This window comes from Microbacterium laevaniformans, assembly GCF_016907555.1.
In the GTDB taxonomy this organism is placed as follows: domain Bacteria; phylum Actinomycetota; class Actinomycetes; order Actinomycetales; family Microbacteriaceae; genus Microbacterium; species Microbacterium laevaniformans.
The window spans coordinates 287882-343043 of the sequence record NZ_JAFBCE010000001.1 but is presented as its reverse complement, the minus strand read 5'-3'; the positions used below and the strand labels follow the sequence as shown (position 1 = coordinate 343043).

65 protein-coding genes (1 of these 65 only partly in view) are annotated in these 55162 nt (G+C 67.6%); 15 read left to right on the top strand and 50 right to left on the bottom strand.

Annotation, left to right across the window (positions count from 1 at the left end):
• Nucleotides 1-484 precede the first annotated feature (484 nt).
• Together JOE53_RS01525 and JOE53_RS01520 are read left to right on the top strand one after the other, a co-directional pair.
• Nucleotides 485-1894, top strand: coding sequence for a lipopolysaccharide biosynthesis protein (locus JOE53_RS01525; protein WP_204946540.1), 1410 nt, complete (start codon nt 485-487; stop codon nt 1892-1894).
• Between the two features lie 337 nt (nt 1895-2231).
• Nucleotides 2232-2771 carry a hypothetical protein gene (locus JOE53_RS01520; protein ID WP_204946539.1) on the top strand — a complete coding sequence of 180 codons (540 nt, stop codon included), beginning with the start codon at nt 2232-2234 and terminating at the stop codon, nt 2769-2771.
• Nucleotides 2772-2847: 76 nt separating this feature from the next.
• Here JOE53_RS01520 and kdsB read toward each other — a convergent pair whose 3' ends face one another.
• From kdsB to JOE53_RS01480, 8 genes are all read right to left on the bottom strand, one after another.
• Nucleotides 2848-3585 carry a 3-deoxy-manno-octulosonate cytidylyltransferase gene (gene kdsB / locus JOE53_RS01515; RefSeq protein WP_204946538.1) on the bottom strand — a complete coding sequence of 246 codons (738 nt, stop codon included), beginning with the start codon at nt 3583-3585 and terminating at the stop codon, nt 2848-2850.
• Nucleotides 3582-4307, bottom strand: a complete 726-nt coding sequence (locus tag JOE53_RS01510) for an HAD family hydrolase (RefSeq protein WP_204946537.1) — start codon at nt 4305-4307, stop codon at nt 3582-3584. The genes kdsB and JOE53_RS01510 overlap by 4 nt, the downstream gene beginning before the upstream one ends.
• Nucleotides 4300-5886, bottom strand: coding sequence for a beta/alpha barrel domain-containing protein (locus JOE53_RS01505; protein ID WP_204946536.1), 1587 nt, complete (start codon nt 5884-5886; stop codon nt 4300-4302). The genes JOE53_RS01510 and JOE53_RS01505 overlap by 8 nt, the downstream gene beginning before the upstream one ends.
• The gene (locus JOE53_RS01500) at nt 5795-6766 is read right to left on the bottom strand and encodes a sugar transferase (protein ID WP_271170994.1); all 972 of its coding nucleotides are present in this window, start codon (nt 6764-6766) and stop codon (nt 5795-5797) included. Before JOE53_RS01500 ends, JOE53_RS01505 begins: the two co-directional genes overlap by 92 nt.
• A 355-nt stretch (nt 6767-7121) precedes the next feature.
• Nucleotides 7122-8594 (bottom strand): sugar transferase, encoded by a 1473-nt coding sequence (locus JOE53_RS01495; RefSeq protein ID WP_204948152.1) that lies wholly within the window; start codon nt 8592-8594, stop codon nt 7122-7124.
• Between the two features lie 286 nt (nt 8595-8880).
• The gene (locus JOE53_RS01490; RefSeq protein WP_204946534.1) at nt 8881-10134 is read right to left on the bottom strand and encodes a type II toxin-antitoxin system HipA family toxin; all 1254 of its coding nucleotides are present in this window, start codon (nt 10132-10134) and stop codon (nt 8881-8883) included.
• Nucleotides 10131-10373 carry a helix-turn-helix domain-containing protein gene (locus JOE53_RS01485; protein WP_204946533.1) on the bottom strand — a complete coding sequence of 81 codons (243 nt, stop codon included), beginning with the start codon at nt 10371-10373 and terminating at the stop codon, nt 10131-10133. The genes JOE53_RS01490 and JOE53_RS01485 overlap by 4 nt, the downstream gene beginning before the upstream one ends.
• Nucleotides 10374-10487: 114 nt before the next feature.
• Nucleotides 10488-11345 carry a CPBP family intramembrane glutamic endopeptidase gene (locus JOE53_RS01480; RefSeq protein WP_271170993.1) on the bottom strand — a complete coding sequence of 286 codons (858 nt, stop codon included), beginning with the start codon at nt 11343-11345 and terminating at the stop codon, nt 10488-10490.
• A gap of 70 nt (nt 11346-11415) precedes the next feature.
• On the opposite strand from JOE53_RS01480, the gene JOE53_RS01475 reads away from it, so the two are divergent.
• The 4 genes from JOE53_RS01475 to JOE53_RS01460 all read left to right on the top strand — a co-directional run bounded on the left by JOE53_RS01475 (nt 11416) and on the right by JOE53_RS01460 (nt 16232).
• Nucleotides 11416-12015, top strand: a complete 600-nt coding sequence (locus JOE53_RS01475; RefSeq protein WP_204946532.1) for an arsenate reductase/protein-tyrosine-phosphatase family protein — start codon at nt 11416-11418, stop codon at nt 12013-12015.
• A 165-nt stretch (nt 12016-12180) separates the two neighbouring features.
• Nucleotides 12181-13566 (top strand): HNH endonuclease, encoded by a 1386-nt coding sequence (locus JOE53_RS01470; RefSeq protein ID WP_204946531.1) that lies wholly within the window; start codon nt 12181-12183, stop codon nt 13564-13566.
• 209 nt (nt 13567-13775) lie between these two features.
• Nucleotides 13776-15293, top strand: coding sequence for a polysaccharide biosynthesis tyrosine autokinase (locus tag JOE53_RS01465; RefSeq protein WP_036289527.1), 1518 nt, complete (start codon nt 13776-13778; stop codon nt 15291-15293).
• A 3-nt stretch (nt 15294-15296) separates the two neighbouring features.
• Nucleotides 15297-16232, top strand: coding sequence for a hypothetical protein (locus JOE53_RS01460; protein ID WP_204946530.1), 936 nt, complete (start codon nt 15297-15299; stop codon nt 16230-16232).
• An 11-nt stretch (nt 16233-16243) separates the two neighbouring features.
• On the opposite strand, the gene JOE53_RS01455 is transcribed toward JOE53_RS01460, so the two are convergent.
• Entirely contained in the window at nt 16244-16624 is a 381-nt protein-coding gene (locus JOE53_RS01455; RefSeq protein ID WP_325168437.1) for a response regulator transcription factor, read from the bottom strand.
• 62 nt (nt 16625-16686) lie between these two features.
• Here JOE53_RS01455 and JOE53_RS01450 point away from each other — a divergent pair, with 62 nt between their 5' ends.
• The 7 genes from JOE53_RS01450 (at nt 16687) to JOE53_RS01420 (ending at nt 25899) form a co-directional block, all read left to right on the top strand.
• Nucleotides 16687-18357, top strand: coding sequence for an ATP-binding protein (locus JOE53_RS01450; RefSeq protein ID WP_204946529.1), 1671 nt, complete (start codon nt 16687-16689; stop codon nt 18355-18357).
• 19 nt (nt 18358-18376) lie between these two features.
• The gene (locus tag JOE53_RS01445) at nt 18377-20032 is read left to right on the top strand and encodes a sensor histidine kinase (RefSeq protein ID WP_061682846.1); all 1656 of its coding nucleotides are present in this window, start codon (nt 18377-18379) and stop codon (nt 20030-20032) included.
• On the top strand, nt 20029-21138 hold the full coding sequence (locus tag JOE53_RS01440) for a diguanylate cyclase (protein ID WP_204946528.1): 1110 nt from the start codon (nt 20029-20031) through the stop codon (nt 21136-21138). Before JOE53_RS01445 ends, JOE53_RS01440 begins: the two co-directional genes overlap by 4 nt.
• 23 nt (nt 21139-21161) lie before the next feature.
• Nucleotides 21162-22952 (top strand): DUF4012 domain-containing protein, encoded by a 1791-nt coding sequence (locus JOE53_RS15055; RefSeq protein WP_204946527.1) that lies wholly within the window; start codon nt 21162-21164, stop codon nt 22950-22952.
• Nucleotides 22953-23017: 65 nt separating this feature from the next.
• The gene (locus JOE53_RS01430; RefSeq protein WP_204946526.1) at nt 23018-23587 is read left to right on the top strand and encodes a cell wall protein; all 570 of its coding nucleotides are present in this window, start codon (nt 23018-23020) and stop codon (nt 23585-23587) included.
• Between the two features lie 38 nt (nt 23588-23625).
• The gene (locus JOE53_RS01425; protein WP_204946525.1) at nt 23626-24657 is read left to right on the top strand and encodes a glycoside hydrolase family 6 protein; all 1032 of its coding nucleotides are present in this window, start codon (nt 23626-23628) and stop codon (nt 24655-24657) included.
• 123 nt (nt 24658-24780) lie between these two features.
• Entirely contained in the window at nt 24781-25899 is a 1119-nt protein-coding gene (locus tag JOE53_RS01420; protein WP_407663930.1) for a response regulator transcription factor, read from the top strand.
• Nucleotides 25900-25938: 39 nt separating this feature from the next.
• Here JOE53_RS01420 and JOE53_RS01415 read toward each other — a convergent pair whose 3' ends face one another.
• The 3 genes from JOE53_RS01415 to JOE53_RS01405 all read right to left on the bottom strand — a co-directional run bounded on the left by JOE53_RS01415 (nt 25939) and on the right by JOE53_RS01405 (nt 28946).
• Complete coding sequence (locus tag JOE53_RS01415) at nt 25939-27474, bottom strand: glycosyltransferase family 2 protein (protein WP_204946523.1); 1536 nt, start codon at nt 27472-27474, stop codon at nt 25939-25941.
• A 30-nt stretch (nt 27475-27504) separates the two neighbouring features.
• Nucleotides 27505-28236, bottom strand: coding sequence for a fructose 1,6-bisphosphatase (locus JOE53_RS01410; protein ID WP_204946522.1), 732 nt, complete (start codon nt 28234-28236; stop codon nt 27505-27507).
• Nucleotides 28237-28325: 89 nt separating this feature from the next.
• Nucleotides 28326-28946, bottom strand: a complete 621-nt coding sequence (locus JOE53_RS01405; RefSeq protein WP_204946521.1) for a hypothetical protein — start codon at nt 28944-28946, stop codon at nt 28326-28328.
• A 204-nt stretch (nt 28947-29150) separates the two neighbouring features.
• Between JOE53_RS01405 and JOE53_RS01400 the strand changes: the two genes are divergently transcribed.
• Nucleotides 29151-29657 (top strand): LPXTG cell wall anchor domain-containing protein, encoded by a 507-nt coding sequence (locus tag JOE53_RS01400; RefSeq protein WP_204946520.1) that lies wholly within the window; start codon nt 29151-29153, stop codon nt 29655-29657.
• Between the two features lie 79 nt (nt 29658-29736).
• Here the strand turns inward: JOE53_RS01400 and JOE53_RS01395 are convergent, their stop codons facing one another.
• From JOE53_RS01395 to JOE53_RS01375, 5 genes are all read right to left on the bottom strand, one after another.
• Nucleotides 29737-30588 (bottom strand): universal stress protein, encoded by an 852-nt coding sequence (locus JOE53_RS01395; protein WP_204946519.1) that lies wholly within the window; start codon nt 30586-30588, stop codon nt 29737-29739.
• 84 nt (nt 30589-30672) lie between these two features.
• Nucleotides 30673-31362, bottom strand: coding sequence for an endonuclease/exonuclease/phosphatase family protein (locus JOE53_RS01390; protein ID WP_036289551.1), 690 nt, complete (start codon nt 31360-31362; stop codon nt 30673-30675).
• Between the two features lie 77 nt (nt 31363-31439).
• A complete protein-coding gene (gene truA, locus JOE53_RS01385; RefSeq protein WP_204948149.1) occupies nt 31440-32276 on the bottom strand; it encodes a tRNA pseudouridine(38-40) synthase TruA in 837 nt (278 codons plus the stop codon).
• Nucleotides 32277-32311: 35 nt separating this feature from the next.
• Nucleotides 32312-32623, bottom strand: a complete 312-nt coding sequence (locus tag JOE53_RS01380) for a putative quinol monooxygenase (protein WP_036289553.1) — start codon at nt 32621-32623, stop codon at nt 32312-32314.
• A 43-nt stretch (nt 32624-32666) separates the two neighbouring features.
• Complete coding sequence (locus JOE53_RS01375; protein ID WP_204946518.1) at nt 32667-33563, bottom strand: carbohydrate kinase family protein; 897 nt, start codon at nt 33561-33563, stop codon at nt 32667-32669.
• Between the two features lie 180 nt (nt 33564-33743).
• On the opposite strand from JOE53_RS01375, the gene JOE53_RS01370 reads away from it, so the two are divergent.
• A complete protein-coding gene (locus tag JOE53_RS01370; protein WP_204946517.1) occupies nt 33744-35702 on the top strand; it encodes an acyltransferase family protein in 1959 nt (652 codons plus the stop codon).
• A gap of 35 nt (nt 35703-35737) precedes the next feature.
• On the opposite strand, the gene JOE53_RS01365 is transcribed toward JOE53_RS01370, so the two are convergent.
• From JOE53_RS01365 to tuf, 33 genes are all read right to left on the bottom strand, one after another.
• Nucleotides 35738-36679, bottom strand: coding sequence for a GNAT family N-acetyltransferase (locus JOE53_RS01365; RefSeq protein ID WP_204946516.1), 942 nt, complete (start codon nt 36677-36679; stop codon nt 35738-35740).
• 130 nt (nt 36680-36809) lie between these two features.
• Nucleotides 36810-37397, bottom strand: coding sequence for a 50S ribosomal protein L17 (gene rplQ / locus JOE53_RS01360; protein WP_204946515.1), 588 nt, complete (start codon nt 37395-37397; stop codon nt 36810-36812).
• Between the two features lie 83 nt (nt 37398-37480).
• Nucleotides 37481-38470, bottom strand: a complete 990-nt coding sequence (locus tag JOE53_RS01355) for a DNA-directed RNA polymerase subunit alpha (RefSeq protein WP_204946514.1) — start codon at nt 38468-38470, stop codon at nt 37481-37483.
• 119 nt (nt 38471-38589) lie between these two features.
• Nucleotides 38590-38988, bottom strand: coding sequence for a 30S ribosomal protein S11 (gene rpsK / locus JOE53_RS01350; RefSeq protein WP_005050490.1), 399 nt, complete (start codon nt 38986-38988; stop codon nt 38590-38592).
• Nucleotides 38989-39025: 37 nt separating this feature from the next.
• Nucleotides 39026-39406, bottom strand: a complete 381-nt coding sequence (gene rpsM / locus JOE53_RS01345; RefSeq protein WP_005050491.1) for a 30S ribosomal protein S13 — start codon at nt 39404-39406, stop codon at nt 39026-39028.
• A 175-nt stretch (nt 39407-39581) separates the two neighbouring features.
• Entirely contained in the window at nt 39582-39698 is a 117-nt protein-coding gene (rpmJ, locus tag JOE53_RS01340; protein WP_005050492.1) for a 50S ribosomal protein L36, read from the bottom strand.
• Between the two features lie 73 nt (nt 39699-39771).
• Complete coding sequence (infA, locus tag JOE53_RS01335; RefSeq protein WP_005050493.1) at nt 39772-39993, bottom strand: translation initiation factor IF-1; 222 nt, start codon at nt 39991-39993, stop codon at nt 39772-39774.
• Nucleotides 39994-40160: 167 nt separating this feature from the next.
• On the bottom strand, nt 40161-40838 hold the full coding sequence (locus JOE53_RS01330; protein ID WP_204946513.1) for a DsbA family protein: 678 nt from the start codon (nt 40836-40838) through the stop codon (nt 40161-40163).
• Nucleotides 40839-41135: 297 nt separating this feature from the next.
• Nucleotides 41136-41966, bottom strand: coding sequence for a type I methionyl aminopeptidase (map, locus tag JOE53_RS01325; protein ID WP_005050495.1), 831 nt, complete (start codon nt 41964-41966; stop codon nt 41136-41138).
• On the bottom strand, nt 41966-42556 hold the full coding sequence (locus JOE53_RS01320; protein WP_005050496.1) for an adenylate kinase: 591 nt from the start codon (nt 42554-42556) through the stop codon (nt 41966-41968). The genes map and JOE53_RS01320 overlap by 1 nt, the downstream gene beginning before the upstream one ends.
• Complete coding sequence (secY, locus tag JOE53_RS01315; protein WP_036284611.1) at nt 42553-43890, bottom strand: preprotein translocase subunit SecY; 1338 nt, start codon at nt 43888-43890, stop codon at nt 42553-42555. Before secY ends, JOE53_RS01320 begins: the two co-directional genes overlap by 4 nt.
• Before the next feature lie 109 nt (nt 43891-43999).
• Complete coding sequence (gene rplO, locus JOE53_RS01310) at nt 44000-44587, bottom strand: 50S ribosomal protein L15 (RefSeq protein WP_005050498.1); 588 nt, start codon at nt 44585-44587, stop codon at nt 44000-44002.
• Nucleotides 44587-44772 carry a 50S ribosomal protein L30 gene (gene rpmD, locus JOE53_RS01305; protein ID WP_005050499.1) on the bottom strand — a complete coding sequence of 62 codons (186 nt, stop codon included), beginning with the start codon at nt 44770-44772 and terminating at the stop codon, nt 44587-44589. Before rpmD ends, rplO begins: the two co-directional genes overlap by 1 nt.
• Nucleotides 44772-45452 (bottom strand): 30S ribosomal protein S5, encoded by a 681-nt coding sequence (gene rpsE, locus JOE53_RS01300; RefSeq protein ID WP_016463567.1) that lies wholly within the window; start codon nt 45450-45452, stop codon nt 44772-44774. The genes rpmD and rpsE overlap by 1 nt, the downstream gene beginning before the upstream one ends.
• Nucleotides 45449-45808, bottom strand: coding sequence for a 50S ribosomal protein L18 (rplR, locus tag JOE53_RS01295; protein ID WP_204946512.1), 360 nt, complete (start codon nt 45806-45808; stop codon nt 45449-45451). The genes rpsE and rplR overlap by 4 nt, the downstream gene beginning before the upstream one ends.
• 2 nt (nt 45809-45810) lie before the next feature.
• The gene (gene rplF, locus JOE53_RS01290; protein WP_016463568.1) at nt 45811-46347 is read right to left on the bottom strand and encodes a 50S ribosomal protein L6; all 537 of its coding nucleotides are present in this window, start codon (nt 46345-46347) and stop codon (nt 45811-45813) included.
• A 6-nt stretch (nt 46348-46353) separates the two neighbouring features.
• The gene (rpsH, locus tag JOE53_RS01285; RefSeq protein ID WP_005050503.1) at nt 46354-46752 is read right to left on the bottom strand and encodes a 30S ribosomal protein S8; all 399 of its coding nucleotides are present in this window, start codon (nt 46750-46752) and stop codon (nt 46354-46356) included.
• A gap of 87 nt (nt 46753-46839) precedes the next feature.
• Nucleotides 46840-47430, bottom strand: coding sequence for a 50S ribosomal protein L5 (rplE, locus tag JOE53_RS01280; protein ID WP_016463569.1), 591 nt, complete (start codon nt 47428-47430; stop codon nt 46840-46842).
• Nucleotides 47431-47432: 2 nt separating this feature from the next.
• A complete protein-coding gene (rplX, locus tag JOE53_RS01275) occupies nt 47433-47792 on the bottom strand; it encodes a 50S ribosomal protein L24 (RefSeq protein WP_061683043.1) in 360 nt (119 codons plus the stop codon).
• Nucleotides 47793-47797: 5 nt separating this feature from the next.
• Nucleotides 47798-48166, bottom strand: coding sequence for a 50S ribosomal protein L14 (gene rplN / locus JOE53_RS01270; RefSeq protein WP_005050506.1), 369 nt, complete (start codon nt 48164-48166; stop codon nt 47798-47800).
• A 3-nt stretch (nt 48167-48169) separates the two neighbouring features.
• Nucleotides 48170-48535: a 30S ribosomal protein S17 gene (gene rpsQ, locus JOE53_RS01265; protein WP_016463571.1), complete on the bottom strand. Its 366-nt coding sequence runs from the start codon at nt 48533-48535 to the stop codon at nt 48170-48172.
• Nucleotides 48535-48849 (bottom strand): 50S ribosomal protein L29, encoded by a 315-nt coding sequence (gene rpmC, locus JOE53_RS01260; protein WP_005050508.1) that lies wholly within the window; start codon nt 48847-48849, stop codon nt 48535-48537. The genes rpsQ and rpmC overlap by 1 nt, the downstream gene beginning before the upstream one ends.
• On the bottom strand, nt 48849-49268 hold the full coding sequence (gene rplP / locus JOE53_RS01255) for a 50S ribosomal protein L16 (RefSeq protein WP_016463572.1): 420 nt from the start codon (nt 49266-49268) through the stop codon (nt 48849-48851). Before rplP ends, rpmC begins: the two co-directional genes overlap by 1 nt.
• Nucleotides 49268-50029, bottom strand: a complete 762-nt coding sequence (rpsC, locus tag JOE53_RS01250) for a 30S ribosomal protein S3 (RefSeq protein ID WP_016463573.1) — start codon at nt 50027-50029, stop codon at nt 49268-49270. Before rpsC ends, rplP begins: the two co-directional genes overlap by 1 nt.
• Nucleotides 50029-50427, bottom strand: a complete 399-nt coding sequence (gene rplV / locus JOE53_RS01245) for a 50S ribosomal protein L22 (protein ID WP_016463574.1) — start codon at nt 50425-50427, stop codon at nt 50029-50031. Before rplV ends, rpsC begins: the two co-directional genes overlap by 1 nt.
• A 39-nt stretch (nt 50428-50466) precedes the next feature.
• Nucleotides 50467-50748: a 30S ribosomal protein S19 gene (gene rpsS / locus JOE53_RS01240; protein WP_005050512.1), complete on the bottom strand. Its 282-nt coding sequence runs from the start codon at nt 50746-50748 to the stop codon at nt 50467-50469.
• 12 nt (nt 50749-50760) lie between these two features.
• A complete protein-coding gene (gene rplB / locus JOE53_RS01235) occupies nt 50761-51600 on the bottom strand; it encodes a 50S ribosomal protein L2 (RefSeq protein ID WP_005050513.1) in 840 nt (279 codons plus the stop codon).
• Between the two features lie 24 nt (nt 51601-51624).
• Nucleotides 51625-51927, bottom strand: coding sequence for a 50S ribosomal protein L23 (gene rplW, locus JOE53_RS01230; RefSeq protein ID WP_005050515.1), 303 nt, complete (start codon nt 51925-51927; stop codon nt 51625-51627).
• Nucleotides 51924-52586: a 50S ribosomal protein L4 gene (rplD, locus tag JOE53_RS01225; protein ID WP_005050517.1), complete on the bottom strand. Its 663-nt coding sequence runs from the start codon at nt 52584-52586 to the stop codon at nt 51924-51926. The genes rplW and rplD overlap by 4 nt, the downstream gene beginning before the upstream one ends.
• A 2-nt stretch (nt 52587-52588) precedes the next feature.
• Nucleotides 52589-53248, bottom strand: a complete 660-nt coding sequence (gene rplC, locus JOE53_RS01220; protein ID WP_005050519.1) for a 50S ribosomal protein L3 — start codon at nt 53246-53248, stop codon at nt 52589-52591.
• Nucleotides 53249-53258: 10 nt separating this feature from the next.
• On the bottom strand, nt 53259-53567 hold the full coding sequence (gene rpsJ / locus JOE53_RS01215) for a 30S ribosomal protein S10 (protein WP_005050520.1): 309 nt from the start codon (nt 53565-53567) through the stop codon (nt 53259-53261).
• Between the two features lie 887 nt (nt 53568-54454).
• The gene (locus tag JOE53_RS01210) at nt 54455-54667 is read right to left on the bottom strand and encodes a hypothetical protein (RefSeq protein WP_204946511.1); all 213 of its coding nucleotides are present in this window, start codon (nt 54665-54667) and stop codon (nt 54455-54457) included.
• 152 nt (nt 54668-54819) lie between these two features.
• Nucleotides 54820-55162, bottom strand: the 3' portion of a protein-coding gene (gene tuf, locus JOE53_RS01205; RefSeq protein ID WP_204946510.1) for an elongation factor Tu. 851 nt of this gene lie beyond the right edge of the window; only the last 343 of its 1194 coding nucleotides appear in the window; its start codon lies beyond the right edge, outside the window; it ends in the stop codon at nt 54820-54822.

Sequence of the window (55162 nt, the reverse complement as noted above, 5' to 3'; positions counted from 1 at the left end):
TTGGGAGTGGCGTCAGCAGCGGGCCACCATTGGGTGCAAAAACAACGATCTCATCGCAATGAGCCGCGAGCGCTTCGATTACGCCTGCGGTTCTGACGTTGGCGCCGTGATCGGCGGGCCATGGCATACGCGAGCAAACATAGAAGACTTTCATTGCGAGAAATAGTCCCTTCGGGTCGAGATCACCAGACCGCTATTTCCGTGGATCTGCTCGCCTTGCACTACCATCTTAGGCGCCGCAGCGGCTGGGTGACTGCGGGTCCTTCCGCCGCACTTTCAAGCGACCCAGACTGGTTGTCTCGAAGCGGTAGATGACGCGTGGGCCGCAGGAATGCCCTTGGTCGTGGGCGGGCGCCAAAGCCGGTAGGATTGAGGAATCCGGGGTGGAGTGACTCTATTTCTGTCCGCCGCTGGCCCGAGTAGACATCGGACGAAGCTGACCGACAGCGGTCCACGTACGCGTGGCAGAGAATGGAGTCGTCTCGTGAAGCGCGCCATGACCGTGTTCACGGTCCTCGCACTCGTGCAGAGGAGCGTTGGCTTACTCCTCCTTCCCTTCGTCACGAGAGCGATGAGTCCCGATGACTACGGCGCGGCGAGCCTCATCACTGTGGCTGGCACGGTGCTCGGCGCAGGAATGGGGAGTCCTGTGGAAGCGGCGGTGTTCCGCGCCGCATCCCGTCTTCAGCATGAGCCCGGTCAGATTGGGATGCTTGCCGCGAGCAGGCTTTGGCTCCTCGTGATTGGCCCAAGTGCTTGTCTTCTTGTCGGAGGTGCACTCTTAGCCCTGCCGGCGGACATCCTCCAAGTGCCGTCAGCCCTTTGGGGAATCGAGATCATCGCCGCTGGCCTCGGGCTGTACGGATCATCGTACGTGCAGTCGCGCCTTCGGGCGGAGCATCGCTTCAGTCCGCTCGTTCTGTTTACGCTGACTAGCATTGTGGTTTCACTTGCCTCAAAGATTGCCTTCGTTCTGGCACTTCCCTGGGGAGTGTGGGGGTGGGTACTCTCCGACCTCGTCGCCGGAGCCGCTTCGCTTCTCCTTGCGTTCATAATTGCGCCGCGCACGATGCGAGTTCGGCGAGCGCGGCGGGACGATCTGCGATCGCTCGTCTCATTCAGTCTGCCGCTACTTCCCCATTCGCTCGCGTTCTGGGGGATCTCTTTCGTCAATCGACCGATTCTCGCGGTCCTCCTTCCACTCAGTGACGTGGGTTATCTGTCGATCGCACAAAACGTCGTCAACGTCGGCGTGCTCATCGTCGCCGAGATCAACCGCGCAGTCACGCCGGAGTACGCCCGAACCGCGTTGCCAGGCCCCACTTTCCACTTAGCCCGAGTCATGCGTCTGCAATGGATAATCGGAACAGCTACGACGTTGTTGATGATCCTCATGGGCAGACCATTCGTTGACTGGATATTAGGGTCAGGCTATGACACCGTGGCGTCTGCAATAGGGCTAATGGCGGCCGTGCCCTTGCTCTGGACTGCTTACGGGATGGCGCTGAATTTCCCAACGCAAACGATGGGAAATACTAGGTGGAACTGGATCGCTTCAACTTTGGGCTTAATCGTCGTCATTGTTGGATCATTCTCGCTTGTGCCTGTTCTGGGACTATCAGGAGGCCCGATATCGGTCACCATTAGCTGGATTGCGATGGCGGGCGCTGCATTCTTCATCGTTCGTCTAGTTAGGGCCGAGGTCGACTGGAAGCGTGCTGGCCTGACCCCAGCGCTCATTGTCCTGTCTACCGCTTGCGTGGCCACCGGCGCGCTCGCCAATCAGCCCTCCATGAGTTCCTCCACTGTCATCGCGCTGTACGTTGTTGCTGTTGCGAGCGCTGTGAGCAGTATGGTCATTCAACTTCGGGCCCGCGCTAGAACACGATCTTGAGATTCACGACAGGAGATAGCAGATGGTCATTGACGCGATTACGAAGTTTTCTGCTCCTGGAACGCTCGTATCCCGCCTTCCAGTTGACCTTGATGAGACCCATACACAGAGCGGTTTCTTGGTGTCCTTCGCGCGTGATCTTCGGCGCAGAGTAGGTGATATGCGCTACTCGCGCAGTGCCATCGGAAGGAGCAGTCTAGTGACACTAGATCGACTGCGCGGCAGCGAGAATGGCCAGACGGGCCTGATCGTCGCGAGTGGCCCTAGCCTCCGTCGCACTGATCTGAGTGTACTCGACCGGCACCCGTATATTCTTATGAATCGGGGATATGTACTGATGGACTCGTACGAACGCGCACCGTCCTTGATCTGTGCTCATGACCCTGATGTCCTCAAGCATTTCGGTGCTGAACTCGCCGCCCTTCCGGTGCCGCTCATGGTCTCGCGCGACGCCGCTGACTTATTTGACCGACGGGAGAATGTCGCCTTCTTGCGCTATCAGCTGCGCTGGCGGTTCGCCAAGCATCTCGGGCTTTCCTCGCACCACGGCTATACTGCTATGTTTTGGGCTCTCCAGGGCGCCTACCTCCTCGGCTGGCAGAAGGCAGTCATCATTGGCATGGATCACAATCACTCAAGCGCCGGCGCGCCATCTGCCTACGAGACGACGGGTCAAGTCGACACGAATCATTTCGATCCGCGCTACTTTCCGCAGGGCCTTTCTCTGCGGAATCCAGTTCTTCGCGGCAACGAGTACTCGTATGCGCTGGCGCGAGCCGCGTGGGACCGAGCCGGTCGCGACGTCGTCGACTGCACGATCGACGGCAAGTGCGACATATTCCGAAAGTCGGAACTCGCAATCGAACTTGGGCGCTGACACCTATGCGCGCACCGTCAACCTTCGACCTGCTGAGTGTCGATGACCGAATCATCGACACTCAGCAGTCGGCCGGTCAGTGTGTTGACGCCTCGATGGTCGCTTCGACGCGAAGCACATCCTCCGGTCTGTCTACTGACATGGAGCGATCGCTCATCGGGATGACCGTGACCGGGATGCTCAGCTCGAGAAACCGTACGACCTCGCAGTCCTCGATCGCTTCGAGAGGAGTGCGGGCTGCTACCGATGCGTACTTCGCCAGGACTTCGGATGTGTACGCGTACGCGCAGACTTGTCGCGAACCCCCGTGAAAGCCTCCGTCGTGTGACCCGGGAACCATCGCACGACCGATGTAGATGAGCTGCTGGTCAAGCCCCACTAGTAACTTGATGTACTTCGAGTCTCGCCATTGCGCCTCAGTGAGCGCGCAAGAACCGATGAACGTGGCAGTCGGGTTCGCATTAGAGGCATCGATGATCGCTCGAATGTCATCAGGCTCAAACACGGGTTCGTCTCCCTGAACATTGACGTACGTTCGCGCCGGAATGCGTGCCGCGATCTCTGCAACGCGGTCCGTGCCGGTCAGGTGGTTGTCCCGCGTAAGCTCTGCTCGGAATCCGTGTTCTAGGCACACATCCACGATGCGTTGATCATCGGTGGCGACAACGATCCGGTCGCGAGGGACGACGGCTGCGCACTGCTTGGCCGTCCGGATGATCATAGGAACGCCAGCGATGGGTACCAGCGGCTTACCAGGCAGACGCTTTGAGCTGAATCGTGCCGGGATGACAATGAGGATGTCGTCGAAGTTCATTGCGATGCTTTCATGGGCGAAGGATGGGTTGGCAGAAGGAGCTCGGCAAGAGTTTCGACGGTGCGATAACCCGTTGCCGACGCGCGCTCAAGCATGGCTGGCCGGACGGTGGAGTAGGCCCCGACGTAAACAAAGTCGATCCCGGCCGCGTCGGCTGCGTCTGCATCTGCCATTGCATCGCCGATCATGATCGCGTTCGAGTCGGGTCGGTCGGTCCGCTCTCGCTCGACGATCGCTTGAACGATCTCCTTCTTCGGAGTCGGCGAGCCGAAAATGCCTACGAAGTCGCCTGCGAGATGTCGCCGAGCAAACGCGGAGCGCAGTTCATCCTGGGCGCTGCCCGATGCGACGTAGCGTCGCTTCTGTGCAAGTGCCGCTAGTAGGTCGGCTGCTCCTTTAGTCCTATCGGCCGTGTCGTAGATGATTGACGTTCGTGCGGCGAATGCAGACGTGAGATCAGCGAGAACCGCTTGGGTCTCGCCATCCCTAGGCGCCCCGAAGCGGCCAGACAGAAGCTCTTCGAATACACGGAACCTAGAGATTCCGAAGTTCGTTGATTGCCACGCGGCGAATCGGGCGCTCGCCTCATCGTCGTAGCCGAACTCCCTCGCGACAGCCTCGAAAGCGCGGTTCTTCTCGCTGTTCGTATCAAGGAGCACGCCGTCGCAGTCAAATATCACTACGTCGTAGGCGTCAATTGCTGTCTGCTGAGTCTCACTCATCGGATGCGAGCGCTGAGAGCCGACTGTAGATCGAGGCAACAGGTACGTCGAATCGAGTGCGAGTACCACTAGTGACCTCGCGCTCGGGATGATCCTTCCGGAATGCGTCGAGGAGTAACTGCGACTCCTTTGCAAGCTCTTGCTCAGCACTTGTCGCATGGGCGTAGCCGTCGAACCCGACAAGGGTCACACGCGCTGCGTCATTTGCCAGAGCAGCGCCGAGAGCCAGAGAGAGCGGCCCGATGTCACTCACGGGTCCGAGATTGTCGGTGTCGGCGCTGACGACAAACGGCTGCACTTGTCGAGTACGAGCGCGCGCAAACTCCGGAACTGGGCGAATTCGCGGCGCTGCCGGGACGATGTAGCCATCGCTGATGTCGAGAGTTGCACGATCGGGGAGTCGGTCAACTACGTCGCCCGCGAGCGCGACGTACTGCCTGGTGGTCAGCCGTTCGATGAGCGACAGGTGGCGGTAGTTGGCATGGACAACTGTCGCGCCGCTTCGGTTGGCGTACTCAACGACTGCCTCGGCGTGCTCCTCTATTGTCGGACCGCCTCCGATAACGATCAGCTCGTCTGTCTCGTTCGCAGAAAGTGCGCCGAGCGTCTCGTAAGAGAATTCGTCGATGCTACCGAGTGACTGATTCTGCATCGCATGGATGATTGAGGGTACTGAATAGCGATTCTTGCCCAGCCAGTCCATTACCCGATTCTGAGGGAGTCCGGCGGCACCCGAGATCATGTAGACCAAGTTAGTGCCCCAGCCGTACTCGCGCTGCAGCTTCTCGAACGGGTCAACGATGTCGTGAAGCGCCACGTAGTCGAGCTCGTCGGGGGTGGCAGCGTACTTGTGGACGAGGAGGGTCTCTGTCTGAGTGTTCCCTGGACCACGTCCCATGCCCGTGACGGTGCTATCAATGATCGTCGCGCCCGCGGTGACGGCGCTCAGCGAGTTCGCGAAAGCGAGGCGCATGTTGTCGTGTCCATGGAAGCCCGCCGCTGTCTGGGGATGCAGCTCTCGAAGTGAAGAGATTGCGATGGCGACCTGTTCGGGAGTGCAACCGCCGTAGCTGTCGACGAGAGCGAGACATGAGGACACCTCAGCCGCCTCGGAGAGACTGGACAGGGAGTCCACCGAATCCCAGTACTTCGATAGGTACATGATGTTGATGGCGACGTCGAAGCCCAGTTCACGAAGACGTCGGCCGAGAGCTGCTGCTTCAGCAAGGCGGGTTGGTGCCACCGCCATGCGAACGAGGTCGACCGTCCCGATAACCTCCCCGACGACACGGTCGAGCGACGTCAAGGGGACAGACTTCTCATCCAGCATGACGGCGAGGCGCTGATCCTCGCGCAAGATGCCCTTTGCGCGCGCCGTCGTGGCCTCGTTGAGAAAGTAGTACTGGCCGAAGTAGCCATCACGCGGGAGGTTGCAGTACCCGAGTTCGATCGTCGAGATCGGCAGCTTTGAGGCCGCGCGCAAGTAACTACCGACAACGTCCTGCTGGAAATCCCACGCGGTGTAGTAGCCGCCGTCTCGGAGCGTGCAGTCGAGGACGGCGGGCGGCGTCGAGTTCATGTGATTCCTTGGTCGGGAAGCGAGATCGGGGAGGGGACTGGGCGGCTGTCTCGCCGGGCGCGGGGGGCGGGGGACGCGGGCCGTCTAGAAGGATTACAGTGTCGCCCACGAATGTCCAGTTCTTAACGTAGGACAAGTCGAGGCGCACGGATTCATCCCCCGGCAGCAACGAGCGACCACTAGCCTGCCTGAAGCCCGTGATTCCTGGCTCGGCGAGGGAGCGGCGGTGCACGCGGTCGGCATACTGCGCGACCTCACTTGGCAGAGGGTGACGGGGGCCGACGAGCGACATCGGCCGAGCGATCACGCTGAACAACTTAAGCAACTCATCGAGGCTGTACTTCTGTATCACGCGCCCGATGGCGGTGATTCTGGGATCATTGTTAGTCTTGAAGAGAGCTTCGTTGCCCGCATCGCATTCTTGCTTGGCGAGTTGTTCGAGCAGGCTTTCTGCGCTAACGACCATCGAGCGGAACTTGATCATCGTGACCTCTTGCGCTCGCAGGCCCGTACGGATCTGAATGAGGAAGACGGGTCCTTGGCGCGCAAGCCGAACGGCGATCGAGACGAACAGCAGTAGCGGACTGATGAGAATCACGCCCAGCACCGCGGCGGCGAGGCCGAGCGTGCGTTTGGCAAACAGCTGTCTCTTACTGAATCGCGGGGTCTCGACGTGGACTAGCGGTAGGCCCGATACCGGGCGGACATGAATACGCGGACCGGCGAGGTCGACGACGCCCGGCGCGAGAACACGGGGCTGCTTTCCAGCCTCAAGCCCCCCCGAGATCTCTTTGCCCTTGTCGGGCGGCAGCTCGTCAGTACTCGTCACAGCTACCGTGTCAGCACCCGTGGCGCGGATGGGGCGATCGACCGCCGACACCAAGCCCATGATGGGGAGCTCGATCCAGGATGGCACTCGCCGCCGCCGGGAGCTGGTCGCTGGCGGCGAGGGATGTCGACGAAGACGAACTGCCGGCTTGTGATTGGCCTGCTGGTGCAGGGGTATGTGCATAGACATATCGAGGCGATGGCAGGGTACTCGGATCACGCGTTCACGCGGGGTGATCGACGATCATGCCGGTGCACCTCAGTATCCATCAGTGCCTCATCCTCGTTGCACGCCTTCCCGTCAATGTAGTGACGACGAGCAATCACCATCACCTTCCGCCGTCTAGCGGCCGCTCGCTCAACGATCGTGAGACCGAAGAAACCCGAACCGACAAAAAGGAGCTCTGTCACGCTGCGGTCTCTCCCGGAGCAATCGCGGCCTTTGCGGTTTTCGCGAGAATCGCGATATCACCAACCAGCGACCAATTCTCGACATACGACAAGTCAAGCCTCACGGTGTCCTCCCACGAGAGCGTCGAGCGGCCGCTCACCTGCCAGAGTCCGGTGATGCCGGGCTTGACGAGGAAGCGGCGGTGCACATGCGTGGCGTACTGCTCCACCTCACTCGGCAACGGCGGTCGCGGTCCGACGAGCGACATCGATCCGCCGATCACGTTGAACAGCTGCGGCAGCTCGTCGAGGCTGTACTTGCGCATAATGCGGCCGATCGGCGTCACACGCGGGTCGTTCTTCATCTTGAACATGATCTCGTTGCCCGAGTCGAGGCCCTGCTCCTGACGGTCGCGTGTGAGCTGCGCGAGCAGCTCTTCGGCATTTGTCACCATCGAGCGGAACTTGAACATCGTGAACTCGCGTCCACCACGACCGATACGGACTTGACTGAAAAGAACGGGGCCCTCCGATGAGAGACGGATGCTCATCGCGAGGAAGGCCAGCACAGGGCTCAGCAGCAACACCCCGAGCGCGCTCGCGGTCACATCGACCGATCGTTTCAGGAACAGTTGACCCTTGCTGAAGCGTGGCGTCTCGACGTGGATCAGGGGCAGACCTGCGACCGGTCGAGTGTGCAGCCGCGGCCCCGCGATATCGACGATGCTTGGCGCGAGCACGAGGTGCTGGCGGCCGGCCTGCAGGTTCCACGAGATCTGCTTCACCTTGTCGGGCGGCAGCTCGTCGGTGCTCGTCACGGCGACGGTGTCGGCATCCGTCAGTTCCATCGCACGCTCAACCGCGTTGACGCTCCCCATCATGGGCACGGAAGTGCCGGGCACGAAGTCAGCGACTTTGCCCGTCGGCGTGCACGCGCCGACGACGTGATAACCGGCGCTCGGAGTGCGAATGAGCTCACGCGCGATCTGGGCAACCGACTCCTCCGACCCGACGAGAAGCACCCGCGCCGAGAAGTCACCGGTCCTGCGCTTCATGATCAGCCACTGCCGCCACAGCCACCGCGTCCAGAGCAGCACCAGCACGCCCGCCGGCAGGCTGATCAGCAGGAATCCCCGAGCGACATCGATTTTGGTGAGGAAGCCGACGATGGCGACCGCACCGAACACCCTCAGGCTGGCATCGAACACCCGCAGATACTCATTCGACCCCGAGCCGAGAACGCGCACGCTGCGCGAGTCGCTCCACGACAGCGCTCCCAACCAGACGACGATAAGTACCACCGAGAACGCCCAGTAGGAGATGTCCGAGATACGAGCGTCATCCCGGATTGCCAGCTGCGCATTGCCGAACCCGAACCAGGCGATCTGGGCGCCGAAGACGACCCACGTCAGCACGAGGAAATCGCTGACGACGAGCCGGCGCTGAAAGCGGCGACGCCAATCGTTGAAGGGTGGGGCAGCGGGACGCATGGTGCTGGTGGCCTGAGTCGACGCACCGGCCGGAGCAGTGATGGAGCCGCTGTCCGCGCGGGATGCTGTCGAGTCTTGAGGCGACTCCGTCGTCGCATCGACCTGAATATCGGTCGACACTTCGGCTTCCTCCTATATCTCGGTTTCGGCCCCCCGGCTGTCGGGAGATTATCAGTTGAATGTGTCAGGTGTGTGACGCGTGACGGTCTGATGACTCCCGGTGACACCCGAGCCTAGGAGCACGATGAGAGGGCTCTCATCATCCTTTTGGTGAAAACTTGGTGTCTCAGGCGTACTGGCCGATGGTCTTGCCGGCGCGGAGCCGTTCAAGAGTGCGGCGGAGAGCAGCGACGACATCGGGGGAACCTTGATGGGGAAACGGCACCGCCTCAAGCGCCGCCTCAAATCGGCCGAAGACGTCGTCGACCGTCGCCGAGATCGCTCGAGGGTTGAGCCCTCCCCATGCGGCGGCCTCGCGCTCCAGGTGATCCTTGGTGAGGTTGCGATGATCGAACACCCTGTTTACCGAGAGCGCGAGTGTGAAGTCGACGCGCCCCGACTGAAAGAGATTGGGCACCGCATCGTACAGATCGGCGAGCCTGTCTTCACCGGGTAGGTGCATGATCGATACGTTCTTCGCATGTCCGTCGTTGTCGCCGATCAATAAGCGAAAAGTCAGCTGACGCAGCCAGCCCCGCAGAGGGTCGCCGTCTAGGGCGACGAGTGCTTCAGCGATAGCGCCGGCCGAGGCGTGCGAACGGTCGTTCGGTCGATCCTGGTTCTGGAACTTCACGGCATCCGACGTCCAGTCCAACCCGAGCGCCTGCGCGGCGTCCTCTTGGTGGATCACCTCAACCACGCCTCCGCGCTGACGCCGGTCGTATCGTTCGATCGCGAGGTAGGACTCGCCCGCGACCTTGCGGATCTCGCTGTGGAACGACGCCAACCCCATGTGACGGGCCAGCTCGTGAGCGTAGAACTCGTCATAGAGGCGAGCCACCGCGTCTTTTCGGGGCGGCTTGAGGATGTGTGTAGAGTGCGCGCCTCCATGGGGTTGGTACCACCGGCCGTCATCCAGCTTGGTGACCAGCACCTTCGGTTGGAAGCCGGGAATCATCGAGCGACTGTCGTCACGCAGGCCCTGGTTCCATCGGGCAGAGGCCTCACGGAAGGCACGTGCAAGCTTCTTCGGCGTCAGCAACTCGTAATGTGGCTGGTCGTCAGCCTTGCGAAAGGCGAGCGCCCCCGCAAGTGATCCCCCGTACTCGCGCAAGAAGCCAAAGAGATCATCCGTAGCGATGCCGCGATGCTTCGCCATGGCGGTGCGCTGCTGCCCTTCGGGCAGGTAACCGCCGAGAAATCGCGAGAGCCGCTGCCTGTCGGGGCTCAGCCCCACGATCTGCGCGAAGCTCTCCGACAACCTGATGTCGCCGACATCTGCCTCTTGCGACCACGTGAGCTCCACGACCCGTCGGTTCGACGTCGACGTCAGAGTGGCAATGTGGCGGCCGGCGAGGTAGACGTCCAGTTCATCACTCACGTGCCCGTCCGCTCGAAGGAGACCGTCAGGCGGATACCCAGCCTTCTCATCACCTGAAAGAGGCGTCGCAACTGAATGACCGGAGTCCCCGTTTCCAAGGCTGCGAGGTACGAGCGGGCGAAGCCGAGCTCGTCGGCGAGGTCTTCTTGACGGATGCCGCGCTCCTCTCGCACACGCGCAAGCACAGGTCCGAGGTCGTTCGCCCTGCGCACCTCGACGTCGATTCGCCTCCCGGACATGAGCACCCCCTGGATGTCTGAATATTCCGACAATCTACCATGTCTGGATATTCAGACCAGAGAAGATGTCCGGATATCCCGACACGAGGCGATGTCCGAATATTCAGACATGCCTCAGCCGAGCGACGGCGCCGTCGGCGCCACGGCACCCAGCGTTCCGACCACGACGAGCACCAGATACGTCACGTTGTAGACCACGTGCGTCAACACCGCACCCCAGATGCGGCCCGTGAGCAGCACCACCAGCGCGCACGTGCCCCCCACCGCGAAGAGTTGGATGCCGTCGACCAGCGTCAACGCCCCCGCCGTCGCGTGCAACAGCACGAACCCGCCCGCCGACACGAGCGCCGCCGTCACCCCGGCCGCCACCCCACCCACGCTCCGCCGCAGCAACTGATACACCGCGATGAGAACGACGGTGCGGAAGAAGAACTCCTCGACCAGCGGCGCGACCAGCCCCGCCGGAATCGCCTCCGTCAGCCACCACCCCGAGGGCAGGCCGCCGTCGAGCGCCATCGCAGAGGGGAAGGCCGCGGCATCCGCACCGCTCACCCAGCCCTGCAGCAGACGCAGGCCGAGCCCCAGCCCGACCCCCCACAGCACATCGATCGGCCGAAACCGCAGCAGCCCGGCCGGCCGTGACCGTGCGAAGGCGAACGCGACGGCGGCACCGAGCCCGAGCCACAGCACCACGGTCGAGGCGGTCGCCGCCCACGGCGCCGCGATGCGGCTCACGGCGCCGCCGCCGACGACGCCGAGCCCCACCCCGATGAGCGCTGCCGACAGGACGGAGAGGTCCCACCGGCGCACCGCCGTGCCGCCCAGACGCCAGTCGGTGCGCTTGCGACGACGGCGCCCGGGCGTCGCGGCCTCGCCCGACGCCTCCGACGCGCCGCGCCCACTCGGCGACCGGCGTGCAGGCGTCGACGCCTCGAGGGCGGACGAACCGGGGTCGCTAAGCTGATCGGGCACGTGGCCAAACTACCGGTCACGCGGCGAGCCACACACTCCCTCCCCCGCTCTATCGACACCGGAAGTCACCGTGCTCGAGATCCTCACCGTGTGCACCGGCAACATCTGCCGCTCCCCCCTGGCCGCGCAGCTGCTGGCCACCCGCCTCGCCGATCTTCCGGTGCGCGTCTCCAGCGCCGGCGCTCGCGCGCGCGACGGGATGCCGATGACTCCCGAAGCCGCTGACCTCGCCCTCGCCCGCGGCGTCGACCCGACGCTCGTGGCGGCCCACGGCGCCCGCTACCTCACCCCGGTACACGTACGCACCGCCGATCTCGTCCTCGCCATGGCGCGCGACCACCGCCGCGAGGTCGTCGAGCTCGACCCCTCGCGCATGCGACAGGCCTTCACGGCGCGCGAGTTCGCCCGCCTCGCCGCCGATCTGAGCGACGACGACCTGCGGACGGCCGCAGCGACCGCCGGGCAGGGCGCACCTCCGCGGGAGCGCTTCGCCGCCGCGCTGGGCGCGGTCGCCGGGCGGCGCGGGCTCACGATGCCCCCGGCATCCCCCGAGGACGACGACGTCATCGACCCCTACGGTCGGTCGGCGGCGACGTACGAACGCTCTGCAGTCGAGCTCGAGCCGGGGCTCGTCGCCGTCGAACGCGTCGTGCGGATCGCCTTCGGCTGACCTCTCGGCGGGGTCGGCGTTTCGACTCGCGCTCCGCGCTCGCTCAATGACCCGGGGGTGGTGGGCGGGTGCTGCCGGTCGTTGAGCGAGCGCAGCCAGTCGAAACGCCCCGACCCCTGTGGACAACTCCGACGAGTGTCGTAGGTATGTTCTAATATCAAAGTCATGGAGAACAGGCTCGATGGCATCGCCGCAGCGCTCGACGCGCTCGCGGCGGCGGGCGGTGCACAGGCGCCGGCCGCGCTGTCACCGAGCGCGCTCGTCGAGGTGAATCGCGCTTTCGGCGTGCTCATGCGCCAGGTCGACGCCGCTTTCGCACCCGTCGCGGCGGAGATCTCCCGCCAGTCGCGGCCGCAGCTGGGCGGCGACTCCCTCGCCAAGAAGCAGGGGTTCCGCTCCCCCGTCGCCCTGATCCAGGCCACCACCGGAGCGAGCGTGGGCGAAGCGATCAAACTCGTGCAGGTGGGCGAGAGCACCGCGCCGCGCACCGGTATCAGCGGCGAGTCGCGACCCGCCGCGCACCCGCACGTGGCGGCGGCTGTGGCGGCGGGCGCTCTGTCGATGACAGCGGCGTCGGCGATCATCACTCTGCTCGACAAGCTGTCGCTCCGCGTCGATTCCGCGCGCAGGGATGCCGCCGAGCGCGACTTCTGCCAGCGGGCACCCGGACTGCGCGCCGACGAGCTGACCAGGCTGCTGGCGCACGCGGAGGCCGAACTCGACCCCGACGGGCTCGCCGCCGCGCACGAGGAGCATCGGTCGGCCCGCGCGCTGCGGATGCAGGAGCGAGACGGCATGCTCCACCTCACCGGGGTGTTCGACGTGGCCACCGCCGCGCCGATCAAGACGGTGCTCGACGCGATGGTCACCCGCGTGCTGCAGAATAACGAGCACGCCCCACGGCGCGAGCACGGGCATGGGCACGGGGGCGGGGGCGGCGACGACCCCGAGGCAGGCGCTCTTCGCGACGAGCGCACGGTGCCGCAGATGAGAGCCGACGCCCTGCACGAACTGTGCGCGCACGCCCTCGGCTGCGAGCAGGTTCCCACGGCAGCGACAACCACCGTCGTGGTGCGGATGACGCTCGACCAGCTCGAGTCGGGGTGCGGCGTCGCGCGCATCGACGGGTTCGACGCATCGCTGCCCGCCGCGGAAGTGCGCCGGCTCGCCGCCGACCTGCAGGTCATTCCGTGCGTTCTCGGCGGCGACAGCGAGATTCTCGACTGGGGTCGCACGCGCCGCCTGTTCTCACCCGCACAGAAGCTCGCCCTCGCCGAACGCGACGGCGGCTGCGCGTTCTGCGGGGCTCCGCCGGCATGGACCCACGGCCACCACATCGCCTGGTGGAACAGGGATGCCGGGCCCACCGACCTCGACAACGGCGTGCTGCTGTGCACCGGCTGCCACCATCGTATCCACAGCGACGGGTGGGAGATCCGTGTCGACGGCGTCGGCGTGACGGCGCGGGTGTGGTTCATTCCGCCGCCGTGGATCGATGCCGACCGCACGCCCCGCATCGGAGGGAGCGCCCGCTACGCGCTGAACTGCTGAGCCGCTGAGCCGCTGAGCCGCTGAGCGATGCGGGGTGATGATGACGGATCCCCACGGCGGCACCGACGGCGACGATGACCTGTGCAGGCTGCACACGCACGTGTTGCCGTGCGGACACCGGCCCGAAACATCCGCTATGGCAGACTGAGTCCGATCGTCCCGGCCTTGCACCCCTCCCCCTGGCTGGCAGCGCGTCCTCGAGAGGCACCATGGAGCTCAGCGACTACATCCGCATCCTCCGCAAGAACTGGCTCGTGATCGTCGTGCTGACCCTGCTGGGACTCGGCGCGGCGGCGGGCTACTCCCTCACGAGGACCCCGATCTACGAGTCCGCGAGCACGGTCTTCGTCTCCACGCAGTCGGGCAACACGGCCCAGGAGCTGCAGCAGGGATCGTCGTTCGCCCAGGCGCGCATCAACACCTACGTGGGACTCACCACGACGCCCGTCGTGCTGAACCCGGTGATCGCCGACCTCGGCCTCGCCCGCACCGCCGAAGATCTCGCGAAAGACGTCAAGGCGTCGGCCGCTCTCAACTCCACGCTCATCACCATCACGGTCTCCGACCCCGACGCCGTCCAGGCGGCCAAGATCGCCAACGCGATCGCGGCGAGCCTCGCCTCCGCGGTGCCGCAGCTCGAGCCCGAGAGCAACAGCGGGGCCAGCGCCATCCGCCTCAGCCGCGTCAGCGACGCGCAGCCCGCGCTGAAGCCGTCGAGCCCCAACGTGCCGCTGAACCTCGCCCTCGGTGTTCTCGTCGGCCTGGCCCTCGGCATCGGCGTCGCGGTGCTGCGCACCACCCTCGACAACCGGGTGCGCACGCCCCGCGAGGCCGAGCAGATCACCGGCTCGCCCGGCATCGGCGCGATCGCCTACGACACGAAGGCCAAGGAGCGCCCGCTCATCGTCCACGCCGATCCGCTCAGCCCCCGGGCCGAGTCGTTCCGGGCGCTGCGCACCAACCTGCAGTTCCTCGACATGGGCGGCCGCTCCAGCTTCGTCATCACCAGCTCGATCCCCAGCGAGGGCAAGTCGACCACCACGATCAACCTCGCCATCGCCCTCGCCGACGCCGGCAAGCGCGTCGCCCTGCTCGACACCGACCTTCGCAAGCCCAAGGTCGCCGAATACCTCGGCATGGAGGGCGGCGCCGGTCTCACCGACGTGCTCATCGGTCGCGCGAAGGTCGGGGAGGTCATGCTCCCCTGGGGCGGGCGCAGCCTCTACGTGCTGCCCGCCGGCAAGATCCCGCCGAACCCCAGCGAGCTGCTCGGCTCCCGCCAGATGAACACCCTGCTCGAGATGCTCGAGAAGGACTTCGACGTCGTGCTCTGCGACGCACCGCCCCTGCTGCCCGTCACCGACGCCGCCATCCTCGCGCGCGTCACCAGCGGCGCGCTGCTGATCATCTCGGCCGGCCGCACGACCAAGCACCAGCTCCAGGGGGCCACCGAGGCCCTCAACACGGTCGGCGCCAAGCTCGCCGGCTTCGTGATGTCGATGGTTCCCACCCGCGGACCCGACTCCTATTACTCCGCCTACGGGTACGGCTACGGATACGGGTACGGCTACCGCGAGACCCCGGCCAAGACCTCCAAGGCCGAGCGCAAGGGGGCCAAGCGCCGCGGACGCACCACGCCGCTGGCGAGCGTGCCCGCCGCCCCCACGCTCGACGAGCTCGGGTTCGACTCCCGCCGTGACGCGCGTGAGGCCGACAGGGAGAGCTGAGTCGTGCCCCGCCCGCGCAGCTTCGCCAAGAGCCGCGGCGGCGCGACGCTCATCGCGATCGGACTGATCGCGCTCACCGTCGCGGCCGTCGGGCTCAGCGTCGCCGCGCTCCGGCAGGGTCGCGGCCCCGGCGACGTCGACGCCACCGTCGGCCCGGCCCCCACCTTCACCTACGCCGTTCGCACCCCGACGGCGACGGCGACACCCACGGCATCCGCCTCCCCCACCCCTGCCGGCGCGCCCGGTGCGGCCGAGCGGTTCCTGTCCGTCGGCGCCGACGCGATGTGGCGCGCCACCGCGGGAGCGTGCGGCGGCGCGGCGCCCGTCGTCGAACGCTCCGGCGACAACGGCGCCACGTGGCAGAGCGTCACCCCGACGACGAAGGGCGCCGTCCAGGTGCTCAGCCTCACTTCGTTCGGTGGGCGCAATGCCACCGCCGTCGCCGCGCTCGGCGCGAGCTGCACCCTGAACACTCTGCGCACCTACACCGACGGCCGGTTCTGGGAGCCCTACCCCGACATCTTCGCCGTCGACACCTACGTGTTGCCCGGCGAGCGCGCCGTCATCGTCGACGGCACGCGCATCGCCGCCCCCTGCGCGACACCCTGGGGCCTGCGCTCGGCCGGCAGCACCACCGCGATCGTCTGCGACGACGCCGCCTACCGCCTGGACGGGCAGAACTGGACGCGTCTCGCTCAGGCGGCACGCGCCGTCGCCGTCAGCGCAGACACCGTCTACATCGCGCAGACGGATGCCGTGTGCAGCGGCATCCGCATCACCGCCCACTCGAGCGACGCGACCGGAACGAGCGATCTCGGATGCACGACGCTCGACGCCGCCGATGCCGCCGGGCCGCTCGCACTGGACGCGAGCAGCAGCGCATCGGGCACCGTGCTCACCCTCTGGGCGGGCTCACGCCTCATCGACATCGCCGGCTGAGCCGGCCGCCGTCACGAGGCGAGCAGCTCGGCGACGCGGTGACGCAGCTCGCGCGGCGCGAAGGGCTTCACGACGTAGTCATCGGCACCCGCTCCGCGCGCCGCATCGATGTCGGACGGCGCCGATTTGGCCGTGAGCATGATGATGCGGGTGGCATCGAACGACGAATCCTGCCGCAGCGTGCGACAGACCTCGATGCCCGTCATCCCCGGCATCATCCAGTCGAGAACGATGAGATCGGGGTGCGCTGCCGATGCCGTGGCGATTCCGTGCTCGCCGTCGGTGGCGACGGTGACCTCATGACCGGCGATGCTCAAGACCGTGCGCACCAGTTCGGCGACGTCGGCGTCGTCATCGACAACGAGCACGTTCGCCATGGGTGCGTCCTCCACCGACTCAGCCCCTCGACTACTAGTCTGTCTAGATTACCCCCGAATGCCATTAGCGTACTCGTATGACAGCCTCCGGGGTGGATCGCCCCGTCGATCGCCCCACAGCTGCGTGGCGCACCCTGGGCTTCTGGCTGGGCGGAGCAGTGCTCATCTTCGTGCTGTCGATCGTGGCGGTCGGCTTCGCCGTTCCCGGCGTGCCGGTGGCCCTATGGTGGCCCGCGGCCGGCGTCTCGGTCGTGCTCGTCCTGCGCGCGCCGCCGCATCGCCGCGCGGTGTCGGTGTGTGTCGTGCTCGTCGCGACGACCGCCGGCAACCTCGTGGCGGGGCGACCCGCCGAGCTCAGCGGTCTGTACGGACTGGCGAACGCGATCGAAGCGGCGATGCTGGGCTGGCTGCTGCTGCGCCGGGGCCGGGACGCACGCCTGCGCACAACCACCGACGCGGTGCAGTTCGTCGCCCTGTCCGCCGTCTCCGCCATGGTCTTCGCCCTGCTCATCGCGCTCATCAACATCACCCTCGTCGAGGGTGACCCCCTCGCTTCGGCGATCATCACCTGCGCCTCCCACCTGTCGGCGGTGCTGCTGATCGTTCCTCTCGCGCTCTTCGAGGGGCAGCCGCACCCGCCTTCTCGTCCGGGCGAGTCGGCAGCGCAGATCCTCGTGATGCTCATCGTCATCGCAGCGGGCATCAGGCCCCTCAGCCCTCTGCCGCTCGCATTCCTCGTCTTCGTGCCGTTGGCGTGGGCCTCCCTGCGTTTCCCGCCGCTGTTCGCCCAGATCCAGGCCATCGTCGTCGCGCTGACGACGATGCTGTTCAGCAGGCTGAGCATGGGCGTGTCCGACCCGGCTCGCATCGACCCCACCGAGCGCGCCATCACGGTCGCCGCCTTCGTCGCCGCGCTCGCGATCTTCACGGTTCTGACGACCACCGAACGCAACGAGTCGCTGCGCAACGCCCGCACGGCAGTGGATGCCGCGGACGAGAGCGCCGAGGCCGCGCGCGCCACCGCCGCCACCGTCCAGGTGCGCTATGACCTCGAACGGCAGCGGCAGGACTTCCTCTCCACGACGAGCCACGAACTGCGCACCCCCATCACGATCATCGCCGGCTACAGCGAGCTGCTCTCCGAGGCCGATCTGCCCGCCGAGGCCGCGGCGTGGGTTGACGCGATCCGTCGCAACACCGGACGGTTGGCCGGCATGCTCGACGACCTCCTCGCCTTCAGCCGCACCCAGGCCGAACGGCCGCGACCGCGCGAGATCGCGGCATCCGACCTGGTGCACGAGGTCGTCGCGCACCACACCGGCAGCGCCACTGCGCGCTCCATCGAGGTCGACATCGACACCGCCGAGGAGATGGAGGTCTTCGCCGACCGCGACGACGCCGCGCGCGCACTGGGCAACCTGCTGTCCAACGCCGTCAAGTTCACGCCGGCGGGCGGCGCCGTCCGTGTCGAGATCTCGGGTGTCGCCGCCGACGTGATGTTCACCGTCAGCGACACCGGTCCGGGCATCGGGCCCGACGCCCTCGCGCAGGTCTTCGACCCGTTCTACCGCGGCGAGCAGGCCGAGGTCCGTGCGACCCCGGGGACGGGTTTGGGGCTGCCCATCGCCCGGATGCTCGCACGACGAAACGGCGGGGAGGTCATGATCGTGTCGCTGCCCGGACACGGCACGAAGGCGACCCTGCTGCTTCCCCGCGGCGGCACAGCTGCCGCCGACGCGGATCAATAGACTGCCGGATGAGGAACCGATGACCACCCCCCGCGTCGAGAGTCGATGGGCCGACAGCCAGCTGATCGGCACCGTCGTGAGGTCCGTGTGGCAGTGGCAGCTCATGGTCGGCTTCAGCACCGTCGCGGTCGCACTGGGCGTGACGCTGCTCAATCCGCGGCTCTTCGGCGACATCTCGCTGCTGACGGGGCTCGCCCTGATCTGCGCGATCACGTCGTGGGCGATGGTCATGCCGTGGGCCCGCCATCGCGAGCTCGTCCTCGCACTGCCCTTCGCCGACGCCGTCGCGATCGGACTGCTCGCCATCTCGGACCACACGCTCGGATATCTGTGGGTCGTCCCGATGGCGTGGGTGGCCACCTACTACTCGATGGCTGCCGTGGTCGCCGCGCTCGGGCTCATCTTCGCGCTGCAGATCGTGCGCTGGTGGATTCCCGGGGCACCGCTCACGTCGCCCCTGGAGATCATGATCGTCCTGCTGGGACTCGGCTTCCTCGGCATCGCCATGAACCAGGGCGCCCGTCGCACCCGTGCGTTCCGTCTTCTCATCCAGCGTCAATCCCGCCAGCTCGACCGTGCCGTCGCGCGGATGAGCGTGCACGAAGACCGCGCCAACGGACTGTTCGACACCGTGAGCACCGCACTGGCCCGCGTGGACGACCGTGGGAACATCGACCTGGCCAACGCCGCCTACCGGCATCTCTACGCCTACGACAACGACGACTACCGGCATCCGCCGCGCGCCGTCGAGTACGGCGCCTACCGCGGCACCGCCCTTCCCCGCGACGCGACCTCCATCGCCCGCGCCGCCCGCGGCGAGCGGGTCGAGAACGAGCTGATCTGGCTGTACGACGCCAGCGGAGAGTGGCGCGCATTGTCGATGTCGATCCGCGGACGTACGGTGCGCACCGAGACCGACGACGACACGGAGGTCTCCATCATCCAGCTCGACGACGTCACCGACACCGAGCGCGAGCGCCGAGAGCAGCGCGCGACAACCAGCGCCGTCTCCCACGAGCTGCGAAACCCGCTCACGGTCATCCTCGGTCACGCCGACCTCATGCTGGACGCCGAAGACCTCACGCCGGCCCAGCGCGAGCACGCGACGGTCATCGAGGGGGCCGCCGAACGGATGCTGGCCCTCACGAAATCGCTGCTCGACTCCCACCGCGCCCCGGAGATGAGCGACCAATTCGACCTGTCGGTCATCGCCGCGGCCACCGCCGACGCATTCGCCCCGGCCGCGGCCGCCTCCGACATCGACCTGCAGACGAACATCGACCGCCCCCTGCCGATCACCGGCGACGGCTTCCGACTGCGCCAGGTCGTCGACAACCTCATCAGCAACGCGATCAAGTACACCCCGCGCGGCGGTAGCGTCGAGGTCATGACCACCGCAGAGGGCGACGACGCGGTGCTGCGGGTGTCCGACACCGGCATCGGGATCGCGGCCGACGATCTGGAGCGGGTCTTCGTCCCCTACTTCCGCGCGCGCAGCGCCACCGCGAGCGGCATCGCGGGCACCGGACTGGGAATGTCGATCGCCCGCCAGATCATCGAGGAGAACGCGGGCACGATCAGTCTGGAGAGCACGCTCGGCACCGGCACGACCGCGACCGTCCGCCTGCCGTTGCGGGGCTCTCACCGTCCGAGCACGACGGAGGTCAGCGCATGAGCATCTCGACCGTCATGGTCGCCTTGACGACGCTGTGCACCGCGATCATGATCGGGCTGGGGTTCTTGCAGCGGCCGTCGCGGGAGGCCGCGATCTGGTCCAGCGGATTCATCGCCGCCATGGCCGCGAGCTACCTGCAGACCAGCGCCAATCTCCTCGACAACGCCTGGCTCGACGCCCTCAGCGACGGACTCATGCTCCTCGCTCTGGGCCTCGTGTGGGTAGGCCTGCGCGCACGCCGCGGGCGCCGACCGATCCTGCTGTCGGCGATGATCGGTGTGACGCTCGTGGTCATCGTGACCGTCGCGCTCACCTCGGGTACCGCCGCCGAAGACGCGGTCGGCAACGTCGAGCTCGTCGTGTTCGCGGCGATCTCCGCAGCCACGGCGATCGAACTCGTCGGTGTGCGCCCGGCAGCACGCGGCGTGATCATCCCGCTCGCCCTGTCGTCGGGCCTGGTGGCGGTGTTCTCCCTGGTGTGGCTCTGCACCGACCTCGTGGGCGACCGCCTGCGCCTGGTCGACACCCTCCCTCCGACGGAAGACTTCACCCCGGTGGTCGCGGCCATCACGCTCGTGACCGCCTTGACCACGCTGCTGCTGCTCACCCGGGCCGAGAACCCGACCTCGGTGACGGCGACGGTCGCCGGCTTCCGAGTCATCGCACGTGACCGACTCGCCCGCGCGGAGCGATTCGACGACGCGTGGTGGTCACTGCTGGACGTTCGCCTCGACGACCCGATCGCGCTGCGCGAAGCCTCCAGCGCGCTGGCGTACAGCCGTGTCCTCGAGCGCTTCGCGTCGGACGTCGCCGCCGTCTTCCCCGCCGAGGCCGATCTCGATCGGCTCGAACCCTCGCGCATGCTCGTTCTGCTGCCGCGCCATGAGGCCGCCGTCCGTCCCCTCCTGCGCGCATTGCTGGAGCGTGTGGCGACCGTCTCGACCGACCAATCGATCGCCGTCCGCCTGTCGGCCAGCATCGGCTGGGCGAGCGTGTCGCGCATCGGCTACGACCTCGACGACCTCATCACGGCCGCCGCCGCCGCCGCCGACGAGGCGCAGCTGGCCGGCGGCGACCGCTGGGAGCGCGCGAGCGTGATCGCCTGAGCGCCTCCCCGTAGGATCGTGGCGTGAGCGCACTCCCCCGCCCGGCGCGCACCGCGGGCCGCATCTTCGCGTGGACCGTCGCCGGTCTGCTGCTGCTGGCGGTCGTGATCGCCGTGTGGGTGGGCGTGCGCGGGGCCCTCGCCTACCAGCATCTGCAGCGGATACAGACCGGAGCAGCGCAGAGCACCGCGGCGCTGGCCGCCGACCCGTCATCCGCTGCGCCGACGCTGGCACGGCTGGCCGCCGACGCGTCCGAAGCGCACCAGCTCACCTCCGACCCCGTCTGGGCGCTCGCCAGCCACACGCCGTGGATCGGCCCGCAGCTGGCGGCGTTCGGCACGGTGGCCGCGGCATCCGACGAACTCCTTCGGGAGAGTCTGCTGCCCCTCGCTACCGCCGCTCAGAACGTGTCGATCGACGGTCTGCGCCCCGTCGGCGGACGCCTCGACACGAGTGTCCTCGCGGGTCTCGTGACACCCGCCCAGGATGCCGCGACGCGCGCAGCCGACGCCGCCGTCGCCGTGCAGGACATCGACCGCACCCCGCTGATCGGCGTCGTCGGCACGGCCGTCGACCGTGCCGACGATCTCTTCTCGAGCGTGTCGACCGCCGTGGACACCCTGTCGCGCACGTCGCGGCTGCTGCCCGACATGCTCGGTCGGAACGGACCGCGGACATACCTGGTGCTCGTCCAGAACAACGCCGAGTGGCGCTCGCTGGGCGGCATCGCCGGCGCCGCGGTGGTGCTGCGCGCCGATGACGGACGTCTGTCACTGATCGGCGCGCTCTCGTCGGGCGATCTGCCGCGCGGCTTCACGAACCCGGTCGTCGCCCTGCCCGACGAGGTCACGAAGATCTACGACACCAAGCCGGCGCGATACTTCCAGAACCTCACGCAGATCCCCGACTTCACGGTCGACGCTCCGATCGCGCGGGAGATGTACCGGCTGAAGACAGGCACCGACGTCGACGGCGTGCTCGCCATCGACCCGGTCGTGCTGTCATACCTGCTGCAGACCACCGGCCCGGTCGCCCTCCCGAGCGGCGACGCCCTCAGCGCCGACAACGCGATCCCGCTGCTGCTCAACGAGGTGTACCTGCGGTACGCCAAGCCCGCCGATCAGGACGCCTTCTTCGCCGGTGCGGCGGGCGCGGTCTTCCAGGCCCTCGCCGACGGGCGGGGCTCGGCATCCGGCCTCATCTCCGCCCTCACCCGGGCCGGCGAAGAGCATCGCCTGCTCGCGTGGAGCGCGCACGCCGACGAGCAGGCGATCATCGACGGCACCGTCGTGTCCGGTCAGCTTCCGGTCACCGACGCGCACACGGCACGGTTCGGCGTCTTCCTCAACGACGGCACCGGGTCGAAGATGAGCTACTACATCGACCCCGACGTGTCTCTCGCCTGGGGATCGTGCCGGCCGGGCGGGCAGAGCGCGCCCCGCCAGCTCACCCTGCAGCTCACCCTGACCAGCCGCGCGCCCGCCGACGCCGCGACGGCACTGCCGGAGTACATCACCGGCGGCGGCGTCTACGGCACGGCGCCGGGCGCCGCCGAGGTCGTCGGCAACATCTACCTGCCGCAAGGCTTCGAGCTCGTCTCGGCGACGGCCACGAACGGCGCCGGCTTCTCGGGCGGCGTGCACGAGGGACGCCGGGTGCTCACCTTCGGCATCGACCTCACCCCGGGAGCATCGACGGGCGTGACGGTCACCGTCCGGGCGAACACCGCCGCCGGCGACGCCCAGGCCGTCGTCACGCCGACGGCGGATGCCGCGCGCGCTCCCGTCGTCGTGGCGACCTGCGGCGCGGGGTAGACTCCCTGCATCGCACGCTCGGCCGGTTCGTCCCCGGTCTGGTGCACACCGCAGGAAGAAGCTCCATGACCCGCTCGCGCCGCCGTACCGTCGACCGTCTGGCGCGCGCCGCGGGGGCCGCCCTGGTGGGCGTCGTTCTCGCGCTCGCCCCGAACGCGGCCCACGCCTCCACGATCTACCCGCCGGTCGACTCGTGCACGACCTCTCCGGCCAGCATCACCGCCGGCGGCACCCTGTCGTTCTCCTGCGCAGAGCGCACGTTCGGCGCCGACGAGCCGGTCACCATCACCGTCACCGGGCAAGACGGCGCGAACACGTCGTTCGCCATGGTGCACCTCGCCATCAGCACGGGAAGCACCACACGCACCTCCGACGCGAACGGCGCCCTCGGCGAGGTCCGCATCGTGCTGCCCGCGACCGCGAGCGGCGTCTACAACATCGCGGCGATCTCGCGCAGCTCGGCCGGCGGTACGGCCAGCGCGTCGATCACCGGCGCCGACGGCCTTCCGCGCACGGGCGGCGACAGCGGTCAGCTCGTCGGCGTCTGGGTGGGCGGTGGAGCGCTCGTCCTCGCCGGCGCGGTCGTGCTCGTCGCCCTCGCCGTTCGCCGTCGTCGCGACCGCAACGACCTCTGAACGGCCGCCCGCGCGCCCCGCACCGGTACAGTTCAGACGTGTCCTCCTCCCCCCGCCGGCGCATCCTGTCCCCTCGGCGCGTGCCGAGACGCGGAATCGTCATCGCCGTCATCGTCCTCGCCGCCGTGATCGTGGTGGGCGCGATCGCCGCGGTGGGGATCGCCGTCACCCAGGGGGTGCATGCCATGCTCGCCCAGCCGCCCGCCGTCGGAACGACCGTCATCGCGCCGCAGCAGTCGAAGGCACGGATCGCGCTCGAGAACCTGCCGATGGATGCCGATGCCACCACCGGCACGACCTACCTCGCCGCGCAGCCCACCGCCTACTGGCTGACCCCTGAGCGGGATCCCATCGGCACCGTCGGCGGAACGGTTCTGGACCTCATCGCCCAGGCCCGCGATCAGAAGCGTGCCACGGCGATGGTCGTCTACGGTCTGCCCGACCGCGATTGCGGCAATCACTCCGCCGGCGGCCTGTCGCCCGCCGACTACCCCCGCTGGGTCGCCGAGATCGGAAACGCGCTGAAGACGGCGCCCGACCAGCAGAAGATCATCATCCTCGAGCCCGACAGCATCGCCCTGACCAGCGAGTGCGGGGATGTCGCGACGCGTGCCGGCTTCCTCTCGGGCGCGGTCGACGCCCTTTCGTCGACGGCGACGTGGATCTACATCGACGGGGGACACAGCGCCTGGCACAGCCCCGACGAGATGACCCAGCTCATTCGTCAGATGGGCATCATCGACCGGGTGCGCGGTGTGGCCACCAACGTCTCCAACTACCAGTCGACGTACGACGAGTTCGCCTACGCGCACGCGCTGTCGGACCGCCTGGGCGGCGCCCACGCCATCATCGACACCTCCCGCAACGGCGTCGCGACCGCCGGTGGGACCTGGTGCAACCCGTCCGGGCAGCGCGTCGGCGATGCCACCGGGACCTTCGGCGACGACGTCGTGGACACCAACCTCTGGATCAAGCCTCCGGGCGAGAGCGACGGCGTCTGCAACGGCGGACCGGCGGCCGGGTTGTGGTGGCCCGCCGCGGCCGCGGAACTCACCGGCGGCGTGCGCTGACGCCGCCTCGATCCGACCGCGGCGGCGCGTGGCTAGACTGTGGCTCAGCACCGTGCTCCACACCCCCCCTACTGGAGAGCCCCCGGGACCATGACCGATCCTTCGCTACCGATGAAAACCGCCGTGATCATCGAGGATGATCCCGACATCCGTCACCTCATCGTGGAGGTGCTCGAAGCTGCGGGCTTCTCGACGGTGTCGGTCGGCAACGGCATCGACGGCGTGCGGGCGGTGCTCTCCTACCAGCCTCTCGTGACCACGCTCGACGTGAACATGCCCGGCATCGACGGATTCGAGGCGGCGCGGCGCATCCGCGCGCAGAGCGACACGTTCATCATCATGATCACCGGCCTGGAAGAAGAGGCCGACGTCGTCGTCGGGCTCGGCTCCGGCGCGGACGACTACATCGTGAAGCCGTTCCGTCCGCGCGAGCTGCGCGCCCGCATCGACTCGCTCTTGCGCCGCCCGCGCGCCACGGCGGGCAACACGCCGCAGGCGTCCGCGCCCCGCCAGGAAGTCGGCGGACCGTCCTTCCCGGGAGCGCGCCCGGGCGCGCAGCGCATGCCCGACTACGGGATGCCGCAGGCTCCCGCCGCAGGCTACGGGTATCCGCCGCAGGCCCCCGGCTGGCCGACACCGGTCGAGGCCCAGCCCGCCGGCTGGCCTCCCGCCGCGCCGGCCGACCCGCCCTACGGCTTCGACGGCGTGCAGCCCTCTGCAGCGCGTGCGCGGCCGCAGGAGCAGCCGGCCCCGGCATCCGCCGCACCCGTTGCGTCCGCGGCGGTGCCCGCCGCACCCGCCGCGCCGGCGCAGCCGATCGTCGTGCCCTCGAGCGTCGGGCCCCAGTCGCCCGGGAGCGCCCTCGCCGCGACGGGGGGCGCCGGTGAGGTGGTCGCCTACACCGGGCCCGGCTGGGTCGCGCACCGCGATCTCGCCGTGAACCCGGAGCAGCGCGTCGCCGCGATCGCCGGTCAGGAGCTGGTGCTCACCCGCACCGAGTTCGATCTGCTGGCAACCCTCATGGAGTCCAAGCGGCGGGTGCGCAGCAAGGCCGACCTGACCCTCGTCCTTCGCGGAGAGTCGTACGTGACGAGCTACTTCGTGGGCGAGGCCGACAAGCGCGCGATCGAGGCGCACATGACCAACCTCCGCCGAAAGCTCGGCGACAACCCCGCCAACCCGCGCTACATCGAGACCGTGCGCGGCGTGGGCTACCGGCTGACGGCAGAGCACGCCGCCTGAGCATCGCCGACGGGCACCGCGGGTCTTCGTCGCGGGGCGTCAGACCTTGAAGCCCTGGTGACGACGGAACAGCCGGAACGACATGAGCACGGTCTGGATGACCGTGACCACCCCGACGATGGGCCAGCCCACCCAGAGGAACGCCGACTGCACCACCGGGTCGAGCATGTTCCAGATCACCGCGACCGCGATCGCGACGATGGCGAGCATGATGAACGGCACCCAGTGGCCGATGCTGCCGCCGCCGCGTTCGGCCTTGGCCTGCATCGCCCAGTTGTCGACCTTCTTGCGCGACAGGAACCGCGTCCACGACCGCAGGAAGTGGCTGATGCGCACCCACATGAAGATCTCCGCGGGGAACATCAGGCCGGCGAAGAGAAGATCGCGACTGTTGCAGGTCTCCATCGCCCGTGCGACCCGCAGGTTCAGCATCGTCGCGACCACCGGCGGGATGAGCCACCACGGTGAGAAGACGAACGCGTCGATCGAGAGCGAGGCGATCAGCAGGGTGAGGAAGGCGACGCGCACGAAGAGGTTGGTGAGCATCGAGAAGTTCTCGAACCACCGCAGGCGCAGGTTCGGGTGGAACGGCTGCCCCTTCGTGTCACCGCGCTGGCCCGGCCACATCAGCTCGATCGCGCCGTAGGTCCACTTCACCTGCTGGGCGTCGTAGCCCTTGAGCGTGGTCATGCCGCCCACGTCGGCGCGGGCGAAGGGGCTGATCTTGGTGAGGTAGCCGGCACTCTTGATCTGCAGCGACAGCAGCGAGTCCTCGACCTCGCTGTCCTTCACCCAGGGCGAGTTCTGGTGGTTCGCCTTCATGACATCGCGCAGCGCCGTCGTCGAGAAGATCGAGAACTGCCCGCCCAGCACCGCCATGTTGCGCCCGCGCAACAGGTTCTGCAGGTTGAAGGCCGCGAACTGCGTGCGCTGGCCGGCGATGAGGAACTTCGCGATGACGCCCTTGATCGGGCGGTCATCGATCGAGTAGATCGCAGAGATCCCGCCGATGCGGGAGTCGCCGACGGCTTCGCCCTCGAGGAACTCGACGGCCCGGCGGTCGGCGATCGTGTCACCGTCCACACCGAGAAGGTAGTCGTACCCCTCGACCAGTGCGTAGCCGTAGTTGAGCGCTCCGACCTTCTTGTCGGGGTTCTTGCCGATGTCGTGGACGAACACCTCGGTGAACTGCTCGCCCAGCTCTGTGGTGATCTCGTGCGGACCGCTGAACTCCGACGCGATCTTGACCGTCGCGTCGGACGTGTTGTTGACGACGACGTGGATCACGTCGGGCACACGGCTCTGCCCGAGCAGCGAGCGCAGCACGTCGGCGATCGACTCCTCCTCGTTGTACGCCGGCACGACGCACCCGATGGTCGAGCGGTGCACGCTGGTGTGCTCGAGCACCGACGAGAAATCGTCGAACTCGGGGATCGTGAGATCCGCGGCGTGGAAGGACTCCTGCGGCACGGGGAACCCGTACGGCTGCGCCGGCGGTGCCGGCGGTGCCCCGAAGGGTGCCGCACGGAACTGCGGTTCGGCGGCCTGCCGGCCGGTGTCGAAGGGCGTGCTCACGGTGTACCTCGTGTCGGTGTGGACAACAGCCTATTGAGTGGGGGTGGTCGGGGAGAAGATGGCGATCGGAAGAACCTGATAGACGGTCTGCTGCTGGAAGCTCGTATCCGTGTTGGCGGTGCCCTCCACCCACACCTGCAAGGCGAACTGGAGGGTGATCCCGTAGGTGTCGGCCGGCAGCTGGTGGATCGTCGTCGTCGGCACGAGCAGGCCGCCCTGGAAGGTGTTCAGCAGGAGGCCGCGGTCGGAGCGCATCGTGTCGGACGGCACCAGGGTGCGAGGGTCGGCCGAGAACTGGAACGGCGACATCATCTGCTGCTGACCGATCGTGGACTGCGACACCTGCGAGGTGATGCTGATCATCGACATGTACACACGTCGCTTCTGCGTGAGCACCGCCTTCTCATCGACGCGGTGATCGACCACGTTGACCGCGAAACCGAAGGTCTTGTCGTTGTCGGGTGCCCACTCCTGAGTGCGCTTCGGATCGGCGGCCCAGACGTCCAGGCGCACCTCGAGCCCATCGGCGACGTCGGTGGACAGCGACACCGAGCCGTCGTAGGTGAACTTCGAGTCGTAGGGCATGCTGACGGCCTGGGTGACCGCCGGGCGCGGGGCAGGCGTGGACACCGCGTTCTGCTGCAGACTGTTGAAGGCGCTGGCGATCTGGGTGCAGCCGGTCAGAGACGTCAGCACCACGAGGCCCGCGGCGGCGACGGCGAGGGCGCGGAGGCGGGGAGGACGTGAGGGGGCGGGAAGCATGATCCACACGCTATCTATGGACCACCGGCGGGACGTGCGAATCAGGAAAACCTCGACACGGTCTTTACCCGATCTTGAGGAAGGCGCGTTCAGCCGCCGTTCTGGGCGGCGATCGCGATCGTCAGCGTGTCACTCGCGGTCTGCTTCGCGAACTCGGTCGAGGTGGGCGTCGTCTGCACGAGGAAGTCGTACTCGAACTGCACCGTGACGTACGTGGCCTCGGCGGGGACCGTGCCGACATTGAAGGTGTTGGAGTAGCTGTAGGGCGACAGCACCAGGTATCCGGGAGAGACCGTGGCCTGATCCACCTGGGCATCCAGCGGTGCGAACGTCTGCGACGCATTCGCGGGGATCGCCGTCATCGTGGCGCGCTGGAGATAGACCTTCTGCCCGTCATTGGGGGTGATCGTCGTCACCATCGACAGACTGATCGGCTTCATCGCCGCCGGCGTCCAGCGGTCCATCCGCAACGTCGACCAGTAGTTCACTGCTGCCGAGACCGCACCCGCCGTGAGCGTGCGCTGGGTCGATCCGCCCGACAGATCGTTGGAGACCGGCGTTGGAACCGGGACGGCGGTCGTGGGAGCGGGCGCGGGTGTCGTCGCCTGCGTGGCCCACGGCGCGGGCCCGCAACCGACCAGCGGGATCACGACGACCAGCGCGGCGAGCGCGGCGCTGAGAGCACGGCGGCCACTCCCGGGGCGTTCCATCCGGCAGGTCTCCTTCACGTCGCGAAACATTTACATATCGGAAACCGCAAGAGTTTGCAATCCGGCAGACCCCTAGGCAATACTCGGGAGAGCATCAGCTACACCATACCGCTTCATTCTCATCCCCCCATCTGCAACAAGACCGGATATACGGAACGAGCGGATCATCAGGTACCCCCAGACCGGATTCGAAAGCAGGCTCTCATGAAGCACCGTTTCGCCAAGGTCGCGGCCTCCGTCGCGATCGCCGCAGGGTTGGTTTTCGCCGCCCCGGCAATGGCACAGGCTTACACCCCGACCGGCCCCGACACCGTCACCATCACCGTGACGGCCCCGGGCCCCGTTCCCGTCGCCGGGTTCCAGCCCGGCGCGACCGTCACGTTCACGCTCGTGGGCGAAGGTGTCACCGGCCCCAACCTCGCCGCGGTCAAGTTCGCGGTCAGCTCCACGACGGTCACCAAGACCGCCGACTCGTCGGGCGTCGCCACGGCGACGGTCGTCGGCACCCCGCCGGCGGGCTCCTCGTGGACGCTCTCCGCGACCGGCGCTCGCGCCTCGTCAGAGGCCGGCGGCGGCACCCTGCCCTCGACGGGTGGCGACAGCGAGTCGCTGCTCGGCATCTGGGTCGGCGGTGGCGCTCTCGTCCTCGCCGGTGCGACCGTCGCCGTGGCCGCCACGGTGCGTCGCAACCGCCAGGAGACCAAGGCCTGACGCACGCCAGAACGACAACGAGAGAGCCTTCCCGGTCACAGCCGGGAAGGCTCTCTCGTTGTGCGCAGGCTACGCGGCGTCAGCGCACCACCGCGGTCACCGCGGGAAGATGCGACAGCACCTCCTGGCTGATCGAGCCGAGCAGGAAGCGGGCGAGGGCCCCGCGACCGTGCGTACCCACGACGACGAGGCGAGCGGTCAGACCCCGCGAGGCGATCGCTCGCGAGGGGTAGCCGCGCTCCACGACGCGCTCGATGACCAGATCCGGGAAGTCGACGGCGAGCCCGGCGAGGGCCACCGCCTGCATCTCCTCCGTGGCGGCCTGCATGTTCGACAGGTACATCTCGGGGTAGACGGCCAGTCCGTTGCGGGGCGCCTCGATGGGAGTCCAGACACTGACCGCGGTGAGCGGCTCGCCCAGGCGGTCGGCCTCGCGCGCCGCAAAACGCAGCGCATGCTCGGACACCGGGGACCCGTCGACGCCGACGACGACCCCGCGTCGACCGACGAGCGCCGTGTCGGGCACCACCACGACCGGGCAGGCGGCCCCGGCGACGATACGGATGCCGTGGGCGCCGCGCGCCGGTCCGTCGCCCGGTCCGCGGTAATCGCTGCCCAGCACGAGGAGTGCGGCGTTGACGCTGGCGTCGATGAGGCGGGACACGGGGTTGCCGGTTTCCACCCGTGTCATCACCGTGATGCCGGCATCCCGCACCGGCGCCGCCAGGCGCTCCAGCACGGTCTCGGTGTCGGCGACGGCCTGCGCGATCAGCTCCGCCTCGCCGACGGCGCCGAGCGCTCCCCCGATCACCGACATCAGCTCGATGCCCTGCGTGCCGGGCGCAGCGGCCTGCGCCCGCTGCAGCGCCCATCGCACCGCACGTTCGGAGACGGGTGCCCCCGTCACCGCCACGACGATCTTCTCGACCATGATTCGTCCCTCCGTTGGGATCGGTGCCTCCACGCTACGCCGCGGCACCCACGGCCGCAGGATCGTGGGCCGTGACAAAGAGGGTCAGGGTGTGCGCGGGGCCAGGGCGCGCGGCTCGGCAGTGATCAGAATGGGCAGGTGGTCGCTGCGCCCCTGCGGTAGCGTCGTGATCGTCGCGATGTCGAACCCCACGCTCGTCGCGAAGTCGTAGTGGCCGCGGAAGAACTTGTAGCGCGTGTACGTGCGGGCATCGCTCAGGGTGAGCTCATACCCGGACTCGCGCACGTGCTGGCCGAGGTTCTCTTTGAACACCGGATAGTTGTAGTCACCGACCATGAGGATCGGCAGGTCGGGGCCGAGGCTGGAGAGCTCTTCCAGCGCGGCCTGGATCTGCTTGCGCCGCAGCGAGTTGAGCGCAGTCAGCGGAGCGGCGTGGAAGCTCGCGACGATCACCTCGCGGCCGAGGTCGATGTCGTGCAGGCGCACCGCCAGCATGCGCTCCTCCGCGGGCTTGAGCACACGGTCGTGCAGCGACTTCTTCAGCGCGAGCGCGCGCACGTCGCGCGCATCGAAGATGCTTCGCCGGTAGTACAGCGCAAGTCCCAGCCGGTTGCGTGCCGTCGCCTCGGCCAGGTGGAGATCGCCGATCTGCGACGGCAGGTCGCTGGAGACCGCCTCCTGCAGGCAGAGGACGTCGGCCCCCGTGCTCTCGACCAGCTCGCCGAGCTCGCCGACCGCCTTGTGCTTGTTGAGGTTGTACGAGATGACCTTCATCCCCCGCCTTCCGTCGCTCTCAGCCTAAGCGGCGGTCCTAGGAATCTGCTCCGTCTTGACGACGGGACCCGTCCGGCTCAGTCGGCGTCGAGGCTGCGGCGTGCGCGCGTCTGCGCGGCGCGGGAGCCCAGCAGGTCATCGGCGGGGTAGCCGACCTCGGTGAGGGTGAGACCGCGAGCCGCGAGCACCTTCACGTCGCTCGTGCGCACCCCCCCGTCGCGGATCGCAGCGACGTCGGCGATCTTCAGCCGCCCTTCGCCGACCGCCGCGCAGGCGCCGACGAGGGCGCGCACCATGCTGTGGCAGAATGCGTCGGCTTTGACCCGCGCGACCAGGATGCCGTGATCGTCTCGACACCAGCCGAACTCCAGCAGGGTGCGGATCGTGGTCGCTCCCTCCCGCCATTTGCAGTACGCCGCGAAATCGTGCAGACCGATGAGGGAATGCGCGGCGGCATCCATCGCGTCCACGTCCAGCGCGGCCTTCACGCTGGTCGTGCGCACGCGCTCGAGGGGGTCGTAACCGGCGATGCGATCGGCGATGCGGTACTCGTAGCGCCGCCAGACGGCCGAGAACCGCGCATCGAACCCGTCCGGTGCGACGGCGGTGCGGTGCACCACGACGTCGGGATAGGCGCCGAGCACCCCGTTGATGCGGGCCGCCAGCGCCTCGGCGGTGCCGGCGCGGCTGGACGACAGCCGCTGCTGCTGCCGATCGGTGAGGTCGAGGTGGGCGACCTGCCCGGCCGCGTGCACCCCGGCGTCGGTTCGACCCGCCACGACCAGCTGAGGATCGCCGCCGAGCACGCGGGCCAGTGCTGTCTCGAGCGTGCCCTGAACGGTACGCAGACCCGGTTGACGGGCCCACCCGCGGAAGTCCGTGCCGTCGTAGGCGAGATCGAGGCGCAGCCGCATCCCTCCCGCGGAGTCGGAAACGACCTCGTCTGTCGTCACAGAGCGCCTTGGGACGGCGTCCCGGCCGGCACAGGAGTCATCGTCACGACCTCGGCAGGCCCGGTCACCAGGCCGGTGACGGCGGCTTGCAGGGCCTTCACGGCGTCGCCCTGCGCGTGCGCGGCGAGGGCGGCGGGCTCGGCCCATTTCTCGATCATCACGACCGTCCCGTCGGAGGCGGCGTGGATGGCATAGAGCAGACACCCCTCCTCGGCGTGGACGGCGGGCATGGCGGCGCTGAGCGCCTCGATGAGTGCGGGGCGCTGGCCCTCGACGGGGTGGAAGACGGCGGTGACGACGACGGTCATGACAGGGGACCTCTCTTCTGGGTGTGGACGTACATGGCCGGGCTCAGCCGAGGCGCTCGTCCACCTCGGCACGGGTGGGCGGGTTCGCACCGGCGCGCGAGACGGTGATGCCGGCGGTGACGGCGGCACGGCGAAGGGCCGCGGCGAACGAGGCGGCGTCTTCGAAGATCGCGGGATCGTCCAGCGCGCTGGAGATGAGGCTCGCCATGTACGCGTCGCCGGCGCCGATCGTGTCGGCGACCGTGACAGGCAGCGCATCGACGGCGCTCACGCCGCCGGGCCCGAGCCCGATCGCTCCCTCGCCACCGCGCGTCATGACCGTCAGGCGCGGCCCGTAGGCTGCAATCTGATGCAGCACGGCCTCGGCATCCAACCCCGGATACAGCCACGCAGCATCTTCGTCGCTCAGCTTCACCAGATCGGCCGATGCCGCCGCCTGCGCGAAGCGCGCCCGCGCGACCTCGTGCGCGCCGACCAGCGCGGGCCGGATGTTCGGGTCGAGGCTGACGAGCGCGGCACCCGTGTCGGCGGCGCGACGCAGCACCTCCAGCACGGCGCTGCCGCCGGGCTCGAGGAAGAGCGCGATCGAACCGGTGTGGACGATGCGCGTCCCCTCCAGGGATGCCGTCGGCACGGCCCAGTCGATCGCGAACTCGTACTCGGCGGAACCGTCCGGACGCAGTCGTGCGCGGGCGGTGGAGGTCGCGGCATCCGTCCACGACTCCTCGTCGACGAGGGCACCGGAGTCGGTGATCTGCGCGGCGATACGTTCGCCGCGCTCGTCGCGCCCCAGTCGGGTCAGCAGACGCACCGCGTGTCCCTGCCGGGCAAGGCCCACGGCGACGTTGGCAGGGCTGCCGCCGACGAGCTCACGGTCGCCCTCGGCGCTCTCGACGATGTCGATGAGCGCTTCACCGATGACCAGCACATCCGTATCCATACCACCAGTCTGGCGCACCCCACGCGGCGCACGCGCCCGTCATCGGCGGGCGCGTACGGCGGACCCCTCGCGTTCAGGGAGGGTACGTACACTGGAAGATCCGCTCGCGCCGACCCGACGTGGCCGGCGCGGCGCCCGCACGGAACCCTACGGAACCACGACGGAATCTCAGCGCCCGCCATGACCTCCCCCCCTCCGGTACCGCGTTACGCCGGCCTCGACGGCCTGCGCGCGCTCGCCGTCGTTCTCGTCGTCGTGTATCACCTGTTTCCCGGCTGGGTGCTGCACAGCGGCTTCGTCGGCGTCGACGTCTTCTTCGTCATCTCGGGCTTCCTCATCACGGCGCTGCTGCTGCGCGAACACGATCGCACCGGGCGCATCGCCCTCCTCGCCTTCTGGACGCGCCGTGCCCGCCGGCTCCTGCCGGCGCTCGCCGTGGTGGTCACCGTGAGTGCCAGCGTCGCCTGGCTCATCGGTGGGGACGTTCTGCTGGGGCTCGGTCGACAGGTGCTCGGCGCGATCACGTTCTCCTCCAACTGGGCGTCGATCTCGGCTGGCGCGTCCTACTTCGCCGGGACGCAACCCGAGCTGCTGCGAAACCTGTGGTCGCTCGCCGTGGAGGAGCAGTTCTACGTCCTCTGGCCGCTGCTGCTGCCCGTCTTCCTCCTGCTCCCGCGCCGCGCCATGCGCGCCGCGGTCGCCGTGGTCCTGGCCGCGGCGTCCCTGGCATGGGCCGCGCAGCTCGCGGGCGCGGGGTCGGCATCGGTCAACCTGACGCGCGCGTACTACGGCACCGATACACACGCCTTCGGCCTGCTGATCGGCGTCGCGCTGGCGTTCGCGCTCGCCGGACGCACCGCCTGGAGTGCGCCGGCGCGCGAATCGATCGGCGGCGTCGTTCCCGCCTGGACCGCCGTCATCGGCGCCACGAGCGTGATCGGCATCGTCGCCGTCGGCGCCGTCCCGGGGGGCGCGGAGCAGTACCCGCTCGTCCCGGCGGTCGCGAGCGTGCTGACCGCGGTCGCGATCGCGGCGGCGACGCACGCCGGCTCATGGTTCGGGCGCGCACTCGACGTCGCGCCGCTGCGCTGGATCGGCGCGCGCTCCTACGGCATCTACCTGTGGCACTGGCCCGTCGTCGTCCTACTCGCCCTCGCGACCACGGGCGGCTTCCTCGAGGAATCCGTGCCGGTCACGGTCGGGCTCGGCGCCGCCGCCCTCACGCTCGGCGTCTCCGCGGCCTCGTACCGCCTGCTCGAACAGCCCGTACGCCGCCTCGGCTTCCGGGGAGCCGGGCGGGCACTGTGGGCGCGCCTGCACTCCACGCCGTCACGGCGCTTCGGGGCGATTGCGACCGTGGGCGTCGGGGCGCTCGTGCTCGGCGGCACGACGGCCGCCGTCGCCGCCGCCCCGCCGGTCAGCTCCAGCCAGGCGGTGGTCGAGGCGGGCCAGCGCGCGCTCGACGCGGCCTCCGCAGCCCCCACCCCGTCGGGCGGCAGCACCGATGCCCCCCTGCCGACGCCGACCCCCGCAGCGACGGAGGGCCCCGACGGCGAGCCGCTGTCCCCGGCACCGGTCACCGTGAGCGGCGACCGGGTGACGGCCGTCGGCGACTCGGTGATGCTCGCCTCGGCCGGCGGGCTTCTCGACGAGCTTCCGGGCGTGCAGATCGACGCCGAAGTCTCGCGCTCGATGTGGGCGGGCAGCAAGATCATCGACCGGCTCTCCGATCAGGGCGCCCTGCGTGACTACGTCGTCGTGGGCCTCGGCACCAACGGCCCCGTCGATTCGGACGCCCTCCAGGACATCTACGACCGCGTCGGTCGCGACCGCACGCTCGTTCTGGTCACGGCGTTCGCTCCCCGCGACTGGATCCCGGGCGTCAATGCCGAGCTGACCGCGTTCGCGGCGAGCCATCCCGGCGTCGTCCTCGCCGACTGGTCCGGCGCGATCGCGCCGCACGCCGATGTGCTCGCCGGCGATGGCATCCATCCGGGCGAGACCGGCGGGCGCATCTACGCCGACACCGTCACCCGCGCCGTCGATGCCGTGGCGAATCAGCGCGCGCAGACGCGGTATCAGGTGCAGCTGATCCGCTGGGCCACGACCCGGGCACTCGCCCCCGTGCCGCCCTCCTGAGCCGCTCCACGCCGCCGGCGGGAGCGCCGCCCGCGTCAGATGTGCGCCACCAGGGCGACGGACCGTTCGTCCGCCATGAAGCCCAGCCCCTCGTAGAGGGCGTCGGCGCCCGTCGGGCTCGCGGTGTCGACGTCGAGCACCGCCTTCTGCAGACCGGCACCGGCGATCGCGCGCAACGTCGCCGCGACGACCGCGGGAGCCAGTCCCTGCCGACGGCGCGCCTGCACGACACCGATGAGGTCGATGTACGAGTTCGAGACGCCCAGACTCGCCCAGTCCTCCTCGTTCACCGACGCGAGACAGAATGCGGCGATGGTGCCGTCGGCCTCGACGACCAGCCGGGACAGATCGGGGCGGAAGAACTCGCCGCCGACGAACTTGGCCCACGACTCGTGCTGGCTCGGCAGGCTTCCCCAGTGATCGCGGAACGCATCGTTGCGCGCCAGACGGGCGTCGTCATCACGATCGTGCGTGTACGCCACGATGCGCAGCCCGCTCTCCTGCGCCGCGGCCGGCAGCGACACCTCCGGCGCACCGTCGGTCAGATCGCGCAGCATCGTGGCGAACCAGCGTTCGGCGGCCAGACCCGCCGACTCGGCGAGCCTCTGATTGCCGCGGTTCGACTCCTCGGCGTACACCCGCAGCTGAGCGCTCCAGCCATCGCCCGGCACGTCGGGCAGCGCGCCCGCGGCCTCCGCCAGCTGCTCGAGGCCGCGCGCGTACTGCCAGCCGAACACCGCGCTGCCGATCCCGCGGCGCCACAGCATCGGCAGCACCGCACCCGACAGGTGCACGTTCAGCGCGCCCTCGCGCGAAGGGTGGAGGAAGGAGCTTCCGAACGCGATCACCGTGCCCTCGGCATCCAGCGCCAGCACGGTGTCGCGGGAGTGGTCGATGTGCGCAAGATCGAAGGTGTCGGCGACGACCTCGCGCGGAGTGGTCCAGGTCGGGTGGTCGACACGCTCCGCCGCCACCATCACGGCGTGGATGGCGTCGGGCCACTGTAGTTGGGACGCGCGTGGGGCGCACGCGCGGAGCCGGCCGAGGCGCGAAAAGAGAAGGCCCGCACCCCTGACGGGTGCGGGCCTTCTCGAACGACAGCCGTGCTTACTTCGCGGCGTCCTCGGCAGCAGCCTCGGCCGCGGCGCCCTCCTCGGGCGACTCGGCACCTGCGGCGGCGGCGGCGTCGGCGACGACCTCGTCCGCGGCATCCTGAGCCTCGTCGGCCTCGGCGACCGCCTCGGTGGCGGTCTCCTCGGCGACATCCTCATCCTTGGCCGGGGCGGCGACCGGAGCGGCCGCAGCCGCCTTCTTGGTCGACTTCGGCCTCGGGTTGACCGGCTCGAGGACGAGCTCGATCACGGCCATGGGCGCGTTGTCACCCTTGCGGTTGCCGATCTTCGTGATGCGGGTGTAACCGCCCTCACGCTCGGCGACCAGCGGCGCGATCTCGGCGAACAGCTCGTGGACGGCGTCCTTGTTGCCGAGCACGGACAGCACGCGACGACGAGCGTGCAGGTCGCCGCGCTTGGCGAAGGTGACCATGCGCTCGGCGAGCGGACGCAGGCGCTTGGCCTTGGTCTCGGTCGTCGTGATCGACTTGTGGGTGAACAGCGCCGAGGCCAGGTTGGCCAGCAGCAGACGCTCGTGGGCGGGGCCGCCTCCGAGGCGGGGACCCTTGGTGGGCTTGGGCATGTCAGTTACTCCAGAGGGAAAAGGTCAGCGAACCGGTCGGGGCCGGTGCGCACAGAAGGTCTTGCCGTTGCGAGCGCGGAGGCTCAGAGGGCCTCGTCGTCGTAGCCGCCGTAGAAGTGCGCACCGTCGAACCCGGGGACCGAGTCCTTCAGCGACAGGCCGAGGGAGACGAGCTTGTCGCGCACCTCGTCGACCGACTTCTGACCGAAGTTGCGGATGTTCATCAGCTGCGTCTCGGAGAGGGCGACCAGCTCGGACACCGTGTTGATGCCCTCACGCTTGAGGCAGTTGTACGAACGCACCGACAGATCGAGGTCCTCGATCGGCATCGACAGCTCGTTGGTGAGAACCTCGGCGACCGGCGCGGGGCCGATCTCGATGCCCTCGGCCTCGACGTTCAGCTCGCGGGCGAGACCGAACAGCTCGGTGAGCGTGCGACCGGCCGACGCGACGGCATCCCGCGGGGAGATCGACGGCTTGGCCTCGACGTCCAGGACGAGCTTGTCGAAGTCGGTGCGCTCACCGGCACGGGTCGCGTCGACGCGGTACGAGACCTTCAGAACGGGCGAGTAGATCGAGTCGATCGGGATCTGACCCGCCTCGGCGTACTCGTTGCGGTTCTGCGTGGCCGACACGTAGCCGCGGCCGCGCTCGATCGTGAGCTCCAGCTCGAACTTCGCCGAGTCGTTGAGCGTCGCGATGACCAGCTCGGGATTGTGCACCTCGACACCCGCCGGAGCGGAGATGTCGGCAGCGGTGACCTCGCCGGCGCCGGTCTTGCACAGGTAGGCGGTGATCGGCTCGTCGCGCTCCGAGGAGACGACCAGCTGCTTGATGTTGAGGATGATCTCGGTGACATCCTCCTTCACGCCCGGGATGGTGCTGAACTCGTGCAGCACGCCGTCGATGCGGATGCTGGTGACAGCCGCGCCGGGGATCGAGGACAGCAGGCTGCGGCGCAGCGCGTTGCCGATCGTGTAGCCGAAGCCGGGCTCCAGCGGCTCGATGACGAAGCGGCTGCGGAACTCGCCGATCTTCTCCTCGGTCAGAGTGGGACGCTGTGCAATGAGCACTATGTGTTCCTTTCCGTCACGTGCCCGCTATATGACACGTGCGATTGCAAGAGGTGTTGAGTTTTCAAAAGCGACGGATGCCGGGTGCCCCCGTCACACGGGGGCACCCGGCCCGGAAGTCAGACGCGGCGACGCTTCGGCGGGCGGCAGCCGTTGTGCGCCTGCGGGGTGACGTCGGAGATCGACCCCACCTCGAGGCCGGCGGCCTGCAGCGAGCGGATCGCGGTCTCGCGCCCCGAACCCGGGCCCTTCACGAAGACGTCGACCTTCTTGACGCCGTGCTCGGCGGCCTGGCGGGCAGCCGACTCGGCGGCCATGCCGGCGGCGTACGGGGTCGACTTGCGCGAGCCCTTGAAGCCCACTCCACCCGAGGACGCCCAGCTGATGACGGCGCCCGAGGGGTCGGTGATCGAAACGATCGTGTTGTTGAACGTCGACTTGATGTGGGCCTGGCCCAGCGCGATGTTCTTCTTCTCCTTGCGACGCGGCTTGCGCGCAGCAGTCTTGGCCTGTGCCATGTGTCTGTTCTCCTAAACCTGTACCGGGGGGCCGCGCTTACTTGCGGCCGGCCTTCTTCTTGCCGGCGACGGTGCGCTTCGGGCCCTTGCGGGTACGCGCGTTGGTCTTGGTGCGCTGACCGCGCACCGGAAGGCCGCGGCGGTGACGCAGACCCTCGTACGAGCCGATCTCGACCTTGCGGCGGATGTCGGCGGCGACCTCGCGGCGAAGGTCACCCTCCACCTTGTAGTTGCCTTCGATGTGGTCGCGCAGTGCGACCAGCTGGTCGTCGGTGAGGTCCTTGACGCGGATCGACTCGTCGATCTCGGTGGCCGTGAGGATCTCGACCGAACGGGTACGGCCGATGCCGTAGATGTACGTGAGGGCGATCACCACGCGCTTGTCACGCGGGATGTCAACGCCGGCAAGACGTGCCATGCGGTTCTCCTAGGAGTGATGGAGGTGTGGAGCAGGATCGGTGCCCGGGCCTCCGCCCCGAGGTGTCCCCTCCGAAGAGGCTCTGATCCTGCCTGTGTGCGTATTGAGTTGTGTCTTCGTCGTGAGGTGTCGGCTCGGCCCTGCGGGCCTCACGCGTCCTCGAGCCGCGAGCGACTCAGCCCTGGCGCTGCTTGTGACGCGGGTTCGACTTGCAGATCACCATGACGCGACCGTGGCGACGGATGACCTTGCAGTGGTCGCAGATGGGCTTGACGGAGGGGTTGACCTTCATGATTTTCCTGTTCGCTGTCTTCGAGTCGGACGGGATGCCGAGGCATCCGCCCGCTCGTTACTTCTCGACCGGTCTAGCGGTAGCGGTAGACGATGCGACCGCGCGTGAGGTCGTAGGGCGAGAGCTCCACGACGACGCGGTCTTCGGGGATGATGCGGATGTAGTTCTGCCGCATCTTGCCGGAGATCGTGGCGAGTACCTTGTGTCCGTTGGTGAGCTCAACGCGGAACATCGCGTTGGGCAGCGCTTCAGACACGACGCCCTCGATTTCGATGACACCGTCTTTCTTAGCCATGGCCTCGCTGACGCTTGTGCAGACCGGTCGGTCTGCGGTGAGTGGGATGTGGTGCGGCGACACGCCAATGAAGGCGCAAGGCACCAAAGATCCAGTGTACGTGATAGAGGGCCGCACGGCAAACTGCCGCGCGGCCCTCTCGCTCGTCTCAGACGCGCATCACGTGGTCAGCCCTTGAGGTTGGCGACGATGTCCGTCTGCGGGTTGAAGGTGACGTTCACGAAAGTACCGTTCACCACCAGCGTCGGTGTCCCCTTGGCGCCGTCGGGCAGGCCGTGCGCCTGGACGAACTTGATGTACGTGCCCGAGGTGATCGCCTTCTCGAGATCACTCGTGACGTTGACGCCCGCGCCCTTGGCGATCGAGACGATCTGGTCGTCCGAGAGACCGGGCGAGCTCTCCTGCGGCTGGTTCTGGAACATCGCCTCCATGAACGCATAGGCGTTGGCGGGGTCCGCCTCGGCGACGGCGAACATCGCACTGGCCGACCGGCTGGAGAACTTCGTTCCCTGCGACGCACGGTCGAGGATGGACACGGGGTGGATGTTGAGGGTGATCTTGTTGTCGGAGACGAGCTGCTTGATCGTCTCACCCTCGGTCTTCTCGAACTGGTTGCAGATCGGGCACATGAAGTCCACGTAGGTGTCGACGACGTCGGGGCCGCTGCCGAAGGAGATCGCACCGGTATCCGTGTTGATGTTGCTCGACGAAGGCTGCGCGCCGGGTCCGGAGCTGACGTTGTTCATCCACACGACAAGGCCGATGACCAGCGCGACCACGACGACGGCCGCCACGCTCACCCAGATCGCGAACCAGTTCCTCTTACCCGCTGCTGCCTGCGCCATAACCTCGATGCCTCTCCGATGTGCGGCTGTCGCCGCTGTTCTCCCATTCTGGCTCACACGGTCTTATGCGTTGCCCGTGAAAGCCGTGACTTCGCCCCCCACCCGTGCCGAACCGCTATCTCTTCCGCGAGCCGCCATGTCCTCGCGCGCCCTTTCGCGTCGGTTCGGCACGTTCGTAGCGGCTCGGCGTGACTCGTCAGCGTTGCGGATGGATGCCGAACGCGCGCAGTGGGGTGCCCTGGGGAGGAGCCTTCACGCACCCCGCGAGCCGCTCCTGCGACACCGGGAGGAGAGCGCTCAGGCGATGGGGGTGGGTGTGACGCCGAAGGGGGCGAGACCGGCGGCGCCGCCGTCGGCAGCGGTCAGCACCCAGATGCCGTTCTCGTGCACCGCGACGCTGTGCTCCCAGTGACTGCCGTCGCTGCCGTCGACGGTGGTGACCGTCCAGTCGTCGTCCTCGACGAAGGTCTCCTCAGAGCCGACGGTGACCATGGGCTCGATCGCGACGCACAGGCCCGGACGCACCGCGGGGCCGAGGTCGGACACCCGATAGTTGAAGATCGTCGGCCCCTCGTGCATCCGCCGGCCGATGCCGTGACCGACGTAATCGCGGAGGATGCCGTAGCTCTCCCCCGACCGCTCGATGTAGCCCTGGACCGCGTCGCCGATCTCGCCGACGCGCGACGCCGACGCGAGCGCGGCCACGCCCGCCCAGAGCGACCCTTCAGTCACCTGCGAGAGCCGCTCGCGCGATGCCCGTACGGCCGGGTCCCCGCCGGGAACGACGACGGTGATCGCCGAGTCGCCGTTCCAGCCTTTGAACTGCGCCCCCGCATCGATCGAGACGATGTCGCCCGCTTCGAGCACCCGCTCCCCGGGGATGCCGTGGACGACCTGGTCGTTGACCGAGATGCACGTCGTATGCCGGTACCCGCGCACGAGTTGGAAATTCGACTCGGCACCGCGGGCGAGGATGACCTCGGATGCCGCGGCATCCAGCTCAGCCGTGGTCACGCCCGGGGCGATCAGTGCACGCACGGCATCCAGCGCGGCCGCCGTGATCAGGCCCGGCTCGACCATCGAGCGCAGCTGCGCCGGCGTCTTGTACAAGGAGCGACGAAGTCCCATCAGGAGGCGGCGATGCCGCGAGCTTCCAGCGCGGCCTGAATCCGGGCGTAGACCTCGTCCAGCGACCCGACGCCGTCGATCTGATCGACGATGCCCCGCTCGCGGTAGAGATCGAGGATCGGCGCGGTCTCGGACTCGTAGATGGCCAGACGCTTCGCGATCGACTCGGCGTTGTCGTCGGCACGGCCCTGCTCGGTCGCCCGCAGCGACAGGCGCTGGATGGACTCGTCGCGCGGCACGACCAACTCGATCACCGCCGTGAGCGGCTCGCCCCGCTCATCGAGGAAGCCGTCGAGGTCGCCGACCTGGCCGAGGTTGCGCGGGTAGCCGTCCAGCAGGAAGCCGTTCGCGGCATCCGCCTGAGCGAGCCGGTCTCGGACGATCTCCCCCGTCAGGGTGTCCGGCACGAGGTCGCCAGCGTCGATGATCGCCTTGACCTTCAGGCCGAGCTCCGTGCCTTCCTTGACGTTGGCGCGGAACACGTCCCCCGTCGAGACAGCGGGAATGCCGAGGGCATCGGCGATGCGCACGCCCTGGGTGCCCTTGCCCGAGCCCTGCGGTCCGATGATGAGCAGTCGCGCAGCGGTCATCGCAGCAGCCCTTCGTAGTGGCGCTGCTGCAGCTGGGCGTCGATCTGCTTCACGGTCTCCAGACCCACACCGACGATGATGAGGATCGAGGCGCCGCCGAACGGGAAGTTCTGGTTGGCGCTGACCGTCGCGAGCGCCACCAGGGGCAGCAGGGCGATGAGACCGAGGTAGATCGAGCCGGGCAACGTGATGCGCGTCAACACGTAGTCGAGGTACTCGGCCGTCGGACGACCTGCACGGATGCCGGGGATGAACCCGCCGTACTTCTTCATGTTGTCGGCGACCTCGACGGGGTTGAAGGTGATCGCGACGTAGAAGTAGGTGAACCCGACGATGAGCAGGAAGTACAGCAGCATGTAGAGCGGGTGATCGCCCTTGGTGAGGTACTGCTGGATCCAGGTCACCCAGCCCGGGATGTTGCCGTTGGCGTCCGGCGTCTGATTGAACTGGGCTATCAGTGCCGGGATGTACAGCAGCGAGGAGGCGAAGATGACCGGCACGACGCCCGCCATGTTCACCTTGATCGGGATGTACGTGTTCGTGCCGCCGAGGGTGCGACGCCCGACCATGCGCTTGGCGTACTGCACGGGGATGCGCCGCTGCGACTGCTCGACGAAGACGACGAGAGCGACGACGACGATGCCGACGGCCAGCACGAGGAGGAAGACCTCGAAACCGCGCGACGTGGCGATGGCCCACATGGCCGCCGGGAACTGCGCCGCGATCGAGGTGAAGATGAGGATGGACATGCCGTTGCCCACGCCGCGCTCGGTGACGAGCTCGGCGAACCACATGATGAGACCGGTGCCGGCGGTCAGCGTGATGATCATCAGCAGCTGGGCCCACCACACATCGTTGGTCAGCAGCGCGTTGCACTCGGCGATGCCGGTCGTGCCGAAGAGCTGACCCGAACGTGCCACCGTCACCAGCGTGGTGGACTGCAGGAGCGCCAGCGCGATCGTCAGGTAGCGGGTGTACTGCGTGAGCTTGGCCTGACCGGCCTGCCCTTCTTTGTACAGCGCCTCGAAGTGCGGGATCACCACACGCAGCAGCTGCACGATGATCGTCGCGGTGATGTAGGGCATGACGCCCAGGGCGAAGATCGACAGCTGCAGGAGCGCGCCGCCGGAGAACAGGTTCACCAGCGACAGCAGGCCTTCGCTGGCCGAGCCCGTCTGCTGGAGGCAGGACTGCACGTTGGGGAAGCTCACGAAGGGCGCCGGAACGTGCGCACCGAGTCGGTAGATGGCGATGATCGCGAGGGTGAAGAAGATCTTCCGCCGGAGATCCGGGGTGCGGAAGACCCGCGCGATGGCGCTGACGGCGCTGAACAAGGGGATTTCCTCCAGAGAGCTGACCGGTGTCTCGATGCGGGTCCGAGGACACCGCTTCCAGAGTACGGCAACAGGGGCCGGAGGCTCGCCTCCGGCCCCTGCCGTGGAATTACTTGACCGAACCGCCTGCGGCGACGATCTTCTGCTCGGCCGAACCCGAGACCTTGTCGACGGCGACGGTGAGCTTGACCGAGATGTCGCCGGTGCCGAGCACCTTGACCTTCTCGTTCTTGCGCACGGCGCCCTTTGCGACGAGGTCGCTGACGGTGACATCGCCACCGGCCGGGTACAGCTCAGCCAGCTTGTCGAGGTTGACCACCTGGTACTCGACGCGGAACGGGTTCTTGAACCCGCGCAGCTTCGGCGTACGCATGTGCAGCGGCATCTGGCCGCCCTCGAAACCGACCTTCACCTGGTAACGGGCCTTCGTACCCTTGGTGCCACGACCGGCGGTCTTGCCCTTCGAGCCCTCACCGCGACCGACACGGGTCTTCGCGGTGTTGGAGCCCGGGACCGGACGCAGGTGGTGGACCTTGAGCACACCGGGGCGCGACACCTCGGCATCCGCCTTCTTGGCGGGAGCCTTCTTCGCGGCCGGCTTCTCGGCGGTCTTCTTGGCAGCCGGCTTCGCGGCGGCCTTCTTCTCGGTGTTCTTCACAGCGACCTCTTCGGTCGCCTTCTCAGCCTTCTCGGCCATCAGTCGATCTCCTCAACCTTGACGAGGTGGGCGACAGCCTTGACGTAGCCGCGCGTCTGCGCGTCGTCGGGACGGACGACCGAGTCGCCGATCCGCTTCAGGCCGAGCGAACGCAGCGTGTCACGCTGGTTCTGCTTCTCGCTCACCTTGGACTTGACCTGGGTCACCTTGAGACGCGCGGCCATCAGGCACCTACCTTCGCAGCGGCCGCGGCGTCAGCCTCGGCACGGATCAGACGGGCCGGAGCCACCTGGTCGAAGTCGAGACCGCGACGCGCGGCGACCGCGCGGGGCTCCTCGAGCTGCTTCAGCGCCTCGACGGTCGCGTGCACGATGTTGATCGTGTTCGACGAACCGAGCGACTTGGAGAGCACGTCGTGGATACCGGCGCACTCGAGCACGGCGCGCACCGGGCCACCGGCGATGACACCGGTACCGGCGGCGGCCGGACGCAGGAGCACGACACCGGCAGCGGCCTCACCCTGCACCGGGTGCGGAATGGACGAGCCGGTGCGGGGCACGCGGAAGAAGTTGCGCTTGGCCTCTTCGACACCCTTGGAGATGGCGAGGGGGACCTCACGCGCCTTGCCGTAGCCGACGCCGACGAGACCGTTGCCGTCACCCACGACGACGAGCGCCGTGAAGCTGAAGCGGCGACCGCCCTTGACGACCTTCGACACGCGGTTGATCGTCACGACGCGCTCGAGGAACTGGCTCTTCTCGGCGTCGCGCGAACCACGGTCGCGGTTGGGGTTGCGCTCGCGACCGCCGCGACGGGGCTCGCGGGCCTCGCGCTCGACGGGAGCGGTGGCCGCAGCCTGCTCGGTCACTTCGTTCTCCACATTCTGAGTAGTTGCATCGCTCACAGGTTCAGACCTCCCTCGCGGGCGCCCTCGGCGATCGCTGCGACACGGCCCGCGTAGCGGTTGCCACCGCGGTCGAACACGACGTCCGAGAAGCCGGCCGCCTTGGCGCGCTCGGCGACGAGCTCGCCGACCTTGCGGGCCTTGGCGGTCTTGTCACCGTCGAACGTGCGCAGGTCCGACTCGAGAGTCGACGCCGACGCGACGGTCACGCCCTTGCTGTCGTCCACGAGCTGGACGAAGACGTGGCGGGCCGAGCGGGTGACGACGAGGCGCGGACGGGCCCCGGTGCCCACGACCTTCTTGCGAAGGCGCAGGTGACGACGCGAACGCGCGTCGCTCTTCGACTTGACAGCCATGATTACTTACCAGCCTTTCCGGCCTTGCGGCGAACGACCTCGCCCGCGTAGCGCACACCCTTGCCCTTGTAGGGCTCGGGCTTGCGGATCTTGCGGATGTTCGCGGCGGCCTCACCGACGGCCTGCTTCGAGATGCCGCTGACGGTGAGCTTGTTGTTGCCCTCGACGGTCAGCGTGATGCCGGCCGGCGCCTCGACGAGAACGGGGTGCGAGAAGCCGAGCGCGAACTCGACCGCCGTCCCCTTCTGCGCGACGCGGTAACCGGTGCCGACGACCTCGAGGCCCTTGGTGTAGCCCTGGGTGACGCCGATGATGTTGTTGTTGATCAGGGTGCGGGTCAGTCCGTGCAGCGAACGCGACTCGCGCTCGTCGTCGGGACGGGAGACCAGAACCTGGTTCTCCTCGACCTTGACCTCGATGGGCTTGGAGACGGAGAGCGCGAGCTCGCCCTTCGGGCCCGTGACCGTGACATCCTGGCCGTCGACCGAAACGGTCACGCCGGCGGGGATGTCGATGGGAAGACGTCCAATACGCGACATGTCAGATCACCACACGTAGGCGAGGACTTCCCCACCCACGCCCTTCTGCTCTGCCTGGCGGTCGGTGAGAAGACCGGAGGAGGTGGACAGGATCGCGACGCCCAGGCCGCCGAGGACCTTGGGGATCTCGGTCGAGCGTGCGTACACGCGCAGGCCGGGCTTCGAGACGCGCTTGATGCCGGCGATCGACCGCTCGCGGTTCGGGCCGTACTTCAGCGTGAGGGTGAGGGTCTGGCCGACACGAGCGTCGGAGACCTCCCAGCCGGAGATGTAGCCCTCCTGCTGGAGGATCTCGGCGATGTGGGTCTTGAGCTTCGAGCTCGGCAGCGACACGGAGTCGTGGTGCGCCGAGTTCGCGTTGCGCAGACGGGTCAGCATGTCAGCGACCGGGTCTGTCATCGTCATTTCTTGGTTTCCTTTGTTCAGCGGTTTCGGATGCCGTTACACGACAGCCGACCTTCTTGATGGACCGACCGGAGAGGTCGGGGGGTGTCAGGCCTGGTTCTCGTCCGTCTTGAACGGGAAGCCCAGCTGGCGCAGCAGCGACCGGCCCTCGTCATCCGTCTTCGCCGTGGTGACGATCGTGATGTCGAAGCCGCGGACGCGGTCGATCTTGTCCTGGTTGATCTCGTGGAAGACCGACTGCTCCTGCAGACCGAACGTGTAGTTGCCGTGACCGTCGAACTGCTTGGGCGACAGGCCGCGGAAGTCGCGGATACGCGGCAGGGCGAGGTTCACGAGACGGTCCAGGAACTCCCAAGCACGGTCACCGCGGAGGGTGACGTGCGCACCGATGGCCTGGCCCTCGCGCAGCTTGAACTGCGCGATGGACTTGCGGGCCTTCGTGACGACCGGCTTCTGGCCGGTGATCTTGGTGAGGTCGTCGACCGCACCGTCGATCACCTTGGAGTCGCGAGCTGCCTCGCCGACACCGGTGTTCACGACGACCTTGACGATCCCGGGGATCTGCATGACGTTGGCGTAGCCGAACTCGTCCTGCAGGGCCTTCTTGATCTCGTCCTGGTACTTCTGCTTCAGGCGGGGCTGGATCTTGCCAGCCGCCGCGGCAGTGGTGCTGCTCATGTTCAGAGGTCCTTGCCGCTCTTCTTCGCGTAGCGCACGCGGACGGTGCGCTTCACGCCATCCTTCGTCTGCTCCTCGACACGGTGACCGACCTTGGTCGGCTTCTTGGTCGAGGGGTCGACGAGGGCGACGTTGGAGATGTGGATCGGGGCTTCCATCGTCTCGATGCCGCCCGTCCTGGTGCCGCGCTGGGACTGGCCCACGCGGTTGTGCTTCGTGACGTAGTTGACGCCCTCGACGATGACGCGGTTCTGCTCGACGAGAACGTCGAGGACCTTGCCCTGCTTGCCGCGGTCGCCGCCCTTGTCCTGCTTCTTGCCAGTGATGACCTGAACGAGGTCACCCTTCTTGATCTTGGCCATGAGGGTCAGATCACCTCCGGTGCGAGCGACACGATCTTCATGAACTTCTTGTCACGAAGCTCACGACCGACCGGTCCGAAGATGCGGGTGCCGCGGGGCTCCCCGTCGTTCTTCAGGATGACGGCGGCGTTCTCGTCGAACTTGATGTAGGAGCCGTCGGGACGACGGACCTCCTTCTTGGTACGGACGATGACGGCCTTGACCACATCGCCCTTCTTGACGTTGCCGCCGGGGATCGCGTCCTTGACGGTCGCGACGATGATGTCGCCGAGACCGGCATAACGGCGGTTGGAGCCGCCGAGCACACGGATCGTGAGCAGCTCCTTGGCGCCGGTGTTGTCGGCGACCTTGAGGCGGGACTCAGTCTGGATCATTTCTTACTTCGCCTTCTCGAGGATCTCGACCAGGCGCCACCGCTTGGTGGCGCTGAGCGGCCGGGTCTCGTTGATCAGCACGAGGTCGCCGATGCCGGCGCTGTTCTGCTCGTCGTGGGCCTTGACCTTCGACGTGCGACGGATGACCTTGCCGTACAGCGGGTGCTTCACGCGGTCTTCGACCTCGACGACGATCGTCTTGTCCATCTTGTCGCTGACGACGTAGCCACGACGCGACTTGCGGTAGCCACGGGCGTCCGCATCGCGCACGTCATGGGCAGCCGACTCGTGACCGGCAGCGGGCGCCTGAACGACGGCCTCGGCGGCCGGCGCCTTCTTGGCGGCCTTCTTCTCGGTGGTCTCAGCCATCACTCGGCCTCTTCCTTCGTGGCCTCGGCAGCGTCATCCGCCTTCTTGGCCTTGGTCTTCTTCGCCTTGGACGCGACCTCGACGGGGGCGGGCGTGGCACGGATGCCGAGCTCGCGCTCGCGGATCACGGTGTAGAGCCGCGCGATGTCGCGCTTGACGGCGCGGATGCGGCCGTGGCTCTCGAGCTGGCCGGTGGCCGACTGGAAGCGCAGGTTGAACAGCTCTTCCTTGGCCTTGCGCAGCTCTTCGACGAGGCGCTGGTCCTCGAACGTGTCCAGCTCGCTCGGAGCGAGCGTCTTGGTTCCGACGGCCATTACGCGTCGCCCTCCTCGCGCTTGATGATGCGTGCCTTCAGGGGCAGCTTGTGGATTGCACGGGTGAGCGCCTCGCGAGCGAGCTGCTCGTTGACGCCCGCGACCTCGAACAGGACGCGACCCGGCTTGACGTTGGCGACCCACCACTCCGGCGAACCCTTACCGGAACCCATGCGGGTTTCGGCCGGCTTCTTGGTCAGGGGACGGTCGGGGTAGATGTTGATCCACACCTTGCCGCCACGCTTGATGTGACGCGTCATCGCGATACGAGCGGACTCGATCTGACGGTTGGTCACATACGCGGGGGTGAGGGCCTGGATGCCGAACTCGCCGAAGGAGACCTTCGTGCCGCCGGTGGCCTGGCCCGCGCGACCCGGGTGGTGCTGCTTGCGGTACTTGACCTTACGGGGAATAAGCATTATGCCGATGCTCCTTCTGCGACGGGCGCCTCGTTGCGGGGCGCGCGACGACGGTCGCCACCACGGTCGTCACGACCGCGGGGTGCCTTCGGCGCGTTGGCCTGCTCGCGAGCGAGCTCCTTGTTGGTGAGGTCGCCCTTGTAGATCCAGACCTTCACACCGATGCGGCCGAAGGTGGTCTTGGCCTCGTAGAAGCCGTAGTCGATGTTCGCGCGCAGCGTGTGCAGCGGCACACGACCCTCGCGGTAGAACTCCGAACGGCTCATCTCGGCGCCGCCGAGACGACCCGAGACCTGGATGCGGATGCCCTTGGCGCCGGCGCGCTGTGCGCCCTGCAGACCCTTGCGCATCGCGCGGCGGAAGGCCACGCGGGCGGAGAGCTGCTCGGCGATGCCCTGGGCGACCAGCTGGGCGTCGGCCTCGGGGTTCTTGACCTCGAGGATGTTCAGCTGGATCTGCTTGCCCGTGAGCTTCTCGAGGTCGGCGCGGATGCGCTCGGCCTCGGCGCCGCGGCGGCCGATGACGATGCCGGGGCGGGCGGTGTGGATGTCGACGCGGACGCGATCACGCGTGCGCTCGATCTCGATGCCGCTCACGCCGGCGCGGTCCAGCTGCGTCTGCAGGAGCTTGCGGATCTTGACGTCCTCGGCCACGTAGTCGGCGTAACGCTGTCCCGGCTTCGTGGAGTCGGAGAACCAACGCGACACGTGGTCCGTGGTGATGCCGAGGCGGAAGCCGTACGGGTTGACCTTCTGTCCCATTACTTGCTCGCCTTCTTGTTCGTGGAGCCGGCCGCGGCCTCATCGACCTCGGGGGTCGCGAGCTCGACGGTGATGTGGCTCGTGCGCTTCTTGATCTGGAAGGCGCGGCCCTGTGCACGGGGCTGGAAACGCTTGAGCGTCGTGCCCTCGTCGACGTACGCGTTGCGCACGTACAGGTCCTGCTCGTCCAGGAACTCGCCGTCCTTGTCAGCCTTCACCCGGGCGTTGGCGACCGCAGCGGCGACGAGCTTGTAGATCGGCTCGCTGGCACTCTGGGGCGCGAACTTCAGGATGGCCAGGGCCTCCTGAGCCTGCTTGCCCTTGATCAGCGCGACGACACGACGAGCCTTCTGAGGGGTCACGCGGATGTGCTTGACGCGTGCGATGGAATCCACCATTTCTCTCCTCCTCTAGTCCTCTCTAGGAACGCCACCGCGTCAGCGGCGGCGACCCTTCTTGTCGTCCTTCTCGTGGCCGCGGAAGGTGCGGGTGGGCGCGAACTCGCCCAGCTTGTGACCGACCATGGTCTCGGACACGAACACGGGGATGTGCTTGCGTCCGTCGTGCACGGCGATGGTGTGTCCCAGCATGGCGGGGATGATCATCGAACGGCGCGACCAGGTCTTGATGACGTTCTTGGTGCCGGCATCGTTCTGCGAGACGACCTTGCGAAGCAGGTGCTCGTCGACGAAGGGGCCCTTCTTCAGGCTGCGAGGCATCTTCCTCTACTCCTACTTGCGCTTCTTGCCGGCGTTGCGACGACGGACGATGTACTTGTCGCTTTCCTTGTTGGCGTGGCGGGTGCGACCCTCAGCCTGGCCCCAAGGAGAGACGGGGTGACGTCCACCGGACGTCTTGCCCTCACCACCACCGTGCGGGTGGTCGACCGGGTTCATCGCGACACCGCGGACGGTCGGGCGGATGCCCTTCCAGCGGTTGCGGCCGGCCTTGCCCCAGTTGATGTTCGACTGCTCGGCGTTGCCGACCTCGCCGATCGTGGCGCGGCAGCGCGCGTCGACGTTGCGGATCTCGCCCGACGGCAGACGAAGCTGCGCGTAGGGGCCGTCCTTGGCGACCAGGCGAACCGACGCACCGGCCGAACGCGCCATCTTCGCGCCGCCGCCGGGGCGGAGCTCGATCGCGTGGATCACGGTACCGGTGGGGATGTTCTTCAGCGGCAGGTTGTTGCCCGGCTTGATGTCAGCGCCCGCACCGGACTCGACGATGTCGCCCTGCTGCAGCTTGTTCGGAGCGAGGATGTAACGCTTCTCGCCGTCCACGTAGTGCAGCAGCGCGATGCGCGCGGTGCGGTTGGGGTCGTACTCGATGTGCGCGACCTTGGCGTTGACGCCGTCCTTGTCATTGCGACGGAAGTCGATGACGCGGTACTGACGCTTGTGACCGCCACCGATGTGACGCGTGGTGATGCGCCCCTGGTTGTTGCGACCACCGGTCTTCGACAGCGGACGGAGCAGCGACTTCTCGGGCGTCGATCGCGTGATCTCGGCGAAGTCGGCCACCGACGAACCGCGGCGACCCGGGGTCGTGGGCTTGTACTTGCGAATAGCCATGTTGGTTGTCCTCTATCCCAGCTGTCAGCCGACGGCCGTGAAGATGTCGATGGTGCCCGACTTGAGCGTGACGATGGCGCGCTTGGTGTCCTTGCGCTTGCCGGTGCCGAAGCGGGTGCGGCGGGACTTGCCCGCGCGGTTGAGCGTGTTGACCGCAGCGACCTTGACGCCGAAGATCTTCTCGATCGCGAGCTTGATCTCGGTCTTCGAGGAGCGCGGGTCCACCAGGAAGGTGTACTTGCCCTCGTCGATGAGCCCGTAGCTCTTCTCCGAGACGACCGGCTTCAGGATGATGTCGCGCGGGTCCTTGTTGACGGAGACGTTCATGCCGAGACCTCCTCGGTGGTGGCGCTCTTGGACGCGACGAACGCGTCGTAGGCGGCCTTGGTGAAGACGATGTCGTCGGAGACGAGCACGTCGTAGGCGTTCAGCTGGTCGAAGCTGAGGACGTGGACGTACGCAAGGTTGCGCACGCTCTTGACCGCCAGCTCGTCACCGCGCTCGATGACGACCAGGACGTTCTTGGTCGGAGCGAGCTCGGCGAGGACGGCCGCAGCGGCCTTGGTCGACGGGGCGCCCTCGATGCCGAAGGAGTCCACCACGTGCAGACGACCACCGCGAGCACGGTCGCTCAGCGCGCCCAGGAGGGCGGCGGCGATCATCTTCTTGGGGGTGCGCTGCGAGTAGTCGCGCGGCTTCGGACCGTGGACGATGCCACCACCGGTCATGTGCGGCGCGCGGATGGAGCCCTGACGGGCGTTACCCGTGCCCTTCTGCTTGAAGGGCTTGCGGCCGGCACCGGAGACCTCGCCACGACGCTTGGTCGAGTGCGTGCCCTGGCGAGCCGCCGCGAGCTGCGCGACGACGACCTGGTGGATCAGCGGGATGTTCGTCTTGACGTCGAACAGCGCAGCGGGAAGGGCGACCGAGCCGGCCTTCTTGCCACTGGGGCTGTGGACGTCGAGCGCGAGAGTCGAGTCAGCCATGATCAGGCACCCTTCACTGCGTTGCGGACGTAGACGATGCGGCCACGCGCACCGGGGACGGCGCCCTTGACGAGCAGCAGACCCTTCTCGGCGTCGACGGCGTGCACCGTGAGGTTGAGGACGGTCACGCGCTCGCCACCCATACGGCCGGCCATGCGCATGCCCTTGAAGACGCGGCTCGGCGTCGACGAGGCGCCGATGGAGCCGGGCTTGCGGTGGTTGCGGTGCGCACCGTGCGAGGCGGAGACACCCTTGAAGTTGTGACGCTTCATGACACCCGCGGTGCCCTTGCCCTTGCTGGTGCCGACGACGTCGACCAGCTGGCCGGCCTCGAAGGTGGCGTCCACGGTGAGCTCCTGACCGAGTGAGTAGTCAGCGGCATCCGCGGTGCGCACCTCGGTGAGGTGGCGGCGGGGGGTCACACCCGCGGCCTCGAAATGGGCCGTCTGGGGCTTGTTGACCTTGCGGGGGTCGATCTGGCCGTAGGCGATCTGAACGGCGTTGTAGCCGTCACGCTCGGGCGTGCGCACCTGGGTGACCACGTTGGGGGCCACCTCGATGACGGTGACGGGAACGAGCTTGCCGTTCTCGTCCCAGACCTGGGTCATGCCGAGCTTCGTGCCGAGCAGGCCCTTGGAAACCTTTTCGTTGATGTGTGCCATGACCGGGACCTCAGAGCTTGATCTCGATGTTGACGTCGGCCGGGAGGTCGAGACGCATCAGCGAGTCGACGGCCTTGGGCGTCGGGTCGATGATGTCGATCAGGCGCTTGTGGGTGCGCATCTCGAAGTGCTCGCGGCTGTCCTTGTACTTGTGGGGCGACCGGATGACGCACACGACGTTCTTCTCGGTCGGAAGGGGCACGGGGCCCACAACGGTGGCGCCTGCGCGGGTCACCGTGTCGACGATCTTGCGCGCCGACGTGTCGATGACCTCGTGGTCATACGACTTCAGGCGAATGCGGATCTTCTGTCCCGCCATTGTCTGCTCACTCTCTTTCTCGCGTCGTACCTGCCCTGATCGCTCAGGGGGCATTGGACGCACATGGCACAGGGTTGTGCCGGGCACTTGCGCACCACTGTTCTGATGTCAGTTCCGATCGTTCGCGCGCACGCGGGCGAATCCTGTTTCCAGGAGAGATCGGATTGTGTTGTTCTGCTGCCCGCGGCCTAGGTCAGTGCGCTTTTCCGAAGAGGATGCGCCGCCTATGCACTGCCCTGGCAGTGATCCCGCACGTCGCTGACGCGCACGCAGGAATGTGGAACTGGTCTAGTCTACGTGTCCGCCGGGCGTGTCGCAAACCCGGGCGTGTCGCGCCGGGATGCCGGGCGTTGCCCTGGTCCCTCGCCGTGCGCGGCAGACACAAAAAGGGGAGGGGTGGGCCCTTGGGGAAAGCCCACCCCTCCCGGTCTCCGCGGGACGCGCGACCCCCCGACCGCGCGCCCCGGGTCTCAGCGCGCCGCGTCCCCCCGACGCGATGGCGCAGCGTTCAGAACGACGCGCAGGCGCGGACGACCGCGATGAGGACGCCCCCCGGCATCCACATCGACGGCGAATCGTCCATCGCCGGCAGGAGCCAGGGAGACGCGGTCGGAAACGCCGAACCGCGACGAGTGCGCTCGGGTCCCCCGAACAGCATCCCCCATACATCCACGAGCAGCGCTCATGCCCCCACAACCTGTCACCGTGCACACGCGCAGACTCTGCGCGATGCGGCGGAACGAACCCCCACAGTTCATTCAGTCGGTTTTCAGCCCCCCGGCGTCGTACTGACCACTGCTGACGCTAGAGGGTGCACGACCCAGCGTCAAGCCGGTTTTGATCTCGTTTTCGACACGGTGCGACGCCCCGTCGGACCCGCTCGCAGCTCACGTGCCGATCGCGCCGTCGACCTGGTCGCGGACCTCGCCGACCTTCGCGTCGAACTGGTCTGGCGCGACCTTCTTCACGACGTCGGCGGCCACGTCGAGGACGCTGTCGCTGACCTCCTCGGCCTTGTCCGAGTGGATCACCTCGTCGATCTTGTCCTTGTTCTGCTCCAGGAACTGCTTGCCTTGATTCACGATGTCATCCAGCCCCATGGCCGTCCCCCTCCTGTTCGATCGATGTCGTGCGGAGCGCACTGAGGACATTCTGGCGACGCCGGCGCCTGCTGCCTAGAGGCGTGCCCCCGCGGAGACGACGATGCCCCCGGGAGCACGTGGCTCCCGGGGGCATCGAGGGTGTGAAGTGCTTACTTCAGGATCTTCGTGACGGTACCGGCACCGACGGTGCGGCCACCCTCACGGATCGCGAAGCCGAGGCCCTCTTCCATGGCGATCGGCTGGATGAGCTCGACCGTCATCTCCGTGGTGTCGCCGGGCATGACCATCTCGGTGCCCTCGGGCAGCGTGATGACGCCGGTGACGTCGGTGGTGCGGAAGTAGAACTGCGGGCGGTAGTTCGTGAAGAACGGGTTGTGACGGCCACCCTCCTCCTTGGAGAGGATGTACGCGGTGCCCTCGAAGTCGGTGTGCGGCGTGACCGAACCCGGCTTGGCGACGACCTGACCACGCTCGACGTCGTCACGCTTGGTG

Coding starts and splice junctions, on each gene's coding strand:
- JOE53_RS01400 (WP_204946520.1), top strand. CDS start 29,151: ATGAAGCACCGTTTCGCCAAGGTCGCGGCCTCCGTCGCGATCGCCGCA.
- rplE (WP_016463569.1), bottom strand. CDS start 47,430: ATGAGCAGCACCACTGCCGCGGCGGCTGGCAAGATCCAGCCCCGCCTG.
- JOE53_RS01380 (WP_036289553.1), bottom strand. CDS start 32,623: ATGACCGTCGTCGTCACCGCCGTCTTCCACCCCGTCGAGGGCCAGCGC.
- rplV (WP_016463574.1), bottom strand. CDS start 50,427: ATGGTGGATTCCATCGCACGCGTCAAGCACATCCGCGTGACCCCTCAG.
- rplX (WP_061683043.1), bottom strand. CDS start 47,792: ATGGCCAAGATCAAGAAGGGTGACCTCGTTCAGGTCATCACTGGCAAG.
- rplB (WP_005050513.1), bottom strand. CDS start 51,600: ATGGCTATTCGCAAGTACAAGCCCACGACCCCGGGTCGCCGCGGTTCG.
- rplQ (WP_204946515.1), bottom strand. CDS start 37,397: ATGCCCAAGCCCACCAAGGGTCCCCGCCTCGGAGGCGGCCCCGCCCAC.
- rplR (WP_204946512.1), bottom strand. CDS start 45,808: ATGGCTGTCAAGTCGAAGAGCGACGCGCGTTCGCGTCGTCACCTGCGC.
- JOE53_RS01520 (WP_204946539.1), top strand. CDS start 2,232: ATGGACTCGTACGAACGCGCACCGTCCTTGATCTGTGCTCATGACCCT.
- rpmC (WP_005050508.1), bottom strand. CDS start 48,849: ATGGCCGTCGGAACCAAGACGCTCGCTCCGAGCGAGCTGGACACGTTC.
- JOE53_RS01210 (WP_204946511.1), bottom strand. CDS start 54,667: ATGGGGCTGGATGACATCGTGAATCAAGGCAAGCAGTTCCTGGAGCAG.
- rpsQ (WP_016463571.1), bottom strand. CDS start 48,535: ATGGCTGAGACCACCGAGAAGAAGGCCGCCAAGAAGGCGCCGGCCGCC.
- truA (WP_204948149.1), bottom strand. CDS start 32,276: ATGCGGCTGCGCCTCGATCTCGCCTACGACGGCACGGACTTCCGCGGG.
- rplO (WP_005050498.1), bottom strand. CDS start 44,587: ATGGCCGAGAAGGCTGAGAAGGCGACCGAAGAGGTCGCTGTGAAGAAC.
- JOE53_RS01450 (WP_204946529.1), top strand. CDS start 16,687: ATGACAGCCTCCGGGGTGGATCGCCCCGTCGATCGCCCCACAGCTGCG.
- infA (WP_005050493.1), bottom strand. CDS start 39,993: ATGGCTAAGAAAGACGGTGTCATCGAAATCGAGGGCGTCGTGTCTGAA.
- map (WP_005050495.1), bottom strand. CDS start 41,966: ATGGGACTTCGTCGCTCCTTGTACAAGACGCCGGCGCAGCTGCGCTCG.
- JOE53_RS01405 (WP_204946521.1), bottom strand. CDS start 28,946: ATGGAACGCCCCGGGAGTGGCCGCCGTGCTCTCAGCGCCGCGCTCGCC.
- rpmJ (WP_005050492.1), bottom strand. CDS start 39,698: ATGAAGGTCAACCCCTCCGTCAAGCCCATCTGCGACCACTGCAAGGTC.
- rplW (WP_005050515.1), bottom strand. CDS start 51,927: ATGAACGTCTCCGTCAACAAGGACCCGCGCGACATCATCCTGAAGCCG.
- rpsH (WP_005050503.1), bottom strand. CDS start 46,752: ATGACGATGACAGACCCGGTCGCTGACATGCTGACCCGTCTGCGCAAC.
- rplP (WP_016463572.1), bottom strand. CDS start 49,268: ATGCTTATTCCCCGTAAGGTCAAGTACCGCAAGCAGCACCACCCGGGT.
- JOE53_RS01495 (WP_204948152.1), bottom strand. CDS start 8,594: ATGCGTCCCGCTGCCCCACCCTTCAACGATTGGCGTCGCCGCTTTCAG.
- JOE53_RS01370 (WP_204946517.1), top strand. CDS start 33,744: ATGACCTCCCCCCCTCCGGTACCGCGTTACGCCGGCCTCGACGGCCTG.
- kdsB (WP_204946538.1), bottom strand. CDS start 3,585: ATGAACTTCGACGACATCCTCATTGTCATCCCGGCACGATTCAGCTCA.
- JOE53_RS01330 (WP_204946513.1), bottom strand. CDS start 40,838: ATGGCGCAGGCAGCAGCGGGTAAGAGGAACTGGTTCGCGATCTGGGTG.
- rplN (WP_005050506.1), bottom strand. CDS start 48,166: ATGATCCAGACTGAGTCCCGCCTCAAGGTCGCCGACAACACCGGCGCC.
- JOE53_RS01395 (WP_204946519.1), bottom strand. CDS start 30,588: ATGGTCGAGAAGATCGTCGTGGCGGTGACGGGGGCACCCGTCTCCGAA.
- JOE53_RS01485 (WP_204946533.1), bottom strand. CDS start 10,373: ATGTCCGGGAGGCGAATCGACGTCGAGGTGCGCAGGGCGAACGACCTC.
- JOE53_RS01320 (WP_005050496.1), bottom strand. CDS start 42,556: ATGACCGCTGCGCGACTGCTCATCATCGGACCGCAGGGCTCGGGCAAG.
- JOE53_RS01505 (WP_204946536.1), bottom strand. CDS start 5,886: ATGAACTCGACGCCGCCCGCCGTCCTCGACTGCACGCTCCGAGACGGC.
- rpmD (WP_005050499.1), bottom strand. CDS start 44,772: ATGGCCGCGCGTCTCAAGGTGACCCAGGTCAAGTCCAAGGTGAGCGAG.
- rpsC (WP_016463573.1), bottom strand. CDS start 50,029: ATGGGACAGAAGGTCAACCCGTACGGCTTCCGCCTCGGCATCACCACG.
- JOE53_RS01510 (WP_204946537.1), bottom strand. CDS start 4,307: ATGAGTGAGACTCAGCAGACAGCAATTGACGCCTACGACGTAGTGATA.
- rpsS (WP_005050512.1), bottom strand. CDS start 50,748: ATGCCTCGCAGCCTGAAGAAGGGCCCCTTCGTCGACGAGCACCTGCTT.
- rpsM (WP_005050491.1), bottom strand. CDS start 39,406: ATGGCACGTCTTGCCGGCGTTGACATCCCGCGTGACAAGCGCGTGGTG.
- JOE53_RS01445 (WP_061682846.1), top strand. CDS start 18,377: ATGACCACCCCCCGCGTCGAGAGTCGATGGGCCGACAGCCAGCTGATC.
- rplC (WP_005050519.1), bottom strand. CDS start 53,248: ATGGCACACATCAACGAAAAGGTTTCCAAGGGCCTGCTCGGCACGAAG.
- JOE53_RS01390 (WP_036289551.1), bottom strand. CDS start 31,362: ATGAAGGTCATCTCGTACAACCTCAACAAGCACAAGGCGGTCGGCGAG.
- rplF (WP_016463568.1), bottom strand. CDS start 46,347: ATGTCGCGTATTGGACGTCTTCCCATCGACATCCCCGCCGGCGTGACC.
- JOE53_RS01375 (WP_204946518.1), bottom strand. CDS start 33,563: ATGGATACGGATGTGCTGGTCATCGGTGAAGCGCTCATCGACATCGTC.
- rpsJ (WP_005050520.1), bottom strand. CDS start 53,567: ATGGCGGGACAGAAGATCCGCATTCGCCTGAAGTCGTATGACCACGAG.
- rplD (WP_005050517.1), bottom strand. CDS start 52,586: ATGGCTGACTCGACTCTCGCGCTCGACGTCCACAGCCCCAGTGGCAAG.
- JOE53_RS01410 (WP_204946522.1), bottom strand. CDS start 28,236: ATGCTTCCCGCCCCCTCACGTCCTCCCCGCCTCCGCGCCCTCGCCGTC.
- JOE53_RS01365 (WP_204946516.1), bottom strand. CDS start 36,679: ATGGTGGCGGCGGAGCGTGTCGACCACCCGACCTGGACCACTCCGCGC.
- JOE53_RS01470 (WP_204946531.1), top strand. CDS start 12,181: ATGGAGAACAGGCTCGATGGCATCGCCGCAGCGCTCGACGCGCTCGCG.
- rpsK (WP_005050490.1), bottom strand. CDS start 38,988: ATGGCACAGGCCAAGACTGCTGCGCGCAAGCCGCGTCGCAAGGAGAAG.
- JOE53_RS01465 (WP_036289527.1), top strand. CDS start 13,776: ATGGAGCTCAGCGACTACATCCGCATCCTCCGCAAGAACTGGCTCGTG.
- JOE53_RS01440 (WP_204946528.1), top strand. CDS start 20,029: ATGAGCATCTCGACCGTCATGGTCGCCTTGACGACGCTGTGCACCGCG.
- JOE53_RS01430 (WP_204946526.1), top strand. CDS start 23,018: ATGACCCGCTCGCGCCGCCGTACCGTCGACCGTCTGGCGCGCGCCGCG.